Origin of the sequence: Spirosoma liriopis, from assembly GCF_023196085.1 — a bacterium.
In the GTDB taxonomy this organism is placed as follows: domain Bacteria; phylum Bacteroidota; class Bacteroidia; order Cytophagales; family Spirosomataceae; genus Spirosoma; species Spirosoma oryzicola.
This window is the reverse complement of sequence record NZ_JALPRF010000003.1, coordinates 634,386-692,056: the sequence shown is the minus strand read 5'-3', so window position 1 is coordinate 692,056 and position 57,671 is coordinate 634,386. Positions and strand designations below refer to the sequence as shown.

At 50.9% G+C, this 57,671-nt stretch carries 46 protein-coding genes, 1 tRNA gene and 1 pseudogene (2 of these 48 cut by a window edge); 29 read left to right on the top strand and 19 right to left on the bottom strand.

Annotated features, from left to right (window positions below):
* Positions 1–1,228 carry the 5' portion of an ATP-dependent DNA helicase gene (locus M0L20_RS19755; RefSeq protein ID WP_248478687.1) on the bottom strand. The gene continues 263 nt to the left of window position 1, outside the view, so 1,228 of the gene's 1,491 nt are visible here — the first part of the coding sequence; it begins with the start codon at positions 1,226–1,228; the stop codon falls past the left edge of the window.
* Positions 1,229–1,835: 607 nt separating this feature from the next.
* Between M0L20_RS19755 and M0L20_RS19750 the strand changes: the two genes are divergently transcribed.
* The 4 genes from M0L20_RS19750 to coaD all read left to right on the top strand — a co-directional run bounded on the left by M0L20_RS19750 (position 1,836) and on the right by coaD (position 4,439).
* On the top strand, positions 1,836–2,273 hold the full coding sequence (locus tag M0L20_RS19750) for a CBS domain-containing protein (RefSeq protein WP_248478686.1): 438 nt from the start codon (positions 1,836–1,838) through the stop codon (positions 2,271–2,273).
* 100 nt (positions 2,274–2,373) lie between these two features.
* Entirely contained in the window at positions 2,374–2,913 is a 540-nt protein-coding gene (locus M0L20_RS19745; protein WP_248478685.1) for an NUDIX domain-containing protein, read from the top strand.
* Positions 2,914–3,016: 103 nt separating this feature from the next.
* Positions 3,017–3,907, top strand: coding sequence for a DUF3822 family protein (locus M0L20_RS19740; RefSeq protein WP_248478684.1), 891 nt, complete (start codon positions 3,017–3,019; stop codon positions 3,905–3,907).
* Between the two features lie 64 nt (positions 3,908–3,971).
* Positions 3,972–4,439, top strand: coding sequence for a pantetheine-phosphate adenylyltransferase (gene coaD / locus M0L20_RS19735; RefSeq protein WP_232558315.1), 468 nt, complete (start codon positions 3,972–3,974; stop codon positions 4,437–4,439).
* Between the two features lie 6 nt (positions 4,440–4,445).
* Here the strand turns inward: coaD and M0L20_RS19730 are convergent, their stop codons facing one another.
* Positions 4,446–5,147 carry an NUDIX hydrolase gene (locus tag M0L20_RS19730; protein ID WP_232558314.1) on the bottom strand — a complete coding sequence of 234 codons (702 nt, stop codon included), beginning with the start codon at positions 5,145–5,147 and terminating at the stop codon, positions 4,446–4,448.
* Between the two features lie 105 nt (positions 5,148–5,252).
* On the opposite strand from M0L20_RS19730, the gene M0L20_RS19725 reads away from it, so the two are divergent.
* Both M0L20_RS19725 and M0L20_RS19720 read left to right on the top strand, forming a co-directional pair.
* The gene (locus tag M0L20_RS19725) at positions 5,253–6,542 is read left to right on the top strand and encodes a hemolysin family protein (RefSeq protein ID WP_248478683.1); all 1,290 of its coding nucleotides are present in this window, start codon (positions 5,253–5,255) and stop codon (positions 6,540–6,542) included.
* A 53-nt stretch (positions 6,543–6,595) separates the two neighbouring features.
* On the top strand, positions 6,596–6,916 hold the full coding sequence (locus tag M0L20_RS19720) for a hypothetical protein (protein ID WP_248478682.1): 321 nt from the start codon (positions 6,596–6,598) through the stop codon (positions 6,914–6,916).
* Positions 6,917–6,989: 73 nt separating this feature from the next.
* Here the strand turns inward: M0L20_RS19720 and M0L20_RS19715 are convergent, their stop codons facing one another.
* Positions 6,990–8,765, bottom strand: coding sequence for an ABC transporter ATP-binding protein (locus M0L20_RS19715; RefSeq protein ID WP_232558311.1), 1,776 nt, complete (start codon positions 8,763–8,765; stop codon positions 6,990–6,992).
* A gap of 215 nt (positions 8,766–8,980) precedes the next feature.
* On the opposite strand from M0L20_RS19715, the gene M0L20_RS19710 reads away from it, so the two are divergent.
* Entirely contained in the window at positions 8,981–10,234 is a 1,254-nt protein-coding gene (locus M0L20_RS19710) for a DUF2264 domain-containing protein (RefSeq protein ID WP_248479158.1), read from the top strand.
* A 63-nt stretch (positions 10,235–10,297) separates the two neighbouring features.
* On the opposite strand, the gene metG is transcribed toward M0L20_RS19710, so the two are convergent.
* Positions 10,298–12,364 (bottom strand): methionine--tRNA ligase, encoded by a 2,067-nt coding sequence (metG, locus tag M0L20_RS19705; RefSeq protein WP_248478680.1) that lies wholly within the window; start codon positions 12,362–12,364, stop codon positions 10,298–10,300.
* A gap of 298 nt (positions 12,365–12,662) precedes the next feature.
* Here metG and M0L20_RS19700 point away from each other — a divergent pair, with 298 nt between their 5' ends.
* A complete protein-coding gene (locus tag M0L20_RS19700; protein ID WP_232558309.1) occupies positions 12,663–13,676 on the top strand; it encodes an NAD-dependent epimerase/dehydratase family protein in 1,014 nt (337 codons plus the stop codon).
* 158 nt (positions 13,677–13,834) lie between these two features.
* The gene (locus tag M0L20_RS19695; protein WP_232558308.1) at positions 13,835–15,235 is read left to right on the top strand and encodes a tetratricopeptide repeat protein; all 1,401 of its coding nucleotides are present in this window, start codon (positions 13,835–13,837) and stop codon (positions 15,233–15,235) included.
* A gap of 58 nt (positions 15,236–15,293) precedes the next feature.
* On the opposite strand, the gene M0L20_RS19690 is transcribed toward M0L20_RS19695, so the two are convergent.
* Together M0L20_RS19690 and M0L20_RS19685 are read right to left on the bottom strand one after the other, a co-directional pair.
* Positions 15,294–15,887 carry a hypothetical protein gene (locus tag M0L20_RS19690; RefSeq protein WP_248478678.1) on the bottom strand — a complete coding sequence of 198 codons (594 nt, stop codon included), beginning with the start codon at positions 15,885–15,887 and terminating at the stop codon, positions 15,294–15,296.
* A 95-nt stretch (positions 15,888–15,982) separates the two neighbouring features.
* Positions 15,983–16,825, bottom strand: coding sequence for a DUF2490 domain-containing protein (locus tag M0L20_RS19685; RefSeq protein ID WP_248478676.1), 843 nt, complete (start codon positions 16,823–16,825; stop codon positions 15,983–15,985).
* A gap of 172 nt (positions 16,826–16,997) precedes the next feature.
* Between M0L20_RS19685 and M0L20_RS19680 the strand changes: the two genes are divergently transcribed.
* On the top strand, positions 16,998–18,191 hold the full coding sequence (locus M0L20_RS19680) for a cysteine desulfurase family protein (protein WP_248478674.1): 1,194 nt from the start codon (positions 16,998–17,000) through the stop codon (positions 18,189–18,191).
* A gap of 34 nt (positions 18,192–18,225) precedes the next feature.
* On the opposite strand, the pseudogene M0L20_RS19675 reads toward M0L20_RS19680, so the two are convergent.
* Both M0L20_RS19675 and M0L20_RS19670 read right to left on the bottom strand, forming a co-directional pair.
* Positions 18,226–19,320, bottom strand: a pseudogene (locus M0L20_RS19675) (lactonase family protein).
* Between the two features lie 360 nt (positions 19,321–19,680).
* Positions 19,681–19,754 (bottom strand) — tRNA-Met (locus tag M0L20_RS19670).
* 174 nt (positions 19,755–19,928) lie between these two features.
* Between M0L20_RS19670 and M0L20_RS19665 the strand changes: the two genes are divergently transcribed.
* The 6 genes from M0L20_RS19665 (at position 19,929) to M0L20_RS19640 (ending at position 26,622) form a co-directional block, all read left to right on the top strand.
* The gene (locus tag M0L20_RS19665) at positions 19,929–20,321 is read left to right on the top strand and encodes an START-like domain-containing protein (RefSeq protein ID WP_232558303.1); all 393 of its coding nucleotides are present in this window, start codon (positions 19,929–19,931) and stop codon (positions 20,319–20,321) included.
* A 111-nt stretch (positions 20,322–20,432) separates the two neighbouring features.
* The gene (locus M0L20_RS19660; RefSeq protein ID WP_232558302.1) at positions 20,433–21,944 is read left to right on the top strand and encodes an LptF/LptG family permease; all 1,512 of its coding nucleotides are present in this window, start codon (positions 20,433–20,435) and stop codon (positions 21,942–21,944) included.
* A 117-nt stretch (positions 21,945–22,061) separates the two neighbouring features.
* The gene (gene rpsO, locus M0L20_RS19655; protein WP_232558301.1) at positions 22,062–22,337 is read left to right on the top strand and encodes a 30S ribosomal protein S15; all 276 of its coding nucleotides are present in this window, start codon (positions 22,062–22,064) and stop codon (positions 22,335–22,337) included.
* Positions 22,338–22,518: 181 nt separating this feature from the next.
* On the top strand, positions 22,519–24,645 hold the full coding sequence (locus M0L20_RS19650) for a polyribonucleotide nucleotidyltransferase (RefSeq protein WP_232558300.1): 2,127 nt from the start codon (positions 22,519–22,521) through the stop codon (positions 24,643–24,645).
* 75 nt (positions 24,646–24,720) lie between these two features.
* The gene (locus tag M0L20_RS19645; protein WP_009282104.1) at positions 24,721–25,584 is read left to right on the top strand and encodes a sigma-70 family RNA polymerase sigma factor; all 864 of its coding nucleotides are present in this window, start codon (positions 24,721–24,723) and stop codon (positions 25,582–25,584) included.
* A gap of 177 nt (positions 25,585–25,761) precedes the next feature.
* Positions 25,762–26,622 carry a glycosyltransferase family 2 protein gene (locus M0L20_RS19640; protein ID WP_248478673.1) on the top strand — a complete coding sequence of 287 codons (861 nt, stop codon included), beginning with the start codon at positions 25,762–25,764 and terminating at the stop codon, positions 26,620–26,622.
* A gap of 91 nt (positions 26,623–26,713) precedes the next feature.
* On the opposite strand, the gene M0L20_RS19635 is transcribed toward M0L20_RS19640, so the two are convergent.
* From M0L20_RS19635 to M0L20_RS19625, 3 genes are all read right to left on the bottom strand, one after another.
* Positions 26,714–27,832, bottom strand: a complete 1,119-nt coding sequence (locus tag M0L20_RS19635) for an HU domain-containing protein (RefSeq protein ID WP_248478672.1) — start codon at positions 27,830–27,832, stop codon at positions 26,714–26,716.
* 20 nt (positions 27,833–27,852) lie between these two features.
* Positions 27,853–29,541, bottom strand: coding sequence for a porin family protein (locus M0L20_RS19630; RefSeq protein WP_232558297.1), 1,689 nt, complete (start codon positions 29,539–29,541; stop codon positions 27,853–27,855).
* Positions 29,542–29,629: 88 nt separating this feature from the next.
* Complete coding sequence (locus M0L20_RS19625; protein ID WP_248478671.1) at positions 29,630–32,689, bottom strand: tetratricopeptide repeat protein; 3,060 nt, start codon at positions 32,687–32,689, stop codon at positions 29,630–29,632.
* Positions 32,690–32,797: 108 nt separating this feature from the next.
* Here M0L20_RS19625 and M0L20_RS19620 point away from each other — a divergent pair, with 108 nt between their 5' ends.
* The 4 genes from M0L20_RS19620 to M0L20_RS19605 all read left to right on the top strand — a co-directional run bounded on the left by M0L20_RS19620 (position 32,798) and on the right by M0L20_RS19605 (position 38,687).
* Positions 32,798–34,654: a M61 family metallopeptidase gene (locus M0L20_RS19620; RefSeq protein ID WP_248478670.1), complete on the top strand. Its 1,857-nt coding sequence runs from the start codon at positions 32,798–32,800 to the stop codon at positions 34,652–34,654.
* A 103-nt stretch (positions 34,655–34,757) separates the two neighbouring features.
* Positions 34,758–35,831, top strand: a complete 1,074-nt coding sequence (locus M0L20_RS19615; RefSeq protein ID WP_248478669.1) for an alpha/beta hydrolase — start codon at positions 34,758–34,760, stop codon at positions 35,829–35,831.
* A gap of 47 nt (positions 35,832–35,878) precedes the next feature.
* A complete protein-coding gene (locus M0L20_RS19610; RefSeq protein WP_248478668.1) occupies positions 35,879–37,366 on the top strand; it encodes a leucyl aminopeptidase family protein in 1,488 nt (495 codons plus the stop codon).
* A 109-nt stretch (positions 37,367–37,475) separates the two neighbouring features.
* Complete coding sequence (locus M0L20_RS19605; RefSeq protein WP_248478667.1) at positions 37,476–38,687, top strand: ATP-grasp domain-containing protein; 1,212 nt, start codon at positions 37,476–37,478, stop codon at positions 38,685–38,687.
* Positions 38,688–38,719: 32 nt separating this feature from the next.
* Here the strand turns inward: M0L20_RS19605 and M0L20_RS19600 are convergent, their stop codons facing one another.
* The gene (locus tag M0L20_RS19600; protein ID WP_248478666.1) at positions 38,720–38,968 is read right to left on the bottom strand and encodes a hypothetical protein; all 249 of its coding nucleotides are present in this window, start codon (positions 38,966–38,968) and stop codon (positions 38,720–38,722) included.
* 41 nt (positions 38,969–39,009) lie between these two features.
* On the opposite strand from M0L20_RS19600, the gene M0L20_RS19595 reads away from it, so the two are divergent.
* The 3 genes from M0L20_RS19595 (at position 39,010) to M0L20_RS19585 (ending at position 42,030) form a co-directional block, all read left to right on the top strand.
* A complete protein-coding gene (locus tag M0L20_RS19595) occupies positions 39,010–40,095 on the top strand; it encodes a tetratricopeptide repeat protein (RefSeq protein ID WP_248478664.1) in 1,086 nt (361 codons plus the stop codon).
* Between the two features lie 120 nt (positions 40,096–40,215).
* Positions 40,216–41,118 (top strand): helix-turn-helix domain-containing protein, encoded by a 903-nt coding sequence (locus M0L20_RS19590; protein ID WP_232558289.1) that lies wholly within the window; start codon positions 40,216–40,218, stop codon positions 41,116–41,118.
* Between the two features lie 81 nt (positions 41,119–41,199).
* The gene (locus M0L20_RS19585; RefSeq protein ID WP_248478662.1) at positions 41,200–42,030 is read left to right on the top strand and encodes an oxidoreductase; all 831 of its coding nucleotides are present in this window, start codon (positions 41,200–41,202) and stop codon (positions 42,028–42,030) included.
* Positions 42,031–42,185: 155 nt separating this feature from the next.
* Here the strand turns inward: M0L20_RS19585 and menD are convergent, their stop codons facing one another.
* Complete coding sequence (menD, locus tag M0L20_RS19580; RefSeq protein ID WP_248478661.1) at positions 42,186–43,928, bottom strand: 2-succinyl-5-enolpyruvyl-6-hydroxy-3-cyclohexene-1-carboxylic-acid synthase; 1,743 nt, start codon at positions 43,926–43,928, stop codon at positions 42,186–42,188.
* A 257-nt stretch (positions 43,929–44,185) separates the two neighbouring features.
* Between menD and M0L20_RS19575 the strand changes: the two genes are divergently transcribed.
* Genes M0L20_RS19575 through trmB form a run of 3 tightly spaced genes read left to right on the top strand, consistent with a single transcriptional unit; the run spans position 44,186 to position 47,079 of the window.
* Positions 44,186–45,124 (top strand): energy transducer TonB, encoded by a 939-nt coding sequence (locus M0L20_RS19575; RefSeq protein WP_232558286.1) that lies wholly within the window; start codon positions 44,186–44,188, stop codon positions 45,122–45,124.
* Positions 45,125–46,411, top strand: coding sequence for a bifunctional folylpolyglutamate synthase/dihydrofolate synthase (locus tag M0L20_RS19570; RefSeq protein ID WP_248478660.1), 1,287 nt, complete (start codon positions 45,125–45,127; stop codon positions 46,409–46,411).
* Positions 46,412–46,413: 2 nt separating this feature from the next.
* Positions 46,414–47,079 (top strand): tRNA (guanosine(46)-N7)-methyltransferase TrmB, encoded by a 666-nt coding sequence (gene trmB / locus M0L20_RS19565; RefSeq protein WP_248478659.1) that lies wholly within the window; start codon positions 46,414–46,416, stop codon positions 47,077–47,079.
* A gap of 97 nt (positions 47,080–47,176) precedes the next feature.
* Here trmB and gap read toward each other — a convergent pair whose 3' ends face one another.
* On the bottom strand, positions 47,177–48,172 hold the full coding sequence (gene gap, locus M0L20_RS19560; protein WP_232558283.1) for a type I glyceraldehyde-3-phosphate dehydrogenase: 996 nt from the start codon (positions 48,170–48,172) through the stop codon (positions 47,177–47,179).
* A 1,069-nt stretch (positions 48,173–49,241) separates the two neighbouring features.
* Here gap and M0L20_RS19555 point away from each other — a divergent pair.
* Positions 49,242–50,057, top strand: a complete 816-nt coding sequence (locus M0L20_RS19555) for a 2,3,4,5-tetrahydropyridine-2,6-dicarboxylate N-succinyltransferase (RefSeq protein ID WP_248478658.1) — start codon at positions 49,242–49,244, stop codon at positions 50,055–50,057.
* 193 nt (positions 50,058–50,250) lie between these two features.
* Positions 50,251–50,742: a helix-turn-helix transcriptional regulator gene (locus tag M0L20_RS19550; RefSeq protein WP_232558281.1), complete on the top strand. Its 492-nt coding sequence runs from the start codon at positions 50,251–50,253 to the stop codon at positions 50,740–50,742.
* Between the two features lie 621 nt (positions 50,743–51,363).
* Here the strand turns inward: M0L20_RS19550 and M0L20_RS19545 are convergent.
* From M0L20_RS19545 to M0L20_RS19530, 4 genes are all read right to left on the bottom strand, one after another.
* A complete protein-coding gene (locus M0L20_RS19545; protein ID WP_248478657.1) occupies positions 51,364–52,812 on the bottom strand; it encodes a tetratricopeptide repeat protein in 1,449 nt (482 codons plus the stop codon).
* 143 nt (positions 52,813–52,955) lie between these two features.
* On the bottom strand, positions 52,956–55,469 hold the full coding sequence (gyrA, locus tag M0L20_RS19540; protein ID WP_248478656.1) for a DNA gyrase subunit A: 2,514 nt from the start codon (positions 55,467–55,469) through the stop codon (positions 52,956–52,958).
* A 264-nt stretch (positions 55,470–55,733) separates the two neighbouring features.
* Positions 55,734–56,183, bottom strand: coding sequence for an RES family NAD+ phosphorylase (locus M0L20_RS19535; RefSeq protein WP_248478655.1), 450 nt, complete (start codon positions 56,181–56,183; stop codon positions 55,734–55,736).
* 18 nt (positions 56,184–56,201) lie between these two features.
* A complete protein-coding gene (locus M0L20_RS19530) occupies positions 56,202–56,585 on the bottom strand; it encodes an Xre family toxin-antitoxin system antitoxin (protein ID WP_248478653.1) in 384 nt (127 codons plus the stop codon).
* A gap of 149 nt (positions 56,586–56,734) precedes the next feature.
* Here M0L20_RS19530 and M0L20_RS19525 point away from each other — a divergent pair, with 149 nt between their 5' ends.
* Positions 56,735–57,073, top strand: coding sequence for a hypothetical protein (locus M0L20_RS19525; RefSeq protein WP_248478652.1), 339 nt, complete (start codon positions 56,735–56,737; stop codon positions 57,071–57,073).
* A 100-nt stretch (positions 57,074–57,173) separates the two neighbouring features.
* On the opposite strand, the gene M0L20_RS19520 is transcribed toward M0L20_RS19525, so the two are convergent.
* Positions 57,174–57,671, bottom strand: partial view of a Gfo/Idh/MocA family protein gene (locus M0L20_RS19520; RefSeq protein WP_248478650.1) — the 3' end only. Its footprint extends 846 nt past the window's final position; only the last 498 of its 1,344 coding nucleotides appear in the window; the start codon falls outside the window, past its right edge; it ends in the stop codon at positions 57,174–57,176.

Sequence of the window (57,671 nt, the reverse complement as noted above, 5' to 3'; positions counted from 1 at the left end):
CCTTCATCACGCTTTCGTAGAGCGCTTTGTGCTGCTCCGATGTCAGCGACGGAACGGGAGTGTGCAGCGTGTCGAGCAGGATTTTGGCTTCAAAGTCCGGTTGTTCTTCGTAGTCCACCAGGCGTAGGGTAACCGTGGCAAACCGAAAGCCGTGCATCTCTTCCTTGTTTCTGATCTTAAGCACCTCGGCAAATTCTCCGTTTGCCAGAAAACCAGCGGGGGAGTCTTCGTCCAGCGTTGTGTAATTGTTGCGGGCAATCATCAGCATATCGCCCGCGTCGAGTTCTTCTTCGCATTGGTCGATCATCCGCCGAACAAACTGGTTGTACTGAACCGCTGTTTTGTTCGAACGACAGAGGATCACCGTATTCTCCCGACCGTATTTATCGTAAGCGTACCGGATGCCGTCTTCCAGCTTGGTGAGTGGCATCTTGTATACATCGCTGAACGACCGCACATTAAGCTGAATAGGAGGGACTTCGGTTGTGGTTGAACTGCCGTTATCGCTCAGGAGCGCGTCGAACCCGATTGCTTTGGGGGTTGGCTCCGTATCCCCGAGCAGCAGACGCAGGCTGGTTGCGTTGTAAAGAATCCCCGATTCTTCGTCCTGGCGCATCACCTCGGTCAGCTCCTGTTCGTAGACGGTCATGTCGAACGCGCTGGAAAGAAACCCCCGGTCAAGCGCCGGACTCAGTTCCCGGCCAACGGGAGGTAACTGCGCGGTATCGCCAACGAGCAATAACTTGTTGCCCGGCCCTTCGAACACATAATCAATCAAATCGGTAAGCAAACCTTTGCCGCCAAAATCGGCTTCGTCGGAGATCATCGACGCTTCATCCACGATAAAGAGCGTGTCTTCGTGGTAATTCTTCTGCCGCTGAAACGCCAATGTAGCTGATCCCGGATCGGCCACCTGGCGATAAATCTTCCGGTGGATTGTCTGAGCTGGTTTTTTGGCGTAATTGAACATTACTTTAGCCGCCCGACCCGTAGGGGCCAGCAGCACCGATTTATAACCAAAACGTGGTAATACTTTAATGAGGGTTCCGACGAGGGTGGTTTTACCCGTTCCGGCGTAACCGCGCAGTAAAAAACAGTCGCGGTAATGTTCAAACTCTTCGCGCGTGATGAACGCACCAATCTGTTCAAAGAATTGCTGTTGTCCGGAAGTCGGTTTGTAAGGAAAACGTTTGGCCAGCAATTGCGCAGCCGTCTGGGTTTCATTCATACCTGTAAGATACGAAATATTCGCGTCTTTTGAAACCGAATTCTACCGGAAAAGAAACCGATTATGAGCCGTATCGCAAAGCGCTGCGCAGGAAGGCTATGCCCATAAAAAACGCCCGGTCGCAAAGATGTACCGGGCGTTTTGATCTATTTTAGATACATGAAAATAAGTACAAATCTGAATTAGTGCGCTTGACGAACGATACCGTTCGTAGCCCGAAACTTCGCAGGTTCAGGCGTACTTGCCACCGCTGCGTGTAGAAGCGTTCTAGGCGGTAGCTTATAGCAACGGGTAGTTTCCTGCCATGAACTAGCCTAACCTCACACTGAATTGCGAACAAACATACTTACTAGTAAGCACATATGAATGACCATAAAGTTAATTTCCACTGAAGATTCTTTACTTGATAATCGATAAGGTCAGCATCGGAAAAAAAAGCAAACCAGGCGCCAGCTAATAAGCCAAGCGAAAGCAGACGTTTCCCGACCACTCGTTGTCAGTCACGAATCGTCTTGTTTATTTACAACTTATTGTTTCTTATTTATAGTATTGAACGCTTGCTTTGTGTTTTTTGCTATCTTCACCGCACATTAACTCCCTCACACACATGAAAATACGACAAATTCTCCAGGGGAAAGCGGTAAACGCGTTGTACAGTGTCTCGTCAAATGAAACCGTATTGGACGCGCTCAAGCTCATGGCCGATAAAAACATTGGCGCTGTGTTGGTTGTCGATAACGGAAAGCTAGTAGGTATCTTCTCCGAGCGCGATTATGCCCGTAAGATCATCCTGAAAGACCGCCATTCGAGTGACACCCGCGTGGCCGATGTAATGACGGCGCACGTGATTACGATTGAACCCGAACAGTCGCTGGAAGAATGCATGATTATTATGTCTGATCGGCACATTCGTCATCTACCCGTTATGGATATGGATACCCTGGTCGGCATTATCTCGATCAATGACGTGGTAACGGCTATTATACGCGACCAGAAGACGCGGATCGATTCACTGGAAAGCTACATTTCGGGAAGTCTGTACTAATTCTACGCGCGTACAGCAGGACCAGCGGAGGGACATGACCGGGCAGCCGTCAAACGCATAATTTCTTACCTTTGCGTTCATGAATCCCTATTGTCGTATCATGCAACCCAGTCGTTCGGTGGATTTGTCCGATAATGGCTTTTCGAATAATCGCTCGGAAGCCGCCAGGAAAGACGTCTTGAACCTGTACGGCAATCGCTTACGGCTACGGGTGTGCGGTCTTTACCGAGTGGAAGATCGCTTGTTGCTCGTGCGGCACCGGGGAGTGGGGCCGGCGGGTTCATTCTGGAGCCCCCCCGGTGGCGGAGCCCAGTTTGGCGAGTCGGCCCCCGTGGCTTTGAAGCGGGAATTTGCGGAAGAAACCGGGTTGGCGATTAGCGTTGGTGAACTGTTGTTCGTCAATGAGTTTATAGCCGCCCCGCTTCACGCGCTTGAGCTATTTTTTGCTGTACAAGCTACCGGTGGGTTGCTGACGAAAGGGATTGATCCGGAAATGAATCTGAACAATCAGATCATTGATGAGGTTCGATTCATGAGCTTTGCCGAAATAAAGAGCCACCCAGCCGAAGAAATGCACGCTTTGTTTCGCTTCTGCCAGTCGCTGGACGACGTGTTTCAACTACGGGGGTACTTGCATTAGCAAACGATTTTATTTATTTTGTTGTTACTTGACCCGGCAAGCACAGAAACGCCCCTAGTTTCGTCTTACTTGCGTCAAATTAATCCTCTTTGCCCCAGAACTCGTGCAAATCGCTGTGACCCTTACACCATCCGTAACCATTCGCTCAAGCTCCTTCGATTCCTTAAAGACGGCTCAGTCGGTGCTGTGTCTGGAAGTTGGGCGCGACCGGTTTCGATTTATGGTGCGGGATGAGCGTCGCCGGGGCTGTTACCTGGAGGAATACACGTTTTCTTCGTTACTAACGGAGCGACCCCTGACGGACGTTTTGCCTGACCTGTTCCGAACCCATCCCGTGCTTTCGGATGGTCCCTGGCAGGAAGTTCGTATTGGTATCAACACGCCTTCGTTTACGCTGGTACCCAAGCCCTTATTCCGGAAGGAGTACGCCAGCAGTTATCTGGCGCTTATGCGGGGTAGTTCATTACCCGCCCACGAATTTGCGCAATCCTATACGCACGACACCGAAGGGTTTCTTTCCGTTTTCAACCTGGAACATCAGTTGGTAGACTTTTTCTCCGGGTCCTATCCACTACAGCCGTTAACGTTTATTCACCAGACAGGAGCGTTGATCCAGGCGACAGCCGATCTGGATCGTCAGTTGCTGACACCCCATAACGTTTGGCTTTATTTCGAAGACGAGTTTGTTTCCGTTTTGTACCGGGATAAGCACCAGTTGCGCTACTGTAATCGGTTTGGCTACAAAAATGTGCAGGATCTGGCGTATTATCTGTTGTACGTACTGGATGAACAAAAGCTAAATCCCGACGAGGTTACTCTGTTTCTCTACGGAGAGATAACGCGTTTTGCCGAAGCCTACACCGAACTAAGCCGGTTTTTACCGAAGCTGACGTTTGGGCGTACGCCACCGGGGCTGACGCTGGTCGACGAATTCGACGAACTGCTCGAACACCGGTATTTGAGCCTGTACGGACTTACTTTATTGGAGGAATGAGCAAAAGGCCAATCAAGACAATTAGATTCACGTCCGTATTTCACGTGTTGCTCTTTCGTATTGTATGAAAAAAATTGCGCTGTTTCCCGGTTCCTTTGATCCGTTTACCAAAGGTCACCAAGATATTGTATTACGCGGACTGCGGCTGTTCGACGAAGTGATTATTGGGATTGGCCGCAATGCGCGTAAGGAACGGTATTTTCCGCTCGACCAGATGATTCACCTGATCGAAGAGGCTTTCCAGGAGTACCCAAACGTGCGCGTCATCAGTTACGACGACCTGACGGCTAATGTGGCCCGTAACGAAGGCGCTAAATTTCTGCTGCGGGGGCTGCGCAATACGACCGACTTCGAGTACGAAAACGGCATATCGCAGGTGAACCGCCACATCTACGAAGAAATCGAAACGGTTTTTCTAATTACCTCCCCCAATCTGGCCCCGATCAGCTCCAGTATCATTCGTGACCTGCACCGTTATGGGCAGCAGGTCGACGAATTTTTACCGTATAAGCTGGTAAACCAGACCGTTTAAGAGGCTTTATTGTTTGATCAACTCGTTGACCGAGTCAATGACGTACCGGATTGAGCTAAACGAGTTGGTAAGCGCCAATTTCGTTTGTTTTTGATCGAACCAGGCCAGCTTCTCGATGCCTTCATCGGCCTGGGGAGTCATGCGTCTGTCGTCTACTACACTCATCCGGTACCATTTTGTCCGTTTGAGAATCCGGTTACCGTTTAAGTTGTAGGTGTGCCAGGTGGTGCAGACCCGGTCACCGACGGTTACGCGCACGCCAGTCTCTTCTTCGACTTCCCGGGCCGCTCCCTGCCGTGATGACTCACCGTCATCCAACTTGCCCTTGGGCAAATCCCAAACACCCCGACGGAACATCAAAAGCATTTTATCGCCTTTAAAAACAATACCACCCGCAGCTTTGATGATCTTGAACGGTTTTTTGATGGCATCTTCGCAGGCACTTTTGTCGAGGCAGCCCAGCGTTATGGACGATAAACCGGTTGCTTTGGCTTTTTGCAGCAGATGTACCAGTTTTTCAATCGTTGCGGGGGTTGTATTCAGGACAAGAAGATGACCTTGTAGCGCGTCTTCCTTCAGGATGTCTAGTCGGGCATCAACGATTTTGTCGTAGTCGCTGAACGCTTCTCGTTTCAACGAATTGGTCAGTTGAGAAGTGGCTTTCGGGCCAACGAGCCGGATTGGGCGGTCGTTAATGAAAACAATCATCGGGGCAATTTGCGGTTCTAAGCGTAAAAATAGCAAAAACCAACGGTCTGTTGCACCGTTATACCATTATAAACTATTTTTGCGACGAGCCAACCTTCCCCCTTTGTGGAACTTCTTATCATTTTATTGCTGACGCTTCTGAATGGGGTCTTTTCCATGTCAGAAATTGCCCTTGTCTCTTCCCGGCGATCGAAACTGGAAATTGCCGCCAAAAACGGAGATCGACGGGCGCAGGTAGCCCTCGATTTATCGAACTCTCCGAACCGATTTCTGTCCACCGTTCAAATCGGTATTACCCTGATCGGCATCCTGCTTGGTATTTTTTCGGGCGACAAGCTGACGACCGATGTTCAGGAATTTATCGGCCAGATCGCTGTTGTTCGGCCTTACGCCAATTCGATTGCCGTCGTGCTGGTGCTGCTGATGCTGACCTATGTGTCGTTGGTATTTGGCGAGTTAGTACCGAAGCGAATCGGTTTATCGAATCCGGAAGGAATTGCCAAAACAATGGCCGCGCCGATGATTCTGCTGTCGCGCATAACATCGCCCTTCATCGCGTTATTGACTTTTTCGAGCGATATCCTGCTCAAAGTGCTAAACATCAAGCCAAACGAAAATGCTGTAACTGAGGAAGAAATCAAAAGCCTGATTCAGGAAGGGACTACCGGCGGGGCCATCGAAGAAATCGAGCAGGAAATCGTTCAGAATGTCTTTCAGTTGGGTGATCGCCGAATCACTTCACTGATGACCAACCGGCAAGAAATTGTTTACCTTGATCTGGAGGATGACATTGCCGAGAACAAAGCAAAAATTCTGGACTACAAACACTCCGTTTACCCGCTTTGCAACGGCAGCGTAGACGACGTAGTTGGTTTGATTTATTCGAAGGATTTTCTCGGAAAAGATTTAGAGGTTGAACTGACCCGATTGGACGAATTGAAGCGTGAAGCCTTATTTGTTCCTGAAAATAATCGGGCGTATCAGGTGCTGGAGCGCTTCCGGGAGCGGAGACAGTACGTCGGGATCATTGTCGATGAATATGGTGGCGTACTGGGCGTGGTAACCCTAAACGATATTCTGGACGTATTGGTCGGCGACATCAACGACGATACGTACCCTGACTATGAAATCCGCGAGCGCGAAGACGGAACCTACCTGATTGATGCTCAGCTACCTTTCGAAGATTTTATTTCCTATTTCAACATTAACATAACCGCTCAGGCGCGCCGGGACCTTACGGGATTCGATACGCTTGGTGGCTTCGCGCTGCACATTCTGAAAGACATCCCGCAGACGGGCGAGTCTTTTGTCTGGCAGGCTTACCGGTTTGAAATCATCGATATGGACAAGAGCCGAATTGATAAAATATTGGTTCGTAAATTGGCCGAGGACTAAAACAGCCGAACCCGTTTGCTGGTTATAGACGTGAACCAAACTTGTCAATAGCCATGCGATACTACATTCCAGATCCTATTGATTCTTACGGCGGCAGTTCCAGCAAGGTTCCCTCAGTGATGGACAACGATCCGCGCGCTGATGAAGAAATCATCGACCAGCAGGCGGGCGAACAATACCCGAAGGCGGTTGAGCAAACCGGCAAAATTGCACCCGATGAATTAGCCGACTCTATAGCCTACGCAATTGACGGAAGCGGCCCTGGCCTGACGGGCGATACACCGAATGTGTCTGGTCATAAGACCATAACCGAAGGCATAACGGGTGCGAGCCTCGATGAGGAAGAAGACGCTTTAAAAGGCCAATCAAGCTAGATTAGTAACGATCAATAAAAACGCCCCGGCTCTTCAGTCGGGGCGTTTTGTTAGAAGTAGGCTTAACTGCCGATTAGACCACTTCTTTGTATTGCATCCGGTACAGGTTCGCATAGAAGCCTTCGCGTTGGAGCAATTCTTCGTGGTTGCCCTGTTCAACGATGCGTCCTTTGTCGATCACAATGATTTTATCAGCTTTCTGAATCGTTGACAACCGGTGAGCAATGACGACAGCCGTACGGCCTTTCATCAGTTTACCGATTGCATTCTGAATCATTTCTTCCGTTTCGGTATCGACCGACGACGTAGCTTCGTCAAGCACGATGATTCGTGGGTCCTGAACCATAGCGCGCACAAACGAAATCAACTGCCGCTGACCAACCGATAGGGTAGAACCACGCTCCATCACATTGTAGTCATAGCCGCCGGGGAGTCGCTGAATAAACTCGTGGACGCCCACCAGTTTGGCCGCTTCTTCCATTTTCTCGCGGCTGATGCGTTTGTCGCCTAACGTGATGTTGTTTTCAATGGTGTCGGAGAATAGGAAGACATCCTGCAAAACGACGCCGATGTTGCGACGTAGGTGACCGAGTTCGTAATCGTGAACGTCTACGTCATCCACTTTAATGTCCCCTCTGTTGATGTCGTAAAAGCGGCTCAATAAATTGATGATTGAGGATTTTCCGGCCCCGGTTGCACCCACGAAAGCCACTGTTTCGCCCGCGTTCACGCAAAAAGAAATGTCGCGAAGCACCCAATCTTCGTTGTTGTAAGCAAACCAAACGTTGTCGAACTGAACTTTCCCCTGAATGGTATCGGGCGCGTAATTACCATCGTTGACCGTAAACTCGTCGCTGTCCAGCAGTTTGATAATTCGATCCGTACTGACTATGCCCATTTGCAAGGTATTGAAACGGTCGGCCAGCATCCGAATCGGTCGGAAAAATAAGTTGATAAACATCACAAAAGCGGTAACGGTCCCGAATGTGATGTCGGAATGAATGATTTGCTTGGCTCCGTACCAAACGACCAGTCCTACCGCTACGGCTGAAATAATATCGGCCACCGGGTAGTAGATCGAATAATACAGAATCGAGCGAATGTTAGCGGCCCGGTGCTCGTCGTTGATGACGCGGAATTTTTCGGCTTCGATTTTCTCACTGCCAAAAATCTGGACGATGTTCATGCCGGTAATGTGTTCCTGCACAAACGAGTTCAGATTGGCAACGGCGGTCCGCACATCGTTAAACGACTTCTTGATCTTTTCTTTAAAGATGTACGTGCTGATCAGCATCAGGGGGATGGTAGACAGGCTAATCGCGGCCAGTCGCCAGTCGGTATAGAACATGACCCCAATGATCAGAACCAGTTGCAGAATATCGCCCGCGATGGCAGCCATGCCTTCGCTGAATACATCCGCCAGCGTTTCGACATCGGAGATGGAGCGGGTTACGAGTCGGCCAATCGGGGTGTTATCAAAAAACTTCAACCGTAACTGAAGAATCTTGCGGTATAACTGCACCCGAATATCACGGATAACGTACTGACCCAGCCAGCCCGACAGGTACGTATTGGAAAATTGGACAACGGCCTGTACGACCAGTACACCGATCATGATTGCCAGCATCAGCGTCAGCCGTTGGTAATCGCCCATCGCGATCACGTTATCAATCGTATAGCGGATTAACAGCGGTGCCAGCGGTGCCAGACAGGCCGATAGCAGGATCACCCCAATCAGCAGGTAAAAGCGCGATTGATAGGGCGACACAAACGAATAAAGTCGCCGTAAAATGGCTAGGTCAAAGATTCTGCCGGCTGGCGACTCGGCGCTTTTTTGTTCTTGGTTCACAGGAAGTATAAATGGCGAATTCAGAAAAGTAACAGCGTTTCCAGAACGAACGTTTCAGCCTATGCTACATTTGAACGCTGGGCCAGGCGATAAAACCAGTAAAATCAAAGCGCGATTGCTTTACAGAATGAAATTCGATTGAAAACAGCCGGAACAGACGAACCGTTAGGCTATAAATTCACCACGCAGATACACTAACAGGACTTTATATGACAATGAAACGGCGGACGTTTACCCGGCTGGTTGCCGCACTCCCGATCAGCTTCTCCGCAGCGAAGGAATCCGGCAAAATACCGAAGACAGGGGCTGGGCAACCTGGAAATAGCGACGACGACAGAGCGTATTGGGTACGGACGCTACAGAAAATTGCCGATCCTGTCTTGACCGCATTAGCGCAAAATCGCCTAAAAGCAGAAATGCCCATTGAATCAGCAGACGGCCAGCAACAAAGCCGCATCCTCGTATCCCACCTGGAAGCGCTGGGACGAACGGTGGCCGGACTCGCTCCCTGGCTTCAACTCGAAACGGATGACTCGCCGGAAGGACGCACCCGCCAGCGCTATTTTGACCTTACCTGGAAAAGTATCGCCAACGCCGTTAATCCGCAATCGCCTGACTACATGAATTTTACGGTAGGTGGGCAACCGCTGGTCGATACGGCTTTTCTGGCGCATGGCCTGGTGCGGGCTCCTCGGCTATGGAACGCTTTAAGCGCCGAAGAACAGGCGAATCTGGTGAAGGCGTTGCAGGCGAGCCGGGTTATCAAACCAGGCTACAGCAATTGGCTCTTGTTTAGCGCGATGGTAGAAGCGGCCCTGCTTAAATACACCGGTGCGGGCGACGAACTGCGCATGGATTACGCCATCAAACAGCATCTGGCCTGGTACAAAGGCGACGGTGCCTACGGCGATGGCCCTGACTTTCACTGGGATTATTACAACAGCTACGTTATTCAGCCGATGTTGCTGGACGTGGTCAAAACATTGGTTGAAGCCGGAAAAGCCGACAAAAGTTTGTACGAGACCCTGTTGGCCCGTGCCCAGCGCTATGCCGCCGTTCAGGAGCGGCTGATTGGCCCGGACGGTTCTTTTGCGGCTTTCGGTCGTTCACTGGCCTACCGCTGCGGGGCGTTTCAGTTGTTATCGCAAACGGCTTTACAGAAAAACAGTCCGGAAGAGTTGTCGCCGGGACAGATACGGTCGGCGCTGACGGCGGTCATTCGCCGGACGATGGATGCGCCCGGTACGTACGACGCAAAAGGGTGGCTTCAGATTGGTCTGTGTGGTCACCAGCCTGCCATTGGCGAAACGTACATCTCAACGGGAAGTTTGTATTTGTGTTCGGTAGCTTTCCTGCCGCTGGGCCTACCCGCAACGGACTCGTTCTGGACCGATCCTACTGAGGACTGGACGGCTAAAAAAATCTGGTCGGGACAGAATGTAAAAGTTGACCACGCCATCAAAGGATAAAAACAAAAGCCGGAGTCAACAAAACTCCGGCTTTCTGCTAACCGTTTCCTGCGGTCCGTTGGGTTACGATACCGTACCGCCGTTCCAAACCGAATCGCTGGGAGTGATCAACGATAGTTTTCCGTCCCGGTCTTCGGCCATCAGGATCATACCCTGCGATTCGAAGCCCATCATCTTCCGGGGAGCCAGATTCGCCAGGAACGTTACCTGCTTACCGATGATTTCTTCGGGGGCAAAATGCTTGGCAATACCGCTCAGAATCTGGCGGCCACCCAAACCGTCATCAACCTTTAATTTGAGCAGCTTGTCACTTTTGGGAACCCGTTCAGCCTCCGTGATGGTGCCAATGCGAATATCCATTTTGGCAAAGTCGTCGTAAGTAATCTCGGTCCGGATAGCGGGTACTGTCTTTGTTTCTAACTCATTCATGCGCTTGGCATTCAGTAATTTTTGAATTTGTTTATTGATCTCCTCGTCCTCGATTTTAGCGAACAACAAACTGTCGGGTCCCGATTGGCCTTTGGCCAGTTCGTGCCCTTCGGTCAGCAGATCGGCGCGGCCCGCGTTTACCCAGTTAAAATGCTCCGTGATGGCCAGTTGCCCGCGCAGCTTTTCGGCGGTAAACGGCAGAAACGGTTCACAGACAATGCTTAGGTTGGCCGAAATCTGTAGGGCAATGTTCAGGATGGTGTTCGCCCGCAGCGCGTCTGTTTTGACTACTTTCCACGGCTCCGTTTCGGCCAGGTATTTGTTACCCAGACGGGCTAGGTCCATCACATTTCCCAACGCTTCGCGGAATTTGTACTGAGCAATCGCCTGTCCGATGCGGTCAGGGAATTGCGCCAGTTCGTCCAGTACCTGCTGGTCGTAATCGGTCAAGCCGCAGATCGGTGGTACTTTACCGTCGCAGAACTTTTGGGTCAGCACGATGGCCCGGTTGATAAAGTTGCCGAAGACGGCCACCAGTTCGTTGTTGTTCCGAGCCTGAAAATCTTTCCAGGTAAACTCACTGTCTTTGGTTTCCGGCGCGTTGGCGGCCAGTACGTACCGCAACACGTCCTGTTTGTTGGGAAGCTCCTCCAGATACTCGTGCAGCCAGACCGCCCAGTTGCGCGATGTACTGATTTTATCGCCTTCGAGGTTCATAAACTCGTTGGCGGGGACGTTATCGGCCAGAATAAAACTTCCTTCGGCCATCAGCATCGCCGGAAAAATAATGCAGTGGAAAACGATGTTGTCTTTTCCAATGAAATGAACGAGCTTGGTGTCTTTGTCACGCCAGTACAGTTCCCAGTCGCGGCCCTGCTGCTCGGCCCATTCTTTGGTCATCGAGATGTAGCCGATGGGCGCGTCGAACCAAACGTAAAGCACTTTGCCGTCGGCGTCGGGGAGCGGCACCTTGATGCCCCAGTCGAGGTCGCGGGTCATGGCGCGGGGACGTAGCCCTTCCTTCAGCCACGACTGACACTGCCCGAATACGTTTGTTTTCCACTCGGTATGGCTGTTTACGTAGTCTTCGATGGCGGGCTGCATCCGGTCGAGGGGCAGAAACCAGTTTTTGGTGGATCGCATCACCGGTTTGGAGCCGGAGAGCGTCGAATGGGGTTCGATCAGCTCGGTGGGGCTGAGCGCCGTTCCGCAGCGTTCGCACTGATCGCCGTACGCATTTGGATTGCCGCATACCGGACACGTTCCGACGATGTACCGGTCGGCCAGGAATTGACCAGCGACCTCGTCGTAATATTGTTCGGTTACTTCTTCGTCAAAATCACCTTTTTCGTACAGCGTTGTGAAAAAATCCTGCGAAGTCTGGTGATGAACGGGGTTCGACGTTCGTGAGTAAATATCAAACGAGATGCCGAAGTCGCTGAACGCCTGCTTGATCTGAACGTAATACTTATCGACAACCTCTTTGGGCGTAATCCCTTCTTTTTTTGCTTTGATGGTGATGGGAACACCGTGTTCATCGGTGCCGCTGATAAACGCGACATCTTTACCCGTTGAGCGGAGGTAGCGCACGTAGATATCGGCGGGCAGGTAGCAACCCGCGATATGGCCGATGTGGATCGGACCGTTGGCGTAGATCAGAGCCGCCGTGACCGTATAGCGTTGTGGATTTTCGAGAGCCATAAGCAGGTTTTGAGTTCTCAGTGATCGTTCACAGTTTTCGGGCTGCTGCGTCGTTGCAACGGTAAACCATCAACTGAAAACGGCTTTTACGGGGCAAAATTAGCAATTCAGTCCCGAACGTTGTTATGTTTACGCAAAGAGTACAAGCCGGATTACTTGGGGAAACACCATGGCGCGCCTGAATAATTTCCTCAATCGGGTCGAAATCAAAACCTTTCCATTCGTCAACGGCTTGTAAAAGCCTGCGATGCGTGGAACACGAGGACTCAAGGCTTGCTCGTACCTGAACGAATTTTGAATGACAGCATCACTACCTAAGTCGGTTTTCATTACCGGAGCAACTGGCTTTATTGGCTCTCACATCACGCGTCGGTATCTGGCGGAAGGCTACGCGGTGTCGGCTTTGAAACGGGCTGAAAGCGGCTACGGACTGTTGACGGATGTAGCCGAGAAAATTACCTGGCACGAAGGGGACGTTTTGGATATTCCCGCCCTTGAAGCAGCAATTGCTCCGGGCATAGACGTGGTGCACGCAGCCGCGATCGTATCGTTTGTGCCGAAAGACCGCGACCAGATGGAACGTACCAATGTCGATGGAACCGCAAACGTAGTCAATGTTTGTTTACAGGCCGGGGTTCGAAAGCTGGGCCTCATCAGCTCCGTAGCGGCCATTGGTCGCCCGTTGCCGAAAGGAGGGAAGACCGATGGCCCGATCGTGGTGACCGAAAAACAGAAATGGGAAGAGTCGCCCAATAATTCAACCTACGCCAAAACCAAATACCGGGCTGAACTGGAAGTATGGCGTGGCATTGCCGAAGGACTCAATGCCGTACTGGTAAATCCGTCGATTGTTCTCGGTGCGGGCGACTGGAGTCGGAGCAGTTTGCAGTTGATCAAGTACGTTTACGATGAACGACCGTTTTATCCGGCCGGTCTGGTCAACTACGTAGACGTGCTCGACGTGACCGATGCGCTCGTCGGTTTGATGCAATCGGAGGTAACGGCACAGCGGTTCATTTTGAACGGGGGCACCATTCCGTACAAATCCTTGTTAGAACAGATAGCAGCAGTACTGAACAAACGTCCTCCGACCAGGCGGGTATCACCTACTTTAACCCGGTTGCTCTGGCCCCTGGAGGCTGTGCGGGCGCGGTTGGTTGGCAAGGCACCCTTAATTACGCGGGAAACGGCTCGTTCGTCGAGTTCGCGGTATGCCTACGACGGGCAACGGATCAGGCAGGTGCTTGGTTTTCAGTACCGACCGCTCAGTGAGACGCTCCAACGTGTCGCAAACGCGTTTTTGAAGTCGTGAGAAGGGTTGCTCAGCGTTGGTTAGACCAAGCTGCGTGGTTCGAAAATTTTCAGGCTTGGGATTGGAGTTTCGTTTTTTTACGTTTATATTGATGAAGCAAAGGATAAATCGCACCCTTGGTGCGGCCCCTATCCGCCCACAATTTTGAAGGCAACAGCATGGAGCAAGAGTTCGAAGAACGAGAAGGCGATATTAAAGAAACAATCCGGCGTTTTGAGCAAATGCTGGACCAGCAGCAAAGCCAGTTTTTCGACCTGGATGTCTATGAGCAGATGATTGAGCATTACCTTAATCATGGTGATTTAGACAAGGCGTTTAAAGCCGCCGAGGCCGGTTTGGAAAACTTTCCGTATGCGCTGGAGCTTATGCTCGACAAAGCCCAGATCCTGGCCAATTTTCAACGTTATGACGAGTCGTTAGACCTGCTGGAACGGGCTTCTTTATTTAACCCCGGCGATCTGGATGTACCGTTTATGCAGGGTTCCGTCCTGAACATGGCGGGTCGGTACGAAGAATCCATTCAGGTGCTGGAACAACTGCTCGACCGCGCTGAAGACAAAGATGATATTCTTTTTCAGCTAGGACAGAGTTATCAGAACTGGGGTAAATACGACGAAGCCATCGTTCAGTATAAAAAGTCGATTGCCCTCAACATCAACAACGAAAACGCGCTGTACGAACTGGCATTTTGTCTGGACGTGACGGGTGAGTTAGAAAACAGCCTGGCTTATTACCAGCAACTGATCGATAAAGACCCGTACTCGTACAATGCCTGGTACAACATCGGAATTGCCTACAGCAAGCTGGCCCGTTACGCCGAAGCGGCTGAAGCCTACGACTACGCCGTTATTATTAAGTCTGATTTTTCATCAGCTCATTTCAACCTGGGGAATACCTACATGAACATGGGCTTGTTCGAGAAAGCTGAGGTCTGCTACCGGGAAACGCTCAAATACGAAGAAGCAACGGCGGATACGTATTGCCACTTGGGAGCTAGTCTGGAAAAGCAGGATCGATTGCCCGAAGCCATCAAAGAATACCGCGAAGCCATCAAACTGGATGCCTTGTGGGATGAAGCCTGGTACGGTATCGGTGTTTGTCTGAGCGAATCCGGTAAGTGGTACGAAGCGTTGCCTTTCCTGCAAAAGGCCGTAAAACTAAACGACCAGAACGGCGAATACCACCTGGCCATCGCCGAAACGGAGTATAAAGTAGGCAATGTGCTCTCGAGTATTGAAGCGTTTCAGAAAGCCGCTGAGGTAGATGCCGAAAATCCGGATGTATACCTGACCTGGTCACTAGTACCGTTCGATCAGGGCGATTTCCTGCGCGCGAATGAGATTATTCAGGCGGGAATTGATGATATGCCGAAAGAAGCGGATCTGTATTACCGGTCGGCAGTGTACCTGATTCACGCTGGTTACTACCGCGAGTCGTTGATTCAACTCGAAGCTGCGCTGTCGCTCGACTACGATGCCCATGTGCAGTTGTTTGAATTTTTTCCTGAACTGGAAAAGCAAAAGGCGCTCTACAAGATTATTCAGCAGTATAAAAAGTAAGTGAAGTAACTGGTCACAAAAAGCCCCGACTGTGCGCAGCCGGGGCTTTTTTGTAGGCTTATTCGCCATTGATCCGGGCGACCGCTTTGACAATCTCGTTTTCGTTTAAAAAAACGTCCGGCAGGCTTTTGCCCGACCGCTCACGAAACGCGTAGAACCATTTATTGAGTTTTTGCAGGGAGGAAAATCGGTGAAAATCTCCATTGTCATCGAGCACATAAAGCCGTTGCCCGATTCGGCCACGCTCCTCATCAACGCTAAAGCGCCGATCAACAACCATGGTTGTCCCGCCCGTTAGCTGGCGGTAGAGCCGACGCCCCAGCCTGACAAAAATAGTCGAATCCGACCGTGTCGTTGTCGTGGAATCGGCACCCGCTACCGCCAGCCGCCGGATCATCGAAAAGCCGATCCGTTTAGAAGGAGCCTGTCCGCCCGTTCGGTACACGAACGTGTTTCTACCGTTGTATCGAAAGCGCCCCTGTAAGACGGTACCATCAATCAGCGTCGCCGTACCATCGTGGTACTGATAATTGGGCGTCGGCGTTTGATCGACGGGAATAAAAATCGTGCTGGGTGGCGTAACGCGATGTTGCGCCCACAACGTACTTGAACCAAAGACTACTGCGGCCAGGATTAGACTACCATTTCTCATACGTATGTGTATCGAATACCTAAATATATGCAGAAATAGGAACATAAAATAAGGAAATAAGCTAATTAATGCACGAAATAGCCGTTACCCGTGAATTATTCAGGGCCGGAGTCTGATTCGGCTTTTGAGCGCCGTGGATTTTCAAAGTACACGTAGATGTGTAGCGCATGATTGAAGCGAAACAGACGCAACTGGTCGTCGGGTATGCGCTGAACCGTAAACTGATTCAAATACCCAAGTTCTACCCGCAGGTTTTCGCCCAGTTGCCGACCCAGCGCCACGTAGGTGCGGTTTTGGTCAAAGCGGGCAGCCGACGCCGACAGCACCACCATTGGCTCGATGCTCAGGTGCGAATACCACCGCTTATCATCTTTATGCCGTTTAAAAATGGGATTGATCCAGCGGGCCATCGCTCGCAACCGGACATCGAAGCGGTCGGCCAGCACCTCCTGCGATTCCCCGTCGGAAAGAAAAACGTAGGCACTGGTCAGGGTATCGGTTTGGGAAGGCCAGCGGAGTTCGGTCCGGAAGCGTTGAACAAATTCGCCATCGCCCGCCGGTTTAGTAATCTGGAGCTGAGGAATAATGCGAACTTCCTGAAAAAACGTGGTCGGCTGATAGTCATTGACCCGGCCCCAGTTCCACCACAAACCGATGGGCGAAAGAGACACTCTGACGGGTTTGGAAAGCTGGTAGTTAATCCAGGGCCGAAAGACCTGTAAAAGCGGATGCCGAAACGCATTCAAGTCCCGACCGTTGTTATCATCGGCCTGACGGCGGTACTGATGATCCAACTGGAAACTCCATCGACCAGCCGTCTTGTAAACCAGGTTGACCTCTGTCCAGAAAACGGCCCGATTCCGAACGTCATTCCGGTAGTTCTGTCCCTGTACAAACAAAGAGACCAAGCAAAAAAATAAGAGTAACAAATGCTTCATACACGGGTGTAATCAGGGCCCAATGTCTGTGGAGTCGGGCCACTGTTTCATAATTCAGGGATTGGTTATAAATAGAATTAGGAGAACGCCCAAGATTCGGATTGTGTTTCGACTTTACGGGGGTTTGGTGTACCTTTGCCGGATTAAAAGCCGACCGTATATTCGACAAACTATGAAACCTACTGCTGCTGTATACCTGGATAATGCCGCGACGACCCGGCTCGACCCCGAAGTTCTGGATGCTATGTTACCGCTTATGACAGAGCAGTTTGGTAATCCATCCTCCATTCATAGTCACGGTCGGCCCGTGCGGACGGCCATTGAAAAAGCCCGGAAAACAGTGGCTGGTTTGCTTAATACCTCGCCCGCCGAAATTTTCTTTACCTCGGGTGGTACCGAAGCCGATAATACCGCAATCCAGAGCAGCATCGAAACGTATAGGCTGACCCATGCGATCACGTCGCCCCTAGAGCACCACGCCGTACTGCACACGCTCGACCATTTGGCAAAGCGGGGCGTTATTCGGTTAAGTCTGGTTAACGTGGACCGGAAAGGACACATTGATCTGGCTCATCTGGAATCGCTGCTGGAATCGAATCGAAACGAGGGTAACGGGCGTTCGCTGGTATCGCTTATGCACGGCAATAACGAAATCGGCAACATGCTCGACCTGCATCGAACGGGCGAAATCTGCCGTGCCTACGACGCGATTTTTCATTCGGATACGGTGCAGACGATGGGGCATTTCCGGCATGATCTGCAACAGTTACCCGTCGACTTTATCGTTGGAGCCGCCCATAAATTTCATGGTCCCAAGGGCGTCGGTTTCCTGTACGTCAATGCCGACCGCGCCAAGATCCACCCGTTCATGTACGGAGGTGCCCAGGAACGCAACATGCGGGGGGGGACCGAAAATGTGTACGGTATCGTTGGCCTGGCGAAGGCGCTTGAAATTGCCTACCGCGATATGGACGCTCATCGGCAGCACATCACATCGTTGAAACGCCGGATGATTGAGCAGCTTCGGGAAAAAATGCCCGACGGCGCTGGTGGACCGGTTTTGTTCAATGGGGACTCCGCTGATATCGACAATAGCTTATATACAGTGCTGAACGTCAGCCTGCCCGCATCCGACATCAATGATATGCTTTTGTTTAGCTTAGACATTGCCCGGATCTCCGCTTCTGGTGGATCGGCCTGTTCGAGTGGGTCCAACGTTGGCTCGCACGTGCTGGCAGCCTTACCTGGTCTGGATGCCGAGCGCGGCTATGTCCGTTTCTCGTTCGGTAAATACAATACCGCCGAGGAGGTTGATTATGCCGTCGATACGCTGGTTGGTCTGTACCAGAAAGAACTGGTAAAGTAAAGGCTGATAGAAGGACGGGCCTTCTGATGTTGCTTTATTCCAGACGAAGCATGAGCAGGCATACCGAAGCCGGGACGGAAAGCTCCTGTCCTGTGGCTCTTAGTTCACCCGTGGCTGCGTCGCGCTGGAAGACGGTGATCCTGTCGGTTTCCTGATGGCCGACGAATAAGTAGTCTCCCTGGTCGTCCACCAGAAAGTTTCGGGGTTCGTCGCCACCCGTATAGTGCAGGCTACAATACGTTAGCCTGCCTTCCGTCCCGATGGAGAAACCGGCAAGCGCATTGTTTCCCCGGTTGGTAACGTACAGATAGCGCCCTGCGGCATCGACGTGAATATCCCCCCCGGATCGTTCGCCCGCGTAGCTTTCGGGTAAAAAGCGGACGTTATCGTCAACTAGTTCAAACGTATTGGCCGCTACGTCGCGCCGGATGATGGCAACCGTCGAACTCATTTCGTTCACGCAGTAAATAAACTGATCATTGGGGTGAACACTGACCAATCGGGGACCCGAACCGGGAGCAACCGTTATATAGGGTGTTGAATGAGGGGTGAGCGTTGCATTTTCCTCGTCAACTGCGTACAGGTAGATCTTGTCCGTACCCAGGTCCGATACGTACAGAAACCGGCTATCGGCTGAAAGAATGGCCGAATGGACGTGCGGTTCGTTCTGTCGTTCTGGATCAACGCCTTTGCCCGTATGCTGTATTCGCTGGACGACTTCACCGAACGACCCATCATCGAGCAGTGACAGTACCGACAGGCTACCACTCCCGTAATTGGAAACGAACGCCAATCGCCCGTTTGGGTGAATGCTGATGTGGCAAGGTGCCTGCCCGTGCGTGCGTTGTTAGTTAATAAACGAAAGTTCGCCGGATTGCGGATCGATGGCGTAAGCATTGACCGTACCCGAATGATCGTCTCCCTGATCGTCTTCTTCATTGACCGAATACAGGTAGCGTCCCGACGGGTGGATCGCCAGAAAAGAAGGACTCTTGGCATTGGCAACGGTTTGCTGACGTACGAACGTACCGTTAGCTCGGTTAAAGGAGAAAACATAAATTCCCTGGCTACCGCGAACGGAGTACGTACCGACGTATACTATTTCTCTGACCGGTTTGGTTGGCGTCATAACTGTTGGATAAACGAGGACATCCGTGATCCATTAGCCAACCTGATTGCCGAGGGTAGGGTTTGGTATCGGGGGTAAATGCGGCCGCTTTGTCAGCAAATGGTCCGTTGCCCGTCTTTTCCGTGTTCCGGCAATGGATTTACGACCCGATTGGTCCGCTGTTCTACCAAAAGATTGTCGCAAAACGGTTCATTTGAGCGATTCTGAGCCGTATAAGGGGTTTTTTGAGTTAATGACGGCGAGATAAGCGAGGTTATTTGCCGGATAAGTGGGGGAGCTTTCTAAAGGACGAGCTACCGGGTAACGGCAAACTAATCATAAAAAAAGCCTTTCGCGTTGGTGCAAAAGGCTTGATCCTTGTAGCGGGGAGCAGGATCGAACTGCCGACCTTAGGGTTATGAATCCTACGCTCTAACCATCTGAGCTACCCCGCCGGGTTTGGTTTCACAAAAGTACACAAAAGTTGCGCCGAAGCAAAAAAGTGCGTTGACTTTCGCAAAAAAAATCGTTTACCTTTGTTCAGACCCCATCAGCCGTTAATTCCGTTTGCGAACTAACGGGCTGAGCGTCCGATGTGTATCCCTGTTCCTTTTTCTAAATGAGTCGCTATGGAGAAATTTAAATTTGTTGTCGAATATGAACTCCGGGCTTCGCCCAAAATGCTGTTTCCTTACATCAGTACGGCATCCGGCTTATCGCAATGGTTCGCCAATAAAGTCAATACGATGCCTGAACAACGGTACGATTTTCAATGGGACAACGAGAGCCACATTGCCCGGCAGGTATCGATGCGGCAGAACAAAGGTGTGCGCTTTGAATTTCTGGATACGGCGGAGAGTGGAGCCGACAATAATTACATTGATTTCCGCGTGGATCAATCCGAACTGACTCAGTCGACGTTTTTGCGCGTAACGGATTACTCACCGACCACCGACGAAGACGAACTAAAGGATCTTTGGGATGGCCTGATGGATAAGCTGCGGGAAATTGTTGGCAGTTAATTATTGTTAATGAATGAACGGTAGCCGCTGGTTATACGTATAGTATAGAAACCACCTACGAATCGTCGCCCGTTTGCTGGGCTGTTCGAACCGCATGAGCGGCATAGTAGCATGAAGAAAATAGATAAGTTAGTACTCGGCTCATTCTGGGGGCCGTTTATTCTGACCCTGGGTGTCGTCATCTTTATCTTTCTGATGCGGCTCCTGATGTTTTATATTGACGATTTTGTTTCGAAAGACCTCGATTTAGCCACCTTCGGTCGCCTGCTTTTTTACTTTGCGCTACTGACCATTCCAACAGCGCTGCCGCTGGCTGTCCTGCTGTCGTCGCTGATGACGTTCGGAAATCTGGGCGAATTCTTTGAACTGACGGCTCTAAAAAGTGCAGGTATCTCGCTTACCCGTGCCATGCGCCCCTTACTGATCGTAGCCGTGGGGATCAGTGCGTTTTCATTCTGGTTCAACAACAGCGTGTCGCCCTGGGCCAATCTGAAAGGCTACAGCCTTTTGTACGATATCAAGACGGCCAAAGCGACGCTCAGCCTAAAAGAAGGGATTTTTTACAATGACCTGCCGGGCTACAGCATCAAAGTGGACCAGAAAGTCAAAACCGCTAAAGAAAGTACAACCGGCGATTTGCTGAAAGGACTGGTCATCTACAAACATCCGACGAACGGAATGGAAACCGGAAACCGGGAAATCATTCTGGCCGATTCGGGGCGGATGTATACGGATAAAGACCGGACTTACCTCGTCTTTGAGCTTTTCAACGGAAACGATTACCAGGAATATTCTGGAAATAGTACGGTGAGTTACGCCAGCAATGGCTCACCCGCCAAAGGAGCGGAGTTCGTCCGGAATGGATTCAAGGATTACCGGCTCGTTATCAGTCTGGAGTCGTTCGGTATCAAGCGTACGGACGAAAACCAGTTCGAGTATCACGAGTACATGAAAGACCTGAAACAGCTTTCGACCCTGACGGATTCGTTGCAGAAGGATTACAAAAACACGAGCCAGAGCGTTGCCAACACGGCAAAGCAGTACTACAACTATCAGTTTAAGCTCAACAGCGCCAACAACCTGCCGAAACAAGTGCCTGTAAAAGACGGTAAGTGGGTCGATTCGGTTCTGAATAAACAAAAAATTGCCCAGCCCGAACTGGCCCAAACGGCCTACAGCCAGGCGCAGAATATTCTGTCGTACGCCACATCGAACGTGACGTACCTGAACGAAAAAGAAAAGAACGTCTGGAAATACCAGTTGGAAACCCATCACAAGTTTACGCAGGCCATTTCGGTGTTCGTGATGTTTCTGATCGGTGCCCCGATGGGAGCCATTATCAAAAAAGGAGGATTTGGTTTGCCCGTACTGGTATCGATTGTATTCTTTATCTTTCTGTACGTACTGACGTTAACCGGCGATAAATACGCCAAAGAAGGGTTGTTGTGGGTGCCTATCGGCGCGTGGATGGCTAACCTGGTCTTGTTTCCGGTAGGGCTGTTTCTGATGCAGCGTGCCCGCCATGATTCCCGGCTCTTCGATAAAGACATTTATGTCATTGCCTGGGAGCGATTAAAACGAAAATGGGCGGCCCGGAAGGAGCAGAAGGTAGCTGTTGGCTAAAAGAAAAACAAACGTTCGTTATTTTGAAAAACGAGTGGAAAGAACGCCAATAAATCACTATTTTTCTTATCTTTGCACCCAAAATTATTTTTTTATTCATTAATTAGCTGTCTGAAGATGTATCTAACGACCGATAAAAAACAGGAGATTTTCTCCACCTCGGGCCACGCCAAAAGTGCAACGGACACCGGGTCGGCCGAATCCCAGATCGCGCTGTTCACGTACCGGATCAGTCATTTGACCGAGCACCTGAAAGTTCATAAGCACGATTACGGCACCCAATTAGGTCTTTTAAAATTAGTAGGTAAGCGTCGGCGCCTGTTGAACTACCTCCAACAAAAAGAGATCACACGATACCGGGCCATTCTGGCCGCACTGGGCCTGAGAAAATAATCGGACCACGCACTAAAAAGGGAATCTGCTCATCAGTAGATTCCCTCATTTTTGTGATTTCCATAGTAGGTCAGTGGTCGTTGACATCAAAGCGGTTCGTAAATAAAGTAAATACCAGATCGGGATTGTCCCGGTCTGAATAGCGGTAAAGCTGCAAGAGGGCGTATTCAAAATCTGTTGTATGTTTCAAATCACCACGCAATCCGTTGCGCTGCCCGACGGGCGGGAAATTACCATCGAAACCGGCAAACTGGCCAGACAGGCCGACGGAGCGGTGGTTGTGCGGTTGGGCGACACCATGCTGTTAGCCACAGTCGTATCGAGTAAAGAGGCTAAAGAAGGCGTTGATTTCCTGCCCTTATCGGTTGATTATCAGGAAAAATTCGCGTCTGCTGGTCGAATTCCTGGTAGCTTCCAACGGCGTGAAGGTCGCCTGGGCGATCACGAAATTCTGATCAGTCGTTTGGTAGACCGTGCCCTGCGGCCTATTTTCCCCGACAATTATCACGCTGATACACAAGTAATTATAACCCTGATTTCGGCTGATCCGGAAGTTCAGCCCGATGCCCTGGCCGCGCTAGCTGCCTCGTCAGCGCTGGCCGTATCGGATATTCCGTTCAACGGTCCCATTTCCGAAGTGCGGGTGGCGAAGATTGACGGTCAGTACAAAATCAACCCAAAAACGGCTGATCTTGACCGGGCTACCCTTGATTTGATCGTAGCCGCGACGGAAAAAGATATTTGTATGGTGGAAGGCGAGATGAGCGAATGCTCAGAAGCCGAAGTGGTCGAGGCTCTCAAGGCCGCTCACGAAGCCATCAAAGTACAATGCCAGGCGCAGAAAGAACTGGAAGCGAAAGTTGGCAAGACCGAAAAGCGCGAGTACAACCACGAAACGCACGACGAAGAACTGCGGGCGGCTGTTCGGGCGTATTGCTACGATAAGATATACGAAGTAGCCCGTCGGCAGAACCCAAGCAAAAAGGGCCGTTCGGAAGGCTTCAAAGAAGTGCAGCAGGAATACCTGGCTACGTTCCCCGAAGGATCGGAGGTTAACGTCGGTCTGGTTAAAACGTATTTCCATGATTTGGTCTGGGAAGCGTCCCGCCGACTGGTACTTGACGAGCGCGTTCGATTAGACGGTCGTCAGCTGGATCAAATCCGTCCGATTTCGGCGGAGGCTGGCTATCTGCCGGGACCGCACGGATCAGCCTTGTTTACCCGGGGCGAAACGCAGTCATTAACGACGGTTACGCTGGGAACCAAGATTGATGAGCAGATCGTCGATCAGGCGATGTTCCAGGGCTACAGTAAATTCCTGTTACACTATAACTTCCCTGGTTTTTCGACCGGTGAGGTAAAACCTAACCGGGGTGCTGGCCGCCGGGAAATCGGACACGGTAATCTGGCGCACCGTTCGTTGAAGAAAGTGCTGCCACCGGAAGCCGAGAACCCGTACACAATCCGGGTCGTTTCTGATATCCTGGAATCAAACGGTTCGTCGTCGATGGCAACGGTATGTGCCGGAACGATGGCGCTGATGGATGCGGGTATCAAAATCAAAGCGCCAGTAGCCGGTATCGCCATGGGGCTGATCTCGGATGGCGAGAAATACGCGGTATTGTCGGATATCCTCGGTGACGAAGATCACCTGGGTGATATGGATTTCAAGGTGACGGGTACCGAAAACGGTATTGTTGCCTGCCAGATGGACCTGAAAGTTGACGGTCTGTCGTATGAAGTGCTGGCACAGGCGTTGGAACAAGCGCGCCGGGGCCGTTTGCACATTCTTGGCGAGATGGCGAAAGGAATTGCCGATGTCCGTTCGGATCTGAAAGCCCACGCTCCCCGCGCCATTGTTATCAAGATCGAGACGAACCAAATCGGTGCCGTTATTGGACCCGGTGGTAAAGTCGTTCAGGATATCCAGAAAGATTCGGGTGCTGTCGTTAACATCGATGAACACGATAATGCGGGTTGGGTAAGCATCTTCGCAACCAACAAGGAAAGCATGGACAAAGCCGTTTCCCGCGTGAAGGGTATTGTGGCCGTGCCGGAGGTTGGCGAAGTGTACGTTGGTAAAGTAAAAACCATTCAGCCCTTCGGTGCGTTCGTTGAATTTATGCCCGGAAAAGATGGACTTTTGCATATTTCCGAGATCAAATGGGAACGGCTGGAGTCAATGGAAGGCGTTCTACAAGTAGGCGAAGAAGTTTCCGTAAAGTTGATCGACATCGATAAAAAGACAGGAAAGTATCGCTTATCTCGCAAAGTTCTTCTTCCGAAGCCGGAGAACAAAAACGCGTAAGTGATTGTTACTTTTTTGTGTAATGCAACGTCAAAAGTTAGCGTTATAGAGCTACCCGAGTAGGGGCAACGTATCATGAGACAGCTAAAAATTTCAAAACAGATTACCAACCGCGAGAGCCAGTCGTTAGACAAGTACTTGCAGGAAATTGGTAAAGTAGACCTGCTTACGCCCGACGAGGAAGTAACTCTGGCCCAAAAAATCCGTGAAGGTGACCAACTGTCACTGGAACGGTTGACCAAAGCCAACTTGCGCTTCGTAGTTTCGGTTGCTAAGCAATACCAGAACCAAGGACTTTCGCTGGGTGATTTGATCAACGAAGGTAACCTGGGTTTGATCAAAGCCGCGCAGCGATTCGATGAAACACGCGGGTTTAAGTTTATTTCGTACGCCGTTTGGTGGATTCGTCAGTCGATCCTACAGGCACTTGCCGAGCAATCGCGTATCGTTCGTCTGCCATTGAACCGCGTGGGTTCGCTGAACAAGATTTCGAAAACGTTTTCGGATCTGGAGCAAAAATTTGAGCGTGAGCCGTCACCGGAAGAGTTGGCAGCCGTGCTTGAAATCTCAGCTGCTGAGGTTGTCGACACGCTGAAAATTTCGGGTCGCCATGTATCGATGGATGCTCCGTTCGTACAGGGTGAGGAAAATAGCCTGCTTGATGTGCTTGAAAACGATGGCGAAGATAAACCCGACTCGGGCCTGATCAACGATTCGCTACGGAAGGAAGTACAACGGGCCTTGTCGACATTGACCCAGCGCGAAGCCGACGTGATTACCCTTTACTTTGGCTTAAATGGCGAACATGCCATGACGCTGGAAGAAATTGGTGAAAAATTCAATCTAACCCGTGAGCGGGTTCGTCAGATAAAAGAAAAAGCCATTCGTCGTCTCCGGCATACGTCCCGGTCGAAGGCGTTAAAAACGTACCTTGGCTAACATTCCTGTTTGTGTGTGATAAATGGCTCCTGCGTGTGTGGGAGCCTTTATCATTTCTACCCCTTCCTGGAAAATGAGAAAGCGAAGGCCATTTGCTTGTTCAGCCTTTGGCATTTCGAACACCCACTTATCCTCCGCAGTTGTCCCAGTGGAACGTCTATTTAATCAGCTTGGGCAATGCTTGATGTAACCGCTGTTATTGTCACCCGTAACCGGGTCGATACGCTACTTTGGACAATCGGTAAATTAGTTGCTTTACCCGAACAGCCACCCATTATCGTTGTCGACAATGCATCCACCGATGGGACACCGGAGAAAGTCAGGGCCCTGTTTCCCGATGTAACCGTAGTTGCGTTAACGGAAAACCGGGCGTGTTCGGCTCGTAACGAAGGGGTACGAAGGGCAAAAACAGCATTGATTACCTTTTGCGACGATGATTCCTTTTGGGTGCCGGGTGCGCTGCATAAAGCGGTGTCTTATTTCGAGCAGTACCCACACTTGGGTGTGTTGGCCGGAAAGGTGCTGGTGGGAGAAGACGAAGCGGAAGATCCGGTGTGTCACGCCATGCAGGACAGTCCGATTACTGATCCACGCCCATTACCTGGCCCTGCTATTCTTGGCTTTGTGTGTTGTGCCGTCGTGGTACGGCGAGAAGCGTTTCTGAGCGTAGGGGGCTTTCACAACCGTTTTGCCATTGCCGGTGAAGAGCGTTTATTTTCGGTTGACATGCGTACCATAGGGTGGAGCCTGGCCTACGCAGCCGATGTCGTTGCGCACCATTACCCGTCTAAGCTACGAAATAATTCGTTGCGTACCCGACACATTACCCGGGATACCATCTGGTACTACTGGCTGCGTCGGCCATTTTATTACGCCCTGCGGCATACACTGCTTATTCTGAAGGCTGTTCCTAAAGACGTAAACATACGGAAGGGCTTCGTGGACGCCCTTCAGGCGGCCCCGACCATAGTAGCCAGCCGCCGAGTCGTGCCCAGCGGAGTTGAAGAGCAGATTTTAAAGATAGAAAGCTTTTATTGAAAAGTTAGGAAGCCGAAACAGCGCGTAGTTCCGTCTCATAAGAAAGGGCGCCCCGCTAGCGAGACGCCCTTCTAAATCGATATTGCACAACTTACTTTGTATAAAGCCAGGGCTCCGAGTGCGCTACTTTTTCGATAATGCTCATACTGGCGACGGCTTCATCGCGAACGGAGGAACCGGCGGCTGCTACTTTATAAAGCTGGCCTTTTTGCGTGGGGCAAATAACGTAAGCATCCGTATAGCCCGCCTTTTTTAACTGTCTTCTCAGCCGCAAGGCATTCACTTTACTGGAAAAGCTACCCGCGATCACGGTATAATAAGGACCTGTTTGTACGGGTTTGACGACCTCTTTGTCCGTAACCTGAACCTGAGGTTGCTTGCTCAACGCTACAGGCGAATGGTTTGTTTCAACCGGAGTCGCGATTGGCTTAACCGGAATAGGCTCAGCGATCGGTTCGGCAACGGGTACAACAGCCGGTGTTACGGCTGTCTTGGGAGCCGCAGCTTGTTTTTTCGTTTTCGCGATAACCGTCGAATGCTCAGCGTTTAGCGCGGGAAGACGAAATAAATTGGCTGGATTGAGGCTGCTTTGTAACGACTGCCCAGGTTTCAAAACGGAAAAATAGCTGATTAGCCCAAGCGATCCAATTAGCAGAGCGGTTGCTGCCACGCGCCAATAGGAGTAGGACGGTTGAATCGGTTCGATCGTTGTGTCTTCGTCGCGAACAAGAACCGGTCCGAGGGCTGTAATGGGAACCGCTTCCAGGACCGGTTGGTCAACAGCAGGCTGATCGACCAACTGTACGGAAATGGCACTCATGCCAAACGCTTCTCCGAAAAAGTTATGCCGAAGACTCGGATCAAACTGAAGCCGACCTTCTTCATTCTGCGAAAACGTACCGATACCATCCAGTTCAAAGCGGCCTGTTTGTTCGACCTGTTGCCGTAGTTCGCCAACGAACAAACCGACGTGACGCTGAGCGCCTTCCCGCGTAACAGGCTCATGCAACATGATGTAGTTAGCGAGAATACCATCGTCGAGTCGCAACGCTTCATTGAAGGCAACGCGTTTGCGGGGAGGAAGGTATATGCCACTACTTTCCGTAAAGGATGCTGGCTGGTAGTGCGTAAGGAAAGCACCCAGTTCGGGCACAACTACGCAGTCGTACTGGTACAGCAACTTTTTAAGATAGTCATTAACGGAAGCCATAAGGTAACCGGAGGCAGTTGTTAAAATGAATAACTGATTCCGCCAAGAAAGTTAAGCCCTTGCGATTGATAATACAAATAGCGCTGGTAGTTCTGGTTAAAGATATTATTTAACGAGACAAACGCTGACAACTGTTTTCCTAGGAAATAGTCAATTTTGATGTTGGCATCGTAGATCGGTTTAAGGGTATAGACCGTGTTAGACACAACATTTTTGTTTTTGATGCCCTGATAAAAGTACAAATCCGCCGTGATAAACAATTTCTTGTTTAGAATGTACGAGTTGGTCCAGGTACCCGCGAATTGTGGACGGCCCCAGGCTTCTTCCAGCCGATCAAGGCCGTAGCGGAAAAAGTCGCCTTTAAGCGTCGATCGGAATTTGTCTTTACGCGCATAGGCCAGCTGACCGGAGATGGTCAGCACCCTGGAAATACCACCGTCGTAAAGGACAAAAAACTTTGTTGAGTCAGGAAACGTATTGTTGAAAGTAGAGAAGTTTCGGTAGCTGGCGTACGACACTTTGCCTTCGTACGAGAAGCCACCACCCAGCCCGCCTTTCGAACCCCCATAGATATCCAGCGACTTAACAGTGTTAACTAAAAGTACTTGTGGAGCTAACCACTTGTTTTCGCTTAATAATGAGCGTAATGTGTTTCGATTAATGTCGCCATCCAGGCCGGCGAAGAAATGAATGTTTCCTACCGGAACCACGTCGATATCAAGGACCGGAAACGCCCGGGTATTGTTGATGCCCTGGCGCGAATCGGTCTGGTTGACGGCGTTGATACCGGCCGTAACCGTAAAGAGCGGAGACGTGTATTTGAACGTCGGCTTCACGCGGAATAAATTCCGGTTATCAACGATTGATCCATCGGAGCGCTGGGTGACGTACGCATCCGCAGCCACGAGCGCAAAGACATTGTCAGTGATGCCCAACGACCCTGTAAAGTTTGTGCCCCAGTCCGTTTCGGAAGCATTGAAACGGTCGCCCAACGAGGTAAGCCCCGTGCGGAGCGAATAGTCGATGGCGTTTTCGGTATTGGCGTTTTCGATACCCAGCCGAACGTTGAACGTACTCAGGCGTTGTTTGATCAGGTCCGGGTTAAAGTCGGCTCGGGCGGCATACTCCCGGCTGTACCCGTAAAAATTGTAGCCGTTCCGGTCGTATCCGAGATCGGCCTGTAACTTGAAGGCATCGGTCAGGTATTTACCCGTCACCTTTAAGCGCGTATCACTCTGGGCCGAATTTTTACCATCCACTGGCCCGATGGCCGATGATAAATGGCGGGCGGAGGCTTCCAGGGATAAGTTTGATAGGTTATTGATTCCGACAAAACCTTCGCCCAGAAACGAGCTGTAATTCCCCGCGCCAACTTTTACGTAATTGCTGAAAGCGGGAGTGTCGTCGGATTGACCCGTTGCGGGGGCCAGTACGCCGGGCGTGATGCGAGGATCACCAACGGTTAGCTTGCGATCTTCAAACTCGTACGTGAGTTTCCGCTGCTCGGCCGATGGTTTCACCGACGGGATTTTGTTAAATAGTCGATTAGCGGGCGGGAGTTCGATCTTTCGGCTTTTTTCGACTGTGATTTCCTGGTTATCGACTTCTCCTTCTTTGGCCGGACGCGTTGGTTTAGGCTGCTGGGCAAAAAGCGTAGCCGACAGGGAAACCAGAAAAAGGGTGGGTATTGAATGGCTTGGGCGAATCATACGGTTGATGTATGATAGAGAACAGCGGGCTGCCTAACTGCGTTGAGCGGACAAATACCGGTCAGTCCGCTGTTCTCTAGTAAAAAAGTTAGTTTTTCGATTCCAGGCTCGCCAGCTTTTGTTTGGCTTCGGCAATGATGGCTTCGTCTGATGAGTTTTCGATGATTGAGTTCAGTACCGCTTTGGCCTGGGCCATTTCGTCCTGGGCTACATTGTTATCGGCGACCAGGATAAAGGCTTTCCCTTTCCAGTATTCAAATTCGCTGAACTGCTCGTTGAATTTGAGCAGCGAAGCCACCGATTCCTTGTATTTTTTCTGACGGTATAACAGATCGCCGAGGTAATACTGCGCTTCGGCTCCGTTGATGTCTTTGGCCAGGGCAATCGTTTTTTCGAAATCGGCCTGCGCGGTTTTATAATCGCCTTTGTTGAGCGCTACCTTGCCGAGCATGAGTTGCGCCCGGTTCTGGGCACCCGGCACCACGTTACCAGCTACGAGGACTTCACGGGCAATCGCAGCGGCTGAGTCGAGTTTGGGGATCACGAAGTACGTATCCATCATACCCAATTGCGCGGTTACCTGATCCGCTTTTCCGTTTGCTTTTGCCAGGATGACCTGGTAGTTGCGAATAGCGCGGGGGTAGTTCTTTTGTTTGATTTCCAGATCAGCCGCGCGCGTGGCCGCCCGAATCAGAAAATCCGACTTATTATCCGCAATAATCAGGTTGTAGTAGCGAAGGGCATTCGCCACGTCGTCGGTCTGGCGATACGATTCGGCCAGGTAGTACCGAGCTTCGTTGGTGTTAGGACTCGCCGGATACTCCTGCATAAACGCGAGTAAGGACTGAATGGCCTGCTGATACTTTTGGTTTGCGTAAATATCCTTGGCGTTTTCAAATTGAACCTTCTCCACGTCAGTGCTGGCCGGATTTGACTTTTTGTACTGACCCAGCACCTGCGAAAACTCTTCGGGACGACCCGCATCGTTCAGCGTATTCTGAATACCAAGCAGGGCGCTTTGTGCCTGATCGGAGTCTCCGTAGTCAGCCAGGATACGCTTGTAATCGGCAACCGCCGGATCGTACTGCTGAATGTTGCCGTAAGCGATGGCCCGTTTCAGCAACGCAGCCGGCACGAGGGTGCTGTTCGGCTTGCCGTCGATAAGCTTAGAAAAGCCCCGAATGGCCACCTGATACGCGCCTTTTTCAAAATCGACGTTGGCCGTCTGAAACAAGGCTTCGTCCACAAAACGCGAATTCGGGTATTGACGCTGCACCTGGTCGAACTGTGCCTTTGCTTCGGCATCCCGGCCTACGTAGCTCAGAATGACCGCTTTCTGGTAAGAAGCATAATCTTTGTCGGGGGCATTCTGGGCGATAGCCTGGTCGTAGTAGCGCATAGCGTTTTCGTACTGCTTCGTCGCAAAATACGAATCGGCCAGGCGAATGGTGGCGTCCTGCACCTGCGCCGGATCACCGGCTCCCGTTCCCCGACCCACAAAATCGCGGAAGTACGTTTGCGCACGGGCGTAATCCTTTTTGTTGTAATAGGCGTAGCCAAGCCCGTACAAGCTTTTCCCCCCGTAGCTGCCTGTGCTTTTTGCTATGCTCGCGTAAAGCGGAATGGCGGTATCATATTGCTTACCCGCCGAGTAGGCTTCGGCTTTCCAGAACTGGGCACCCTGCTGAAGCTCGGGATCAACCGGGAACTTCAACGACTTATCCAGATTGGCAACGGCCTGGGGGTAACGTTCGGCGTTAAAATCACTGACGCCCTGGTTGTAGGTCAGGCGCTGGTAGGTCGCGTTGATTTTCGGTGTCCGGCGTTTTAACCCTTCGATGTAGGCAATGGCTGCCGGGTAATTGTTCGACGCAAAATACGCTTCGCCGACCAGTTCATTGGCTTCGTTCTCAAATTTACTGTTGGGGTATTGCTTTAGAAAAGCGGTCAGTTCCTTTACGGCATCGGCTCCGTTGTTCTGATCCAGCAGCAGCTTGGCGTGGTTGAACCGGGCTTCTTCCTGAATATCGCGATTAAATGCCAAGCGCCCGGCCTGATCGAAGGCATTCAACGCGTAAGCGGGGTTCTGCGTTTGCAGATAACTCACGCCGAGGGTGTACGCTGCATACTGGGCTGTGGTGTCCTTGCCACCCGCCAGGGTTTTCAACTGGGTAATGGCTTCGGGATAAGCACCCGTGCGGAACAGCGATTGGCCGTACCGGAATTTGACTGCACCCGGTGCTTTGGCACCAGCCGCGTTGATGTACTGCTTGTAATACGGGATCGCTTTGGCGAACTGGTTCTGCTGATAATATACTTCAGCCGTAAACAAAGCCACTTCGCTCAGGCCCGCACCACCCGTCCGGCGGAGCAGCGGTTCGGTATACGCCAGCAGATCATCGAACCGACGCTGGCGGTAAAGCGCCTGCGCAATCCAGTTGGGGACCTGATCTTTGTACGTCGGATTCGATTCGATTCGCCGAAAATCCGTTACGGCTTCGTTGAAATTTTTATTCCGGAAGTTAATGATCCCGGCGTAGTAAGATGCGGCTGGAGCGTCGGGCGAGTTAGCGTCGCGTTTTACGTCATTCAACAGGGGCAATGCCCGTTGCAAATCCTGGGTGTTGTAGTAGGAGAGCGCCAGCTGGTATTTAAAGGTCGCATTCGCACCCCCCTGCGCAACGGCTTTCTCCAGAAAGTTGATGGCTTTACTGTAGTCCTGACGGGTGTAGTAATACGTGCCCAGATCACCGTACAACTGGCTTGCTTTCGGATGCTGACTGTGGTTTTTAACAAACCGATCGACCAGTACCTCGGCACCCGGCTCGTCAATGTACAGACTGGTCAGGGCAATGTAATATTCGGCTTCAACCGCGTTCTGGTCGCTGGTATTGAGCAGCGTACGGGTACCATCCCCGCGTCGGGGTTCGAGATACTGCCGAAATTCGTAACGGGCAGCGGCATAATTATGCTTCTCGAATAACTCCTGACCGTTGCGGTAGTGGTAATCGGGTTCGGAATAACTTTGGGTGCGCTGGGCTGATGCCGACAGCAGGGTAAGCAACCCAAAAACCAGGGAAAACAGCCACCTGTCCGGCGAAAATCGGACTGTCAGGTACTGACCCAGTTGGGGGTTTGAATAGGGCATAAACGAAATGAACGGTTGTGAATCCTTTGAATGCGTCGTAGCTTCGCCAGTAAATTGGCAAATATCACGTCAATTCTGGACAAAAAACGAAGGTACTCCTGTTTCCGTATGAAAAAAAACGCCCGGCTCCTGTATTTACTTACTGTCTGGACATTTTTTACCGCTTTTCGATCGACAGCTAATCCCGTAAACCATTCCGACGAAAACCCGCTGGCCGCTTCCCCCTCGATTGTCTATGTGCTTTCCATGCCTCAGCCGCAGACGCACTATTTCGAGGTAGAGATGCAATTAAAAAACAGCGCGGCCGCTACCAACGCCAAAAAAAATGGGTACGTTGATATTAAAATGCCCGTCTGGACGCCCGGCTCGTACCTGATCCGGGAATACGCCAAAAACGTAGAAGCGTTTACGGCAACGGTCAATGGTCAACCGGTGCCGAGCGAAAAAATTCGCAAAAACACCTGGCGCGTCACGACCACCGACGACAACCTGACCCTCCGCTACCGGGTGTACGCCAACGAACTGACGGTACGGACCAGTTTCGTGGATAGCGATCACGGGTACGTAACCCCCGCCAGTATATTCATGTACCACGATGCGCTGAAAAATCAACCGCACCGCGTGGTTGTTCAACCCTATAAATCCTGGAAAACGGTAACGACGGCCCTGGAACCCGTAGCGGGGGCGGCCAACACGTTCGACGCCCCGGATTACGATTTGCTGGTCGATTCGCCGATTGAGATCGGTAACCAGCGCACGTTTGGGTTTACAGCGTCCAACGTACCGCATACCGTGGCGATGTTCGGCGATGTGGACTATGACGAACAACAGCTGGCGGCTGACTACAAGCGGGTTTGCGAAACCGCAGCCAGTGTCGTGGGCGAACACCCTTGTAAGCAGTATACGTTTATTGTACACCACATTCCGCAGGGGGGCGGTGGTCTGGAACACCTGAACTCAACCACCCTCGAAACCTACCGCAACGCGTATTCGACGCAAAGCAACTACAAAGGGTTTCTCACGTTGGTAGCGCACGAGTATTTTCACCTCTGGAACGTGAAGCGCATTCGCCCGGTTGCGCTCGGACCGTTCGACTACGAGAACGAAAATTACACGCACATGCTGTGGTTGTCGGAAGGATGTACGTCGTTTTACGAAGATTACATCCTGCGTCGGGCTGGGTTTCATACGCCCGAGGCTTACCTTTCGATTGTCGCCAACGATATCAACACCATCGAAAATCAGCCGGGTAACCGCGTGCAGTCAGCAGCCGAATCGAGCTGGGATGCCTGGATTAAAGGCTACCGTCCGAACGAAAACTCGTCGAACACCACCATTTCGTACTACAGCAAAGGAAGTGTTCTGGGAACACTCCTGAATCTGGCGATTTTGGCGGGTAGCAACGGCCAGCGGAATATGGATGACCTGATGCGTTATCTGTACAACGAATACTACAAAAAGCAGAAACGCGGGTTTACGGACGAAGAATTCCGGCGGGCAGCTGAACAGGTGGCGGGTCGTAAACTCGATGACTTCTTCACGACGGCGGTCAATACGGCGGATCCGATCAACTACAACACGTATTTCGAACCCGTCGGGCTTCGGCTGGTCAATGTAGCGGCCAGAAGTCAGGATGGCTTTCTGGGAGCGGCAGTGAGTCCGGCCAATGGGAAATCGACGGTGACGAGCGTTCGGCGCGGATCGGCGGCTTACACGGATGGGCTAAACGTAGGTGACGAGGTTATTTCGGTGGACAGCGTTCGGGTGGGTGACGATCTGCTGCGGCTGATCAGCGGTCGGCGCGTGGGCGAAACGCTTAAGGTGCTGGTTAACCGGGCGGGAATTCTGCGGGAGCTTCCGATTACGTTAACCCCCAATCCGCTCGTCAGCTACCGGCTGGAACCGTTGGCGAATCAAACGGAAGCGCAGAAAACATTGTATGCCCGCTGGCTATATACCAAGTAGCCCGCGCCGTTCTAGTCCGTGAAAACAAGGCCAGGCATCCGTCTGGCCTTGTTTCGTTTGGGCGTATTGGTGTGGTTTGTCTTACGTTCATCTACTGTATTGCATGGCTTCTCCGTTGCGCTTTGAACTGACGACGCCCGTACTCGACGACCGTCCGGTTTACGTGTCGGGTAATTTTTGCGGCTGGCATCCTAACCTGGACTCGCTTCGCCTGTGGCCTACCGGGCCGGGGTGTTACGCGCTGGACCTTCCGGCGGAGGTGGAGCTACCCGACGTGCTCGAATACAAGTTTACGCGCGGGGGGTGGGATCAGGCAGAACTTGACTTGGCTGGGGACGTACCTCCCAATCGGGTTTCCCATCAAAAAACCGGTGTTCTGCGGGCTGTTGTTCCCCACTGGCGGTGGTTTGGGCTCGCGTACAATCCCCATTTTCTGCCTAAACTGGGGATGATCGACGAGGAATTTGCCGTTCCGCAATTGCAGACAACGCGTCGGGTGCGGGTTCTGGTGCCGTATGATTACGAAAATACCGATAAGCGGTACCCCGTGTTGTACCTGCATGATGGACAGAACCTGATCGGGGCGGGTTCGGCGTACGGTAGTTGGGAAATCGACCGTCGCCTGGCAGTGCTGGCTTCGCGTCATCATCACGAGCTGATCGTGGTTGCCATCGATCACGGGGCGGAGAACCGCCTGATCGAATTTACGCCGGACCGTACGATGGCCGGTACCGGCGAAGGACGTAAATACCTTGACTTCGTAGCCTGCACCTTGAAACCAGCCATTGATGCCTTGTTTCGTACGGAACCCGGTACGGCCCATACGGGCATTGGTGGGAGTTCGTTGGGGGGGCTTATCAGCCTGTACGCTGGTTTAGTGTACCCAACAGTTTTTGGTCGGCTACTGATCTTTTCGCCTTCCCTCTGGTTATCCCGGACCGTTTTCACGACGGCGGCCCGGGGCCGGATACCAGCTGGAACAAAATGGTACCTGTACGGAGGGGAGAGCGAGTCAGCGAGCATGGTGCCGGGGCTAAAACGATTTGTCGATGCCTTGCGTAAACCGCCCCAGCAGCAGCGCATGGCTATTCAACTAACGACCAACCCCCAGGGAACCCATAGCGAATCCTGCTGGGGGAACGAGTTTCCGGCAGCCGTCGAGTGGTTGTTTTATTAAATGGACGAACGGAAACTAACCGTTATCCGTAGTGCGTTAGGTGTACCATGATTAGTATCGTACAAATAAAGGGCCGTTCGGCCAACGCCCGGATTATTCCTGTTGTTCAAACCGAAGCGTTAGCCGATTCGCTGGCTACCCTGGCCGACCAGCTAAGCTTACCCGCTCAGGTTCTGCAAACTGATTTCAAGGCGGAACTGCACGAGGTTCTGCCCGTTTATCAGCCGGGCGGAGAACGAATTTTTCTGCTGGGTCTGGGAAAGAAGCCCGGAGCCATCGACTGGCTGAAAGCGTTCCGTAAGGTATTCTTTACCGTGAAGAGCCGGTTGCCTCAGCAGGTTGAGGTAAACCTGACTGGCTTTTCGGGCGAGGTGGTCGAAGCGGTTGTGCTGGGCATTCGGGCGGGTGGATACGATCTTCGCCTATACCAGACGGATAAACCGGATGCGGGGCTATTCTACGGGGAGTCGGGGACGTTACAGCTAACGGTTGATACCGATGCGGTAGAAACGGCTAATCAAGCCCGTTCGCGCGCCGAAGCGATTGCCCAAACCCAGCGGGAAATGCTGGATTTACTGAATGCGCCCGCTAACTACAAAAATCCGCAGACGCTGGCCGACTGGACAACTCAATCCGGTCGTGAAAACGGCTATGCAGTGACCGTACTGGACAAAGCCGAACTGGAACGGCAGGGACTCGGGGCGCTGCTCAGCGTGAGTCAGGGGAGTGACACCCCGCCCGTCCTGATCATTGCCGAATACAAACCCGACCGATCAGCTGCGCAGCCGGGAAAGCCGTTGCCGAAAGTGGGACTGGTGGGCAAGGGGGTTACGTTCGATACCGGCGGTATTTCGATCAAATCCTCGACCAACATGCACCTGATGAAGAGCGACATGGGCGGAGCCGCTGCGGTTCTCGGCACGGTAGAGGTTGCCGCCAAGCTGAAACTGCCCATTCATTTGATCGGCATTGTCCCATCCACGGAAAACAGCGTCGATGGGCGTTCGACCAAGCCCAGTGATGTCATTACCTCGTATTTGGGCAAAACGATTGAGATTATCGATACCGACGCCGAGGGACGGGTTATTCTGGCCGATGGACTGGGGTATATGGTGCGTCATTTCCAGCCCGATGTGCTGATCGACCTGGCTACCCTGACCGGCAGCGTCATTGCCGCCCTGGGTTACCACGCAGCGGGCCTGTTTACGCCCAATGACGAGCTGGCGGCTCAACTTACGACCGCTGCCGATTATACCGGTGAGCGACTGTGGCGGATGCCCGTCTGGGATGTGTACAAGGAAGACATTAAGTCTGACGTAGCCGACGTGAAGAACTTTAGCGGAAAACCCGTGGCTGGTTCGATCAGTGCCGCCAAGTTTCTGGAAGTCTTTACCGAGAATCATCCGGCCTGGGCGCATCTGGACATTGCCGGTACGGCCTTCGCCGACAACGAATTTGGCTCGCAGAAAAACGCGACTGGCTATGGTATTCGACTGTTGATTGATTACCTGCAACGGCTGGCTGACGTGGATTAACCGCAGAAAATCAACCGGCGTAAACCCGCCAGCCCATAACCAACCGTCCGCTTACGCAGTTACCTACGTAGTTGACAGCCTCGTTCACACTACTAACCAGCTCATTTCTATGCATTCGTTGTCCTTTCTGTGCATCGCTACTTTTTTCAAGGGCGAAGCGTTTCTACGGGCCTGCAAGTCGTTAGGCAACACGGTTTATTTGCTGACTGACCAGAAACTGGCGGATAAAGAATGGCCCCGCGATGCCATCGACGAGTTTTTTTTCCTCCAATCGCCGAGCAATTCGTCCGAAAGCTTGGCGGAGATGGTTACTGGACTGGCCCATGTTATGCGCTCCCGCAGGATCGACCGGGTGGTGGCGCTGGATGACTTCGACGTAGAAAAAGGAGCCCTGATCCGGGAAACGTTCCGGATTCCGGGTATGGGGCAGACGACGGCCCGCTTTTTCCGGGACAAACTGGCCATGCGGATGCGGGCGGCTTCGGAGGGAATCCGGGTTCCGGCGTTCAGCGCGCTTTTCCACGACGAAACCGTTACGGACTTCCTGCGCGCTACCGAGGCCCCCTGGCTGATAAAACCCCGCTCGGAAGCCTCGGCGACGGGTATTCAAAAAGTGCACTCGCTCGAAGAAGCCTGGTCGGTAATTCACGCCCTGGGTGACCGGCGGCACGAGTTCCTGATCGAACAATTCAAGCCGGGGCGGGTCTACCACGTCGATTCGCTTTCCTACGAGAAAACCATTGTGTTTACGCTCGCTAGTATGTATCTGGCAACACCCATGGAAGTTGCCCATGGTGGCGGGGTATTCCGGACAATGAATTTATCGCCCCAAGCCCCCGAAACGAGTTCGCTGTACGAAATCAATACCCGTGTGCTAAACGCATTTGGTATGCGCCATAGCGCATCACATTCGGAATACATCCGGGGCGATCATGACGGAGAGTTGTATTTTCTGGAAACGTCGTCGCGGGTAGGGGGTGCACACATTGCCGAAATGGTCGAAGCCGCATCCGGCATCAACCTGTGGAGCGAATGGGCCAAGCTGGAAGTGGCGGTGGCGCGGGGTGAAACCTACCAGGTTCCGGTGAACGAACCGCAGTACGCCGGCCTGATTGTTTCGCTGGCACGCCAGCAGTGGCCGGATCTGTCGTCGTTTACGGATTCCGAAATCTGGTGGCGCATGAAGCGGGAACACCACATTGGGCTGATTGTGCGCGCAACGGATGCTGACCGCATTCAGCAACTTCTGGACGCGTACATGCATCGGATTTATACCGACTTTCACGCGTCCGCGCCAGTTCCGGAAAAACCAACGAACTGACAACGAATGTACATTCTGACAATGAATGTGTCTTATAAAATGCCGTTTCGTTCGCCGGTGGCCTGCCAGTCGGTATCCATCTGCGCAAACCGTTGTGCGACAGTAGCCAGAAACGGTTCGTCGAGCATCGCGGGAACGTCGTCGGGGTCGGTTACATCCATTTCGCTGATTTTATACGTCTGTTCGTACGGACCGGCTTCGATCTTAACGATATATTTGTTGTTCCAGGCGTAGAGGCCAATGCGAAAGTGGGGGTGTGGAATCTCGTGAACGAAACGCATACGTGACTGATTGTTAACCGGAATAGCCGGTCTATTGACGAATGAACTCTTTTTTTCAAAAAAGTCCGATGGAGACGGCAAAGGTAGGAAACTCTCCGAGTCGTGCCTTCTTTTTGGCGTTTCTCGCAGTACAAATTATCGGAACAAGCTTTTCGTGTACAAATAATACCGACGAAGCGGCCCAGTTTTTCCTGCGGGGGAACGTTCAGTTGCAAAAACGGGAGTATAAAGAAGCAATTCGCTTTTATTCCGAAGCGCTGGAGAAAAAGCCGGACTTCGCCGATGCGTACAACAACCGGGGGCTGGCCAAGTTCCGTGACGACGATCGGGAAGGGGCTCTGGCGGATTATACGCGGGCCATCCAGACCGACACGGATTTTGGCGCAGCCTACCTGAACCGGGCGGAGGTGTTGCTCGAAACCGGTGATGCCGCCGGTAGTCTGGCCGACCTGCAACGCATCGAGCAACAATACCGGGATTCGACCTTTTTCCAGACGCGGCTGGGAGACACCTATGTGCGGCTGAATAACCCCGCGCAGGCGCAGGTTTCCTACGACCGGGCGCTTCAACTGCAACCGACTAACGTCGAAGCCTTAACGAACCGGGGCGCGTTGTACTTTAGCCAGAAAGCGTACGAGCAGGCCCGCGCGGATAGTGAGCAGGCGCTGCGGCTGAATCCTAAACAGGATGCCGCGCTAAACAACAAAAGCTTATTACTGGCGCGTGACGGAAACTATGCGGAGGCCTTAGCCTTTGTGGAGCGGGCGCTGATCGCTAAACCGAATCAACCGTATTACCTGAACAACAAAGCGTATTTACTGCTGATGCTAAATCGTACCGCCGAGGCCCTGCCGCTGGTGCAGGAATCCCTGCGACTGGATAAAACCAACGCTTGGGCGCATCGGACGCTTGGCCTGTATTACCTGAATCAAAAACAGCCGGCCCTGGCTCTCGCGGCATTCAAAGAAGCCGAAAAGCTGGATGCCTCCGTCGATGCGCTTTATTATTACCTGGGTAAGGCCGAATTGGCTGCGGGGAATAAAGCGGGGGCCTGCGCGGCCTGGCAACGGGGCGAATCGGCGGGGGATGAGCTAGCCCGTCGGGAACGAACCGCCCGTTGTCAATAGACGGAAGGCGGACATTGTGTCCGTATCCGTCCGAACCGCACCCGTTACCAGACCTTAGAGCCCACGAAGTGCTTTACGCATTGTTTACCTTATGGTCGTTGAATCGTTAAACGTTGCGCTATGCCGAAGACCGAAACCCTCGAAGAGTTTTACCAGCATAAATTCAACTGGTTACCCGAATCCCTCAAACAGGATATCGGGCATTTTAATGTATTCCGGCTGGAAGATTGCCTGAGTCCGCACAGCACACCCATCAGTTACAGCCGCCGTAGTTTTTACAAGATCAGTTTGATCCGGGGTAAGAATGTGTATCACTACGCCGATAAAAGCATTGAGATCGCGGGGGCTACGCTGATGTTCTTTAATCCGCAGGTGCCTTATACCTGGGAATCGCTGTCGGACGACGTAACGGGTTTTTTCTGCATTTTTAAGGAAGCCTTTTTTACCGAAAAGATGCGCGGAGGGTTGAGCGAGCTGCCTATGTTTACGACGGGGGGCAAACCGGCGTACATGCTGACCGCGGCCCAGGATACCCAGGTCAGTGGCCTTTTTGAGAAAATGCTCAACGAAATCAATTCGGACTATCCCTTCAAGTACGATCTGTTGAGGAGCTACGTAACCGAGCTGATTCATTACGCCCTCAAGATGCAGCCGTCCGAGACCCTGTATCAGCATCCGAACGCCAACACGCGCATCACGGCTATTTTTACCGAACTCCTCGAACGTCAGTTCCCGATTGAATCCCCCGCGCAACGGTTTTCGCTGCGCTCGGCTACGGACTACGCACAGCGGTTGTCGGTCCACGTCAATCACCTGAACCGGGCCATTCGGGAAACCACCGGAAAAACGACTACCGATCACATTGCCGAGCGCGTCGTCAGCGAAGCACGGGCTTTGCTGAAACATACGAACTGGACGGTTTCGGAAATTAGCTACAGCCTGGGCTTCGAAGAACCGTCTCATTTCAACAACTTTTTCCGTAAACACACCCAGCTAACACCCTCCGCTTTTCGGATTGTTTGAATTTTGTAAGTATCGGCTTGAATTGCGCTAGTGTCTCCCGGTTTGTCCCTGCTACTTTTGTCCGGTCAACCGATGATGACTATGAATAACAAACGAGTTTGGTTTATAACCGGGGCCTCGAAGGGAATCGGGCGAAGCCTGGTAAAGCAGTTGTTAGCACAGGGCGAACGGGTAGCGGCTACCTCCCGAAACGTGGGGGCTCTGATCGATTCACAACCGCAAAGCCCTGACTTTTTACCCTTAGCCGTTGACCTGACCAGTGATGCCAGCGTAGCAGCCGCTGTTCAACAGGTCGTTGACCGGTTTGGTACGATTGACGTCGTGGTCAACAATGCCGGATACGGAATAGGCGGAAGCATCGAAGAACTGACCGATGAAGAAGCCCGCGCGAGCTTCGACGTCAATGTGTTTGGAACCTTGAATGTGATTCGGCAGGTTATGCCCATCCTGCGGGCGCAGCAGTCCGGCCACATTATCAACATTTCGTCCATTGCCGGTATTACGGCCAACACCGGATGGGCTGTTTATGGGGCCGCTAAATACGCCGTGGTAGGGCTTTCGGAGGTGTTGGCGCAAGACGTACGGGCGTTTGGTATCAACGTAACCGTGGTGGCACCGGGCGCGTTCAGAACGCAGTTTCTGAGTGACGAGTCGATCGTGATGGCAAAGAACCCCATTGACGCATACGAAGCTGTACGGTCCTCTCACGCTTACTACCTAACTCTGGATGGCAAGCAGGCCGGCGACCCGGAGAAAGCGGCATCAGCCATGATTGAGGTGGCATCGGTTCCTGATCCTCCGCTTTATCTCTTATTGGGTACCGATGCGTATCAACGAGCCTTTCACAAGCTGGACGTTATGCGAACGGAATGGGCCGCCTGGGAGCGCTTAACCAAATCGACGGATTATTGATAGCCAATAACTGGTTCGTCATAATCCGGATAGTCCGTCTTACAAGCGTTCGTCTTCCCCAAAAACCAGTCAGGGAGTTTACTGTACTGGCTTTTCGGAGAAGACGAACGCTTCTGTTTAAAGGACCAACTAATTAACTATACCTGTAGTTATAGTTACTGGAACACTTGCCGACACTGTGCTTTGTAGGCGGCAAACTGTTCCTGGTTGACGTATTTGTCGGTCGTTACTTCCAGTAGTTTAGCCCGTTCACTTCGGGTGAAAAAATCCGGTAGGAGGGTCTGTATCGTTTCGAGCGAGGTGCATACCTGGTAGTCGAGCCTGGCATCCTCGGCGGTGTTCCGGGCCGTATAACCGTGCGGTGTTTCGAAATAGCGTTCCAGCTCAGGTTGTCGGCTCGGCCCGTCGATAATCCGAAAGATATGCCCACCGTCATTGTTAAGAAGGACAATGCGCAGGTTAGGCGGTACGGGATTCGACCATAAGGCATTCCGATCGTAAAAAAAAGCAACGTCGCCCACCACAAGTGTCACGATCTGATCGGTTAGTAACGCAGTACCGACCGCCGTACTCAAACAACCATCGATACCACTGACGCCCCGGTTGGCCCAGACCTGAATGTGCTGCTGTTCATCGATGCCGCAGAGATTTGCGTACCGCACGGGCATACTATTCGCCAGGTGTAATACCGACTGCGCCGGCAAGTGATCGAGCACCTGTTGTACCGCCGACCAGTCGGTTAGTCGGCGATCGGTACCGCTGACGGTTTGCCGAACTAGTTTAGCGGCCTGTCGGTCGGCGGTTTGCCACCGGTTGAGAAAGGTGTCGTTTTGATCGGCATCGTCGCCCTGCAAAAAACGCTGGTAATCTAAATCGGCAAATAGTTTGTCGAGGAAAGGCCGGGGTTCGGAGGGGACAAGCGTTGTCAGGGATTGAAATGAATCATTGATGCGGTCAACGGTGGGGTGGATGTGCCAGTGGCGTCGGGCGGGATACTGGCGGAAATAGGTTTTCAGGTTTCGGGTCAGAAAGGAATTGCCTAGGGTAATCAGCAGGTCGGGTCGCAGCGCTTCGGCGTTTGTCGCGTCGATCCCCGCCAGAAACGTATCTGTATGGGTAATAAACTGATCATTGTGGGCCATCGAAGCGGTAATTTCTCCGACGACCGGTACGCCCAGTTCCTCGCTTATTTTCCGAAGAATAGCCAGTAAGGCCGGATCGTAGGGAATCTGCCCCACCGCCAGGAGCGTGCGTTCGCTTTGATCCCATTCATTGAGCAGCTTGTGCCAGGTGTCGGTTGACAGCGTAGGCTGAGCCGGAAGGGTATCGAGTACCCGTACCCGCTCGGCCCGAAACGATTCTTCGGCAGTTGGATAAAAAGGCTCCCGCAGGGGAACGTTGATGTGAACCGGCCCCGGTGCGGGCAGGCGGCACAGATTGATGGCTTCGTTGACCGAGCGTTCGATAAACCAGCGGGCATCGGGGTGGCTGTAATCGGCGGGCAGATCGTAACTCCGCTTGACGTGCGTTCCGAAGATAGTCGCCTGATCGATGGTTTGACCATCCTGCTGGTGCAACCATTCGTGCGGCCGGTCGGCGGTCAGCAGCAGCAGCGGGACCTGCTGAAAATACGCTTCAACAACGGCGGGGGCGAGGTTGTACACCGCACTGCCGGAGGTACAGATCAACGCCACCGGATTTTGGCTTTGCTGAGCCATGCCCAGGGCAATAAAGCCAGCTGACCGCTCATCGGCAACGACGCGCACCCGAAGATGCGGATGGCGGGCGACCGCCAGTGTAAGCGGAGCGGAGCGCGAACCCGGCGCGACCACCACGTCGGTGATTCCTTTCTGATAAAGAAGTTCGGCGATGTTGACAATGGGTTGCAGGACCGGCATAAAGCGTAAAGAGACGTTAGGGCTGCAAACATAACCATTGAAACGGGACAGCGTTCGGCCATCTGTCCTAGATTTTACGTTACTTTGTTTATAGAATTACTTTTTGCCCGAATCCGCACCCATTGGCCTGTTCTTTTTCACCCCACTGATCAATGAAATCGGTCCGTTCTGTCAATCCAGCTAATCCGTCATAAACGAAGCGGAGGCTGGTAACGTTATAGTGTACACCAATCCATTTAATCCGTTAATCCTACTTCATGAACCGAATCACATTTGACAACGAAGAATCCATTCGGGTAAAGTCGCTGGCGGGGGCAGCCCTTATCAACGTCCTGTTGGTGGCCGTTCTCTTATTTGTTCATCTGTCGCAGACCGTTCCCGTTCCAACGCCTATCCAGTTTGTGGAGGTTAACTTCGGAACAGATACGCGGGGAAGCGGTCGCATCCAGACGCACAATAAGGCATCCGATTCGCCCAACCCCGAAGAAGTGAAAGCGTCCGAAAAACGCGAGAATCCGAAAGTAACGATGACGCCCAAGCTGGAAAAGGTCCGGCCCGTTCCAACGCCGAAGGTTGAGGATGCCAAACCCGCCAAAACCGCAACGGAAAAGCCGATTATTGCCAGCAAAGCGGAAAGCCCGGTAACCACGCCCGAACGCCCGGAACCGAAACGAATCGAAACCGCGAAGGTAGCCCCCGCCGAACGGCCTGCTCCACCCGCTCCGACCCGGAAAGCCGAGTCGGTAAACAGTGATGCCTTGTTTAAAAAATCAACCAGCAGCGGAGGTTCCAATGGAACAATTGGCAAAGCATCCGGTGTCGGGGGCAACAACAACGGGGATGACGCCAGTGGCGTTGGGGACAAAGGCAATCCAAACGGTAAAATTGATGCCAAGAGTTTATACGGTACGCCGGGTGGGGCTGCTACGGGCGTTGCGTTTGACGTGTCGGGCTGGTCACTGGCCGGTCGTCCGAGCGTGAACGACGATTCGGATGAAACCGGAAAGATTGTGTTTAAGATTACCGTTGATGGCGAGGGCGAAATTACCCGCGTTCAAACCCAGCAAACAACCGTTAGTCCGTCCGTCGTCGAAGTTTACCGGAAAGCGGTGCAACGGCTTCGACTTCGGCCCAAAGGGGGCGCTACGCCACCCGTAGCCACCGGTACGATTACCTTTATTATCACGTCCAAGTAAATGCAGTATCAGGAAGCGCTCGACTATCTGTACAGTCGGCTCCCCGTTTTTCACCGGATCGGTGCCAAGGCACTCAAGCCCGGATTGACCAATACGCTCCGGTTGTGTGAGGCACTCGGTAATCCGCAACACCAGTTTAACAGTATTCATGTTGCCGGAACAAACGGCAAGGGCAGTACCTCACACATGCTGGCGGCTGTTTATCAGTCGGCGGGTTATCGGGTAGGATTGTACACGTCTCCCCACCTAAAATCGTTTACCGAGCGCATTCGGCTCAATGGTCAGCCGATCGCCGAAGAGGAGGTAGCCGCTTTCGTAACAGCCAATCAGGCGTTGATCGAAACCATCGAACCGTCGTTTTTCGAGCTAACTGTAGCGATGGCTTTCGATTATTTCGCCCGCCAGCAACTCGATGTGGCGATCATTGAAGTAGGCCTGGGGGGGCGGCTCGACTCGACCAACGTGATTACACCGCTGGCATCGGTGATCACCAATATTGGCTATGATCATACCGACGTGTTGGGTGACACACTCCCGCAAATCGCCCGGGAGAAAGCCGGAATTATCAAACCCGGCGTTCCGGTCATCGTGGGAGAAACGCAGGCCGAAACAATTCCGGTCTTTACCGATATTGCTAATTTGCTAAATGCACCACTGACCATTGCCGACCAGCAGTATTTAGTAGAACAGGATGGGGTTTCGGAAGGGCTGCGGCAGCTACGCGTTCGCAACGATACGGCCCCAACGCGGTCCTTGTCGTTGGATTTGACGGGCGGTTATCAGCTTCGGAACGTAGCAACGGTGCTCGCCACAATCGCTGTTTTACAGCCAATATGGCCCGTCTCAATCGAGGCTATTGAGAACGGTTTACGATCGGTGGTTTCACTGACCGGACTGAAAGGCCGTTTCCAGATGCTTCGTCAGGAGCCCCGTGTTATTGTCGATACAGCCCATAATAAACCGGGATTGGAAGCGCTTTTTGCCACGCTGCAAACCATGTCATTTGCTTCGTTGCGAATGGTCATCGGCCTGGTTGCCGACAAAGATCGGACTTCGGTTCTGCTCACCTTACCCACATCGGCTACTTACTATTTCTGTCAGGCCGATTCACCCCGGTCATTACCCGCCGAAACATTGCAAGCGGAAGCACAGGTGCTGGGCCGTTTCGGCGCTTACTACAAGGATGTAAACAGTGCGCTTCAAGCTGCTTTACAGGAAGCATCCCCCAACGATTTAGTGGTCGTTACGGGAAGTAATTATCACATTGCTGAATTAATCGATTTATAACCGTGACTCGTCGCAAACATCATTTCTTTCTGCAAAATGCGGAAAGCACAAACGTCATTGAAGTTGGTAAACCTCTTTACAAAAGCATTAAAGGTCGTTGGCGTGACGACTATTTTACAAACGAAAATCCGCTAATACTGGAGTTGGCGTGTGGGAAAGGTGAATACACCGTTGGCTTAGCGCAGGCGTTTCCCGACAAAAATTTCATTGGTGTTGATATCAAAGGAGACCGGATTGCGAGAGGGTCGAAGATCGCGCAGACCCTGGGTTTGTCGAACGTGGCATTCCTACGGACAGACATTAATTACCTGGAGGAATTCTTTGACGAAGGAGAGGTCAATGAGATCTGGATTACATTTCCTGACCCGCAACCCAGGCCGAAACAAGAGAAGCACCGACTAACGCATCCACGCTTTTTGGCTGTTTACAAACGACTACTTAAGCCTGGTGGATCATTACATTTGAAAACTGACAATCCCGAGCTGTTCGCGTATAGTCTGGAACAAGTTAAAGGCACCGGTTGCTACGATTTACAATCAACAACAGACTTATATCAGTCCAATTTAAATAGAATTCACATCGGTATAAAGACTAAATACGAAGAAATGTTTTTTAATAAAGGCTTTACGATCAACTATTTACAATGTAAAATGGGTGCAGTTTTGTAAACCGCACCCATTTGTAAACTAAGAACCAGAAAGTCTATTTAATAAGGTAAACTAGGTAGGTGACTGGCCTTCCAGCGACTTAGTTTACATTTGTGACTTACTTAAATAGCTTTACGATCAAGTCAGCAACACGGCTTGAGTAGCCAAATTCGTTATCGTACCAGCCCACTACTTTTGCCAGGTTTCCATTAGCAGCTGTCAACTGTGAATCGAATATGCATGAGTGTGGGTTGCCTACGATATCAATAGAAACGATTGGATCCTCCGTGTATTCCAGATACCCTTTCAGCGTCGTTTCCGATGCTTCTTTGATCGCATTGTTGATCTCTTCAATCGTGACTTCCCGTTTCAAAACGACCGTTAAATCGGTCAGCGATCCATCGGGAGTTGGTACGCGGAGTGCGTTTCCGTCTAGTTTACCCTTCAATTGAGGAAGTACTAAACCAACTGCTTTAGCGGCACCGGTAGACGTTGGAACGATTGATAGAGCAGCTGCCCGGGCCCGACGTAGATCAGAGTGAGGAGCGTCCTGCAAATTCTGGTCAGCGGTATAAGCGTGGATGGTTGTCATGTATCCTTTCTCGATACCAAAAACATCATCCAGAACTTTTGCCATTGGCGCCAGGCAGTTGGTTGTGCAGGAAGCATTCGATACGATTGTTTCCTCGCCTGTCAGTGTTTCGTCATTTACGCCTAAAACAACCGTAGGGATGTTTCCTTTAGCGGGAGCAGAGATAACTACTTTTTTAGCACCGGCTTGCAAATGTTGTCCGGCACCAGCTTCATCCACAAAGCGGCCAGTTGACTCAAGAACCACGTCAACGTTTAGATCTTTCCAGGGAAGATTCTTGGGGTCCCGTTCCGCGTAAGCGTTTATCCGCTGACCGTTTACGGTAATACTTTCTTTATCTGACTCGACACTTCCAGAAAACTTGCCGTGTACGGAATCATACTTTAACAGATGTGCTAATGTTGCATTATCTGTTAGATCATTAATCGCTACAACTTCAATGTTTTCCTTTGCTAGTAGTTGTCTGAAAGAAAGGCGACCGATGCGACCGAAGCCATTAATGGCAACGCGTATTTTTTCCATGAACTTAAAAAATAATTTGTTTTGGCCTCAAATATACGGATTAAAGTAGAGGAGATAAAAAGATAAGATATTTAGTAACACCAGGAAGACTATTTTAGCAAATTAGTAAATCAGATTAACACTTTAGTAAATAATATTAGTAAAACTAACAACACTTAGCTATATTTGCGGTTTTCCTAACAACCATAGGAATATACTAAACAAATTGCTAATTTTCGCATAAAATACTACAGGTGAATGCTAATTTTACTAATTTAGTTTTTATTAGCTAAATCTCCTTTGAATAGGAGAGGTATAACTAATCTTCATTTAAGATTATGGTTCTAAGATCGTCGGTAATCATATTGATACAGGTCATTGCTGATTTTTGCCCACAGTGAGGCTCAATTTCTACTATTATTTTTGCATGCATACAGAACACCTAAAGGCTTTATATTCTCTAATATTTCTCTCAAGTCTACTGGGTTTAACTGGTTGTTGATTCTACTTAGAATCAGAGGCACACTGGGTTAGAAGTCTTATCATGACTATTAAATCTGAAATTAAAATCTATACGTACACTTACAGTCCATATCAGTTGAGGGCATACTGGACCAGTGATGACTTTGTTTATTCATTTATAAATGGCTTCATAAAGCTTAAGATAGATGAGAATTTGTCGATCTTAACAGATTTTGTTAACCAAGCGAGTACAATCCCAGCTACTTTACGCGCTTACTAGCAGACCAATAATTTAACACAGTTGTAGATAGTAGAAACATTTATTCTTTTTTTCGCAAAACTACTATCAGTTCGATTTTGTGGTTGCTATATGTAGATGGCATTATTTATGCGACTAGTTAATAGAAGACCAATGATACTTAACTGCTTTAGAACCATCCTTTAAAAACAGTCCTCAAAAATTCTAAGCTATATTTAAACTATACGCGTCTTATTACTATCTTTGAATCGCTAGAATTTATATACCTATATAATATTATTGAAATATAAAAGAATATTCTGCTTATTAGTATATAACACTGAATATGAGAAAGTTATAAGATTATCTATAAACTTTTACTTTAATTGAATGCGTAACGAAATCGAAGCTATTTGGGCTAATCGAGAATTATTAGCTGATCAAAAATCAATTGAGTTGATCAAAGAAGTAATAGATCAATTAGATAGGGGAGTTCTCCGGGTGGCCACTCCATCGACTGATGAACAGGGGGAATGGATCGTCAACGAGTGGGTAAAAAAATCCATACTTCTTTATTTCATTAGTCAACAGATGAAACAAGAGGAGGTAGGAATTTTTTCATTCCACGACAAGATCCCATTAAAAACTAAATTCGCTGAAGCTAAAGTACGAGTAGTTCCACCGGCTGTTGCCCGATACGGTTCCTATCAGGCGCCGGGGGTTATCCTTATGCCTTCGTATGTAAACATTGGTGCTTATGTAGATGAGCGTACGATGGTTGATACATGGGCTACCGTAGGCAGTTGCGCTCAGATTGGTAAAGATGTTCACCTTAGTGGCGGTGTTGGCATTGGGGGAGTACTTGAACCACCACAAGCCGCACCCGTCATTGTTGAAGATGGAGCCTTTATTGGTTCGCGTTGCATTGTTGTTGAGGGAGCTCACATAGGTAAGCGGGCTGTACTCGGCGCCGGAGTAACCATCACTGGCTCATCAAAAATCATTGACGTTACTGGTGAAAAGCCCGTCGAGTACAAAGGAAAAGTTCCTGCTAACTCCGTTGTGATCCCTGGTAGCTATGCTAAACAATTTCCGGCTGGCGAATTTCATGTTCCTTGTGCTATTATTATTGGCCAGCGTAAAGAATCTACAGATTTAAAAACATCCCTGAACGATGCGTTGCGCGAGAACAATGTAACAGTTTAATAGTTTACAAAGTCAGATTTACTTACTTAACCACTAACGTGACAAAAATAAATAGGGGTTACAATTGAATAATAACAATTGTAACCCCTATTTATTTTTGTATTATGTCCGTACATTTACGGCTGTAATTTACGGTACAGAATTTACGTTTATCTTTGTATCGCATATGGTATTCCGTAGACAAAGAAGAATTATGACTATCAATGATAAGATTAAACAGATCCTAATTGAAAAGAACTTGTCTCCGTCTTATTTCGCCGATGAGATAGGGGTTCAGCGGTCTAGCATCTCTCATATATTATCAGGACGAAATCGGCCTAGTTTCGACATTATACAAAAAATAATTCGCCGTTTTCCTGAGTTGGGCTACGAGTGGATTATGGAAGATGAAAGTCAAAACCCGATGCCGTCCCAGGCGTCGTCTATCAATTACTCCACTAGAAATACGATTCGCCCGAACGATCGTCCTGATCGATTTCATCAAGAGGTTTCTTATTCCGTACCGCAGCCTCTAGGCGTAAGAAGCCAGCGCAATGAAATTCCACCAAGTTCGCCGACAGTTCCTATAAATTCTGAGTTTGTCGAGGAGCCAGCCCCGATGCCAACCACAGCAGAGAAGAAGGTTGAACGAATCCTGATTTTTTATACGGATGGCTCATTCCGGGAGTATACATCTACTCATTGACGTTGCTGCCGAAGATAATTAGCTACTAGATTTATTGGAGCTAGTTTCTGGTTATAAACCTCAGTTGAATCAGGATCGTTGATTCGTTTTACTCGTCGGTTTCACCGCCAATAACCAATTGTAGATACTTAGAAAACAGCCTTTAGAGTGCTCTGGAGACTGTTTTTTGTGTTTATGCCCTAAACCCTTGTAAAGCAATACTTTAGCGTTCCACGTGGATAACTTGTCGATCAAGTCACGCAAACCATACGGTTTTGAGCTTAATTTTTTCAACTTGGAGCATGGGATAATTGCTTGCTGAGCGTACGCCAATCATCGATTTTGTTTTTCCTCCGCCAAGGCTATTTGAGCTTGGGATAATAAAGATATTTAATTCAGCTAAAAGCTAGTCTTTACTTTACTCATCAATCCCACGGTAGAGTTCAATCACCTTGTAGCGAAAGCACCCTCTTGGTACTTTTCTTGAGATTAATAAAACTACTTACTTTCATAGCTAAACTAAACATGACCGGTATCATGACAGCTATTCTAGTACAATACGATTTGTTATATAATTTATATTATGTTAAGTAAGATCATCATAAAAGAGGGCCGATACTTTTGGTACCGGCCCTCCTAGTGTTATTCTGCACAGACTACTTTCTTTTCTTCGTACTGTTTTAGAATGTTTTGCAGGTTTGTCAGGTTGTCCGTTACTTCCGCTTCGTCTTTAATCGACTTGGCTTTGGTAAAGTATGGTAACGCCAGTTTGAACTTACCACAAACTTTTCCTTCGATTTCCTTACCCTTAGCCTGATACTCTTTCATATCCATGGCTGACAACTGCTTGTTCAACTCAGCCCCTTCGTTATAATAGTAAACGCCCAGGTTGAAGTTTGCATCGTAGTTATTCGGATCAACAGCCAGCGCTTTCGTATAGTAGTCTTTAGCTAGCCCCATTTGTTCCGTTTGCTTCTGTCTCAGTTCGGTCAACCGCTTTTCCGAGTCCGCGGTAGCCGATGCGTTAGCCGACGCTTCTTTAGCGGCTGCATCCAACCGGGCAATCTCGGCTTTCTGATCGGCGGCTCTTTTCTGAACGTCAGCTAACTGACGCTTCAGTTCCGCGCTCTTTGGCTGCTTCTTGATTAAAGCACTCAGGCGAGTTACCTCACTGCTGTACGTATCCAGCAAACCTTTCGCATCGGCGAGCTGCTTGCCAGCGTTACCGCTTTTCTTTGTTTCGCCTTCCAGCTTCCGAACTTCTTCTTTCGCTTTGGTAGCTGCGTTATCATAAATAATACCCAGGTTTACCAAGTTCTGAACGTTCTTCGGATCTTTCTCAACCATCTGCTTCATTCCCGCGATCGCATCATCCATCCGGTTTGTACGCAGCATGATGTTGACCTTCTCATTCGACAGATCTTTATTGTTGGGGGCAAGTGCTATCCCTTTATCCAAGGTAGCCAGTGCTTTATCCACTTCGTTGTCGCTGCTGTACAGCATCGCCAGCGAACCGTAAATAGACGCGTCTTTACCACCACCAGCGATGTATTTTTCTAACTGGGTTTTTGCGGTAGCGTTATCTTTCAACTGCTGAGCAGCGATCGCTGTATATAACGGTGCCAGCGTATCTTTGGGATTGATATCACCAGCCACGGTCATTGCCTTGATCGCATCAGGATAATTTTTCGACTGGAATTTAGCGACTCCTTGTTGCATGAAAGCACCGTAGAGCGCTTGGCCCTTCATAGCCTCCTCGGCTTCTTTCGCCAGCCGGCCCGGACCACCTTTCTTGTCCTTGTCTAATTCGATTACTTTTTTGTATGCTTCGTACGCGGTGGTAGCAGCACTGGAATCGACGCGGATATATTGAGCCGCGATATTCTGGTACGTTTTAGCCCGATCCATCCAGGTGCTGGCTTTGGTCGACGCTTTCGCGTCCGCGATATCCTTGTCGCTCTTGTCCTTGTCTTTTTTAATGGCATCCATCGCGGCAGCATCCAATGCATTGGCTGCCCCACCCTGATTCTGAGCATAGGCTCCTGCGGACAGGCAACACGCTACGAGAACTGCAATAGCTGATGATTTCATGTGTTAAATGGGGTTGTGTTTTATTTTCAGAAACGAAATTAACGATTCTGTCTGTATAAGCATGACTGACCTTAAATTGTTTGAGCCGCCGGGACAGTATAGACCATCAGTTCCGGCGGCTCAACGCACTCATACTAAATTACTTAAGCGGAAATTTCGTCGGATTCAGTCGCGAGACCGTCCTCTCCCTCCTCCTGCTTAATTTTCGTCACCGACGAAATGGCATCGCCATCGCGCAGACTGATCAGACGAACACCCTGCGTGTTTCGGCCAATTACACTAATATCGGTAACCGGCGTCCGGATAGCGATTCCGGATTTATTGATAATCATCAGATCGTTGTTATCAGCCACATCAAGTATAGCCACCAAACGACCGACCTTCTCAGTTACTTTCAGTGTTCCAACGCCTTTGGCACCACGATTCGTTACTCGATATTCCTCAATTTCTGACCGCTTTCCGTACCCTTTCTCCGAAACAACCAGCAACTGGGCCTGCGTTGAATCAATGCAGACCATACCCACTACGTGGTCCGTGGTGTCTTCCTCATCCAGCGTAATACCGCGTACCCCCGCAGCCGTACGGCCCATCGGACGAACGCGGCTTTCGTGGAAGCGAACGGCTTTACCCGCACTTGACGCGATCACAATGTCGTTATCACCGTTGGTCAGACAAACACCAATCAGCTGATCGTCTTCATCGATCGTAATGGCGATGATCCCATTCTGACGAGGCCGGGAGAACGCTTCGAGCATCGTCTTTTTGATCGTGCCCTGGCGTGTACACATCACAATGTAATTATTGTTGATGTAATCCTCATTTTTCAGATCCGTCACATTGATGACAGCCCGGACCTTATCGTCACCTTCAATATTAATGAAGTTGGCGAGGGGTCTCCCTTTCGAGGTTCGGGAACCTTCGGGTAGTTCGTACACGGGCAACCAGTACAAGCGTCCCTTCTGGGTAAAGGCCAGCAGGGTGTTGTGCATGGTAGCGGTGAAGAGGTGTTCGGTAAAATCTTCCTCTTTCGTGGTAGCTGCCTTCGCTCCCACTCCCCCGCGTCCCTGCGAACGGTATTCGGTCGTCGGCGTACGCTTGATGTAGCCTTCGTGCGAAATGGTGATCACCATGTCCTCATCGGCAATCAGCGAAAGATCACTGATGTTTCCGTCGCCGAGGGCATTGATCTGGGTCCGGCGTTCGTCACCGTAGCGGGCACGGATGTCGAGCAATTCTTCTTTGATAACTTGCCGCTTACGCTCTTCACTAGCCAGAATTTCTTTCAGGTTCGCGATCTCACGCATCAACTCGTCGTACTCGGCCTGTAGCTTGTCCCGTTCCAGACCCGTCAGCCGTTGCAGACGCATCTCCAGAATGGCTTTCGCCTGAACGTCGCTCAGGGAAAACTGCTCCATCAGACCCGTGCGGGCAACATCGGAATCACGGGATGAACGGATCAGGTTAATCACCGCATCGATATTATCGAGGGCGATCAATAATCCCTCTAAGATATGCGCCCGTTTCTCGGCTTCGCGCAGCTCGTACTGCGTCCGGCGGGTTACTACATCGAAGCGGTGCTCGACATAGTACTTCATCATATCTTTCAGGTTCAGCAGCATCGGCCGCCCTTTAACGAGCGCGACGTTGTTGATGCTGAACGACGATTGCAGCGCTGTATGCTTATACAGGTTATTCAGAACAACGTTCGGAATAGCATCCTTCCGCAGATCGTACACCACCCGCAGACCATCGCGATCTGATTCGTCCCGGAACGCGGTGATCCCTTCAATGCGCTTATCGTTGATCAGTTCGGCAGTCTTCTCGAGCATCACCGCTTTGTTGACCATGTACGGAACATCCGTAACAATGATCTGGGTTTTGCCCCGATTTTCTTCGATGGTTGCATTCGCCCGCATCACCACCCGGCCACGACCGGTTTTGAATGCCGACTTAACCCCTTCCATGCCGTAGATCGTCGCGCCCGTCGGAAAGTCAGGGGCTTTAACGTACTGCATCAGTTCCTCAACGGTGATATCGTTATTGTCCAGGTAAGCGACAATGCCATCAACCACTTCGGTCAGGTTGTGCGGAGCCATGTTGGTGGCCATCCCGACGGCAATCCCCGACGAACCGTTGAGCAATAGATTCGGCAACTTCGCGGGCATCACCGACGGTTCTTCCAGCGAGTCATCGAAGTTCGGTTGAAAGTCAACCGTTTCTTTGTAAATATCAGTCAGCAACTCTTCGGCAATCCGCTTTAACCGGGCTTCGGTATAGCGCATGGCCGCAGGCGAGTCGCCGTCAATCGAACCAAAGTTCCCCTGTCCATCAACGAGCGGATACCGCAACGACCAGTCCTGGGCCATACGAACCATCGTGTCGTAAACGGACGAATCACCGTGCGGGTGGTATTTACCCAATACCTCCCCGACAATACGGGCTGATTTCTTATGAGGTTTATTGTAATTAACCCCCAGTTCGGCCATACCAAAAAGCACCCGACGGTGAACCGGCTTCAGGCCGTCACGAACGTCGGGGAGGGCACGCGAGATAATGACCGACATTGAATAATCAATGTAAGCCCCACGCATTTCGTCCTCAATGTTAATGGGAATAATGTTACTGGGCGATTCGAGGTCGGGATTTTCTTCCGCCATATTCTAATAGGAGTTTCGCAGAAAATTACTATTCCGGTTCAGCCTGTACGCTTAAACCGCTTTATAAACAAATATACAAATTTTTCCGGAGAAAAGCGAATTATACGGCAGAATTGGCTTAAATTGACGGAGGAAGCACAAAAGCACGAGCGGATAAATGGCAAGCAGCCAACGCTCTAACGTCTAGATGAAATACAATTCTATTTCAACGAAAATATACCCGAAACAGCCCGCATCCGTCAGCCGATTCCCCTATACGTCTTCCTAGACTTTGATGCGCGGATCAAAAACAAAGGGTTCGGTTCGAAGCAGTTGAATCTGTGAAAAATCGGGATGGGACGGACTTAACAGGTAATTCCATTCGTTCGGAATAATGGCCGACGGAACCCGCAACACCGCCGTACGCCCTTGCCTGAGCCACTCCCCTCCTAGCCGCTGACAAGCATCGTACTGTTGGAAATCGAACCAATCGGTGGGCAGCGATTCGGGTAGGATTGTTTCTACACGCAACGCTTCTGGAACATCGATCACCATCACCCGGAAGTTCTCCTGCAATCCTTCTCCGCTCCGGTGGACCACGTTTTCGAGACAGGCCAGCGCGCGGGTAGCAGCGGTATAAATCACAAATTGATTCCGCTCATTCCAGCGGGCAGCGCCACCGGATGCCACCAGACGGTCGGCATACAGGGCTTTCGTAATTCGGTAGACAAGCATGGTAAGCAGGCTAGTCCGTTAGGCCAGATCGCCGTATTCGATACGGATTACTTCGTCCATAATCAAATCGATGCCGCCCGACGTATGCAGTAGATCAAACGGGACCTGGTTTCCCAATCCGTAAGCCGGTTTGTCCATCCAGCGCCGAAATGCCGCTGCCGAACCAAAAACCGATTCCCCCGTCTGAAAGAGCGCTCTAATTTTAAGCACCTTCTCACTGTCCTGCGGGTTGAGTTTTTTATTTTCCCGTTCGTACCGTTGAAACGTTTTTAGGGACGTATCAAAAACTTCGGCCAGCTGTTCGCGCCGGTAGCCGGTCAGATCAGCAATTTCGAAGAAACCGATAGCCGGTACCCCCTTGAGGGCCGAGAAAACAAGCGCGGTGCGGTCAAGAACGGTCATACAACAAATATAGGAATTTTGTCTAACGAACAAAGAATTTTGTCTACCCGTTCCCATTCGACGCGATAATACCTCCCGCTATAAACTTCCGGCTGCATCAGTAGTTTATACCAAGACGAATGTTCACAACGAAACCGTTTCTACTTGATATGAAAACGACCGTAACAGCAGCCAGTCTTTTCCTGGCTATCGGCCTTACCTCACTGAGTATGGCCCAATCAACAACGGGTGGCAAAAGCGGTGGCTCGACTGCATCGACGGGGTCGGGGTACCTGACCGAAGGTCAACGCGTCACGACCAGCAGTCCGAATAGCATGACTATTGACGACGAAGGGGCTTCCCGTGCGTATATGTATGTGCCACCAACCGCGAAAAAAAACCGCTCGGCTTCGCCCGACGGTTCCGGCACGACCAAGAGTAATTCATCAGCCAAACAACCAGCCGCTACGGGGAAAGGAAACCCATCGTCGGGCAAAAAAAAGCAATAGATAAACAGCAGAATTCTGAAAGCCGTTTTCACAAAAAAGCCCCGCTATGGACTATAGCGGGGCTTCGTATTTTTGATCAGGAATCGATGATCGAAACTACTTATAGTTTGGGCTCCCAGCCTTTTTCGTACTCACGGCTCCACAGCTTCATGGCGTCCCGATCCTGGATGTGTCCGTTCTTTGGATCTACCGCAAACGGCTTGTTGGTCCGGTAAGCAATGTTAGCCAGATGACACAGCAACGTGCTCTTGGCTCCTTCTTCAATGGGCGAGTTCTGTTTTTCTTTCCCCCGGATAGCCTCAAAGAAATTAACGACGTGCCGAGTGGTCATATCACCGCCACCGCCAAGCGCGGTTCCGGCTTCGGAGCCTTTCGATTTGCTGTCTTTAATCGCTTTACCGTCCCGGTTATAGAGCGTGTAGCCATCCCGGTCCACGTAAACGGTTCCGTTGGTACCGTAGATAATCGTGCCCCGGTCGCTTCCGTAGGTTTTATGGCCGTTCCGGCTCTTGCCGTCCCACTTGATGATTTTGTCACCAGGAAACCGGAAAGTCGCATCCATCGTATCGTACACCGCCCAGCCGTCCTCGGCAAAATA

What these genes read in the sequence shown, in the direction of transcription:
- M0L20_RS19690 (WP_248478678.1), bottom strand. Translation starts at nt 15,887, where the DNA reads ATGAGAAATGGTAGTCTAATCCTGGCCGCAGTAGTCTTTGGTTCAAGT.
- M0L20_RS19650 (WP_232558300.1), top strand. Translation starts at nt 22,519, where the DNA reads ATGTTTCAAATCACCACGCAATCCGTTGCGCTGCCCGACGGGCGGGAA.
- M0L20_RS19610 (WP_248478668.1), top strand. Translation starts at nt 35,879, where the DNA reads ATGATTAGTATCGTACAAATAAAGGGCCGTTCGGCCAACGCCCGGATT.
- M0L20_RS19730 (WP_232558314.1), bottom strand. Translation starts at nt 5,147, where the DNA reads ATGATTGTTTTCATTAACGACCGCCCAATCCGGCTCGTTGGCCCGAAA.
- M0L20_RS19585 (WP_248478662.1), top strand. Translation starts at nt 41,200, where the DNA reads ATGAATAACAAACGAGTTTGGTTTATAACCGGGGCCTCGAAGGGAATC.
- M0L20_RS19615 (WP_248478669.1), top strand. Translation starts at nt 34,758, where the DNA reads ATGGCTTCTCCGTTGCGCTTTGAACTGACGACGCCCGTACTCGACGAC.
- M0L20_RS19645 (WP_009282104.1), top strand. Translation starts at nt 24,721, where the DNA reads ATGAGACAGCTAAAAATTTCAAAACAGATTACCAACCGCGAGAGCCAG.
- gyrA (WP_248478656.1), bottom strand. Translation starts at nt 55,469, where the DNA reads ATGGCGGAAGAAAATCCCGACCTCGAATCGCCCAGTAACATTATTCCC.
- M0L20_RS19545 (WP_248478657.1), bottom strand. Translation starts at nt 52,812, where the DNA reads ATGAAATCATCAGCTATTGCAGTTCTCGTAGCGTGTTGCCTGTCCGCA.
- gap (WP_232558283.1), bottom strand. Translation starts at nt 48,172, where the DNA reads ATGGAAAAAATACGCGTTGCCATTAATGGCTTCGGTCGCATCGGTCGC.
- M0L20_RS19595 (WP_248478664.1), top strand. Translation starts at nt 39,010, where the DNA reads ATGAACTCTTTTTTTCAAAAAAGTCCGATGGAGACGGCAAAGGTAGGA.
- M0L20_RS19685 (WP_248478676.1), bottom strand. Translation starts at nt 16,825, where the DNA reads ATGAAGCATTTGTTACTCTTATTTTTTTGCTTGGTCTCTTTGTTTGTA.
- M0L20_RS19700 (WP_232558309.1), top strand. Translation starts at nt 12,663, where the DNA reads ATGACAGCATCACTACCTAAGTCGGTTTTCATTACCGGAGCAACTGGC.
- M0L20_RS19530 (WP_248478653.1), bottom strand. Translation starts at nt 56,585, where the DNA reads ATGACCGTTCTTGACCGCACCGCGCTTGTTTTCTCGGCCCTCAAGGGG.
- M0L20_RS19555 (WP_248478658.1), top strand. Translation starts at nt 49,242, where the DNA reads ATGCGTAACGAAATCGAAGCTATTTGGGCTAATCGAGAATTATTAGCT.
- M0L20_RS19680 (WP_248478674.1), top strand. Translation starts at nt 16,998, where the DNA reads ATGAAACCTACTGCTGCTGTATACCTGGATAATGCCGCGACGACCCGG.
- M0L20_RS19605 (WP_248478667.1), top strand. Translation starts at nt 37,476, where the DNA reads ATGCATTCGTTGTCCTTTCTGTGCATCGCTACTTTTTTCAAGGGCGAA.
- M0L20_RS19535 (WP_248478655.1), bottom strand. Translation starts at nt 56,183, where the DNA reads ATGCTTGTCTACCGAATTACGAAAGCCCTGTATGCCGACCGTCTGGTG.
- coaD (WP_232558315.1), top strand. Translation starts at nt 3,972, where the DNA reads ATGAAAAAAATTGCGCTGTTTCCCGGTTCCTTTGATCCGTTTACCAAA.
- M0L20_RS19635 (WP_248478672.1), bottom strand. Translation starts at nt 27,832, where the DNA reads ATGGCTTCCGTTAATGACTATCTTAAAAAGTTGCTGTACCAGTACGAC.
- M0L20_RS19525 (WP_248478652.1), top strand. Translation starts at nt 56,735, where the DNA reads ATGAAAACGACCGTAACAGCAGCCAGTCTTTTCCTGGCTATCGGCCTT.
- M0L20_RS19750 (WP_248478686.1), top strand. Translation starts at nt 1,836, where the DNA reads ATGAAAATACGACAAATTCTCCAGGGGAAAGCGGTAAACGCGTTGTAC.
- M0L20_RS19660 (WP_232558302.1), top strand. Translation starts at nt 20,433, where the DNA reads ATGAAGAAAATAGATAAGTTAGTACTCGGCTCATTCTGGGGGCCGTTT.
- M0L20_RS19665 (WP_232558303.1), top strand. Translation starts at nt 19,929, where the DNA reads ATGGAGAAATTTAAATTTGTTGTCGAATATGAACTCCGGGCTTCGCCC.
- M0L20_RS19745 (WP_248478685.1), top strand. Translation starts at nt 2,374, where the DNA reads ATGCAACCCAGTCGTTCGGTGGATTTGTCCGATAATGGCTTTTCGAAT.
- M0L20_RS19625 (WP_248478671.1), bottom strand. Translation starts at nt 32,689, where the DNA reads ATGCCCTATTCAAACCCCCAACTGGGTCAGTACCTGACAGTCCGATTT.
- M0L20_RS19590 (WP_232558289.1), top strand. Translation starts at nt 40,216, where the DNA reads ATGCCGAAGACCGAAACCCTCGAAGAGTTTTACCAGCATAAATTCAAC.
- M0L20_RS19620 (WP_248478670.1), top strand. Translation starts at nt 32,798, where the DNA reads ATGAAAAAAAACGCCCGGCTCCTGTATTTACTTACTGTCTGGACATTT.
- rpsO (WP_232558301.1), top strand. Translation starts at nt 22,062, where the DNA reads ATGTATCTAACGACCGATAAAAAACAGGAGATTTTCTCCACCTCGGGC.
- M0L20_RS19710 (WP_248479158.1), top strand. Translation starts at nt 8,981, where the DNA reads ATGAAACGGCGGACGTTTACCCGGCTGGTTGCCGCACTCCCGATCAGC.
- M0L20_RS19720 (WP_248478682.1), top strand. Translation starts at nt 6,596, where the DNA reads ATGCGATACTACATTCCAGATCCTATTGATTCTTACGGCGGCAGTTCC.
- M0L20_RS19550 (WP_232558281.1), top strand. Translation starts at nt 50,251, where the DNA reads ATGACTATCAATGATAAGATTAAACAGATCCTAATTGAAAAGAACTTG.
- M0L20_RS19695 (WP_232558308.1), top strand. Translation starts at nt 13,835, where the DNA reads ATGGAGCAAGAGTTCGAAGAACGAGAAGGCGATATTAAAGAAACAATC.
- M0L20_RS19640 (WP_248478673.1), top strand. Translation starts at nt 25,762, where the DNA reads ATGCTTGATGTAACCGCTGTTATTGTCACCCGTAACCGGGTCGATACG.
- M0L20_RS19575 (WP_232558286.1), top strand. Translation starts at nt 44,186, where the DNA reads ATGAACCGAATCACATTTGACAACGAAGAATCCATTCGGGTAAAGTCG.
- M0L20_RS19630 (WP_232558297.1), bottom strand. Translation starts at nt 29,541, where the DNA reads ATGATTCGCCCAAGCCATTCAATACCCACCCTTTTTCTGGTTTCCCTG.
- metG (WP_248478680.1), bottom strand. Translation starts at nt 12,364, where the DNA reads ATGGCTCTCGAAAATCCACAACGCTATACGGTCACGGCGGCTCTGATC.
- menD (WP_248478661.1), bottom strand. Translation starts at nt 43,928, where the DNA reads ATGCCGGTCCTGCAACCCATTGTCAACATCGCCGAACTTCTTTATCAG.
- M0L20_RS19570 (WP_248478660.1), top strand. Translation starts at nt 45,125, where the DNA reads ATGCAGTATCAGGAAGCGCTCGACTATCTGTACAGTCGGCTCCCCGTT.
- M0L20_RS19600 (WP_248478666.1), bottom strand. Translation starts at nt 38,968, where the DNA reads ATGCGTTTCGTTCACGAGATTCCACACCCCCACTTTCGCATTGGCCTC.